Below are 50,678 nucleotides of genomic sequence, written 5' to 3' on the forward strand. Positions count from 1 at the left end.
CCGAATCAAATCTTTCCATATATTCCTTCTCCATCAAAAACACCTCATCCAGTCATTACCTGAAGCGCATAACTTCCGAATCAAATCTTTCCATATATTCCTTCTCCATCAAAAACACCTCACCCAGTAGTCATTACCTGAAGCGCATAACTTCCGAATCAAATCTTTCCATATATTCCTTCTCCATCAAAAACACCTCACCCAGTCATTACCTGAAGCGCATAACTTCCGAATCAAATCTTTCCATATATTCCTTCTCCATAGAAAACACCTCACCCAATCATTTCCTGAAGCGCATAACTTCCGAATCAAATCTTTCCATATATTCCTTCTCCATCAAAAACACCTCATCAAGTCATTACCTGAAGCGCATAACTTCCGAATCAAATCTTTCCATATATTCCTTCTCCATAGAAAACACCTCACCCAGTCATTACCTGAAGCGCATAACTTCCGCATCAAATATTTCCATATATTCCTTCTCCATAGAAAACACCTCACCCAGTCATTACCTGAAGCGCATAACTTCCGAATCAAATCTTTCCATATATTCCTTCTCCATCAAAAACACCTCATCAAGTCATTACCTGAAGCGCATAACTTCCGAATCAAATCTTTCCATATATTCCTTCTCCATAAAAAACACCTCATCAAGTCATTACCTGAAGCGCATAACTTCCGAATCAAATCTTTCCATATATTCCTCATCATTGGAAAATCTCCCACATTTTCATTCTGTGAAGCTCAAAAAAAATCCCGCCTCAAAGGTTTCATCCTCCCTTAAATTCTGATACCATAGTATTTAAATGGAGTTGCTTATATCTACGCATGACTTTTTATTCAACTAAAGATAGTATGATTTTGAGCGCGATAGAACTCCGTTCCACTCCGCGATCGCTAAGGTTGTAGAAAGGAAAATCAATGTAAAAGGTACTAAATGGGTTCTATATAGAAGTCCTATCAAATAAATTTTTACAGCTTTTTACTGATTCAATATAGGAGTTTAACCTCTAAACCGCTTTCAAGAGTTAGTTGTAATAATTTAATTAATAACTGCATTTTTCTGACTTTTTCCAAATTTTCATCTCTAGAGGTATGGTCTCCAAACTCCCCTCAAAGGTTCGTTTTAATCAGAAATATTTCATTTTATAAATTTACCGGACTTAAGTCGAAAGCAAACTTTACTACTATCAATATATTCAATTAAATCTGTAAACTGATTAGGAATATTACGAGGAGTTTTTCCTTCATAAGCCATATTATCATTGCCAACTATAATTAATAACTGTCTAGCACGGGATAAAGCAACATTTAATCTGCGATAGTCGGAAGTAAAACCCAATATTTTCTTAGAATTACTCCTAACTAAATCATAAATAATAATATCTCTTTCTCCACCTTGAAAAGCATCAACTGTATGAATCACAATATGTAAATTTTTCCACAACTGCTTATTGTTAGGAGCAATAGTCGATTCTAAAATACTAATTTGTGAACGATAAGCAGAAATAACACCGACCTCTTTTGATAAATTATTCGACTCACAATTTTCTTGAATTTTTGCCAAAACTCCCTTAATAACTTTAGCCTCATAAAGATTACTAAAACTTTTTCCTATTTGTTTTTCTTGAGATTTTTCTCGTGGAACATCGCTAGTAGATATCCAAGAAATATTGTGATTAAATTCTCTCAAACCGTGTTTTTTTTCCTTAACATTAACAAACTGACTAGAAACCAGACTTTCGTAAAATAATGTACTAACCAAATCACCAATATCTGGGTGCATTCTATATTGATTAGTCAGAGTTATCTTATTATTATCCGGCAACTTTTCATAAAGATACTCGAACAAACTTATCTCCAGAATTCTTTTTTCAATCTGTTGTTCATTCCACGCTTTTTCCTGAACTTCCCTATCAATAATTGGCGGTAACTGTTGATGGTCTCCCACTAAAATAATTTTCTTACCTTTCGACATTGGCACAAAACTTTCCGGTGCAGTAGAGCGAGCAGCTTCATCAATTATTACCCAATCAAAATTACGGTCTTTAAATCTTGCTACCCCTAAACAAGTTGCCCCTACAACATTTATTTCATCTATAAATATAGACATCAAATCTTGTTGTTTTCTCTGCAATTTTTCATTCCATTCTTTATTTAATTTCTGTAAATTGATGAAATTCTGATAATTTTGTTGATTATCGCCCAGAAGACTCTCTAAGAATTTTGATTCTCGATCTATCCAAATTGAAAGTTGTTTTTGTTCTGGATATTCGATGCCAAATTTAGCAGTATCTTTTTCTATAGATTCTAATATTTTTCGTTCTAACTCTAGCTTTTCATAAATTAGCTCCAAGACAATATCCGAAAATTCTATAGATGCTAAATTCTCTGGTTCAATAACCAATTCCGAATTAAGTCTGGCAATTGTTTTTGTTAATTTTGCTGCCAAACTTTTCAACTCTTGATTTTTATCTTTAATCTCTTCTAGCTCAGAAATCTTTTTCACCCCTGATAAAAGTTGCTGATTTTTCTCCTGATACTCCTGCCAATAAGCAACAGATTTTTCACTAATATATTTTTGCCAGTTAATAATAGCCTTCCCCACTTCAAACTGTTTAGCACTTTCTTCTATTTTTTCTTCTCTACCAATTCTAATACACTTAATTTCTTCACCTTCCACGCCAGATATTCTCGTCAAAACATTATCCACTGCCACATTAGACTGAGAATAAATCAAAATTTTATCATTAGGATATTGGTTGAGAATTTGCCGAATAATTTCAGTAATTACAGAAGTTTTTCCAGTTCCCGGAGGTCCTTGAATTAAAAATATTTCCTCAGTAGCTAAAGCTTTATCGAATAATTAATAATTAATAATTAATAATTAAATAATTCAGGTTAAAATCCTCTCCTTTCAAAGGGGAAAAAAGAAATAATATTTCCTTATATTTAATCTGATGATTTTAACCAGAAGTAATTATCCATTATCCATTATCCATTATCCATTAATGAAATACAGCTTTTTGTTGTGACTCATCCAATTGTTGGTTAAAAAATTGTCTATGTCTAATTAATATAGGTTCAATTGGTTTAACATTAGATGGATTAACTATAACCTGACATAATTCTGGATTTTCTGAATCACCATATCTAATTTCTCTTAAAGCTTTACGTCTTTTTTCAATTTCAGATTATTGGTCTTGTAAATTTGTTTCGATTTTTCCTGCATCTGATATAGACTGAATAATTTCATCAGGGCAAAAATCTCCAATACTAATATGTAGTTTTTCAATTAATTCTCCATTACTAGATTTTTCCCCGTCAACAATATCTCCAATAGGCAACTGTTTTGATTTTTTTCGAGTAGAAGATGATTGTTTTGTGGTGGAAATAGTTACAGGTAATGGAGGAGCTGTAATTTTTTCCAAATCTTCAACAGAGATGGTTTCTGTTAAACTTAAAATTACAATTTGTCTTTGCTGGTCATAGAATTTTTGTCGGTATTGAAAAGTTAGTTTTTGGTCTTTAATAATCTCTTTTTCAATATCAATTACAGATTGCCATTGTTCAAACGTTGCTGCTAATACTTGATTATTTTCTCTTTCATTTTTAACCTCTTCTTCTTTCTCCCAAATTTTGTATATCAAGTCAGTTAAATCACTCTTTCGCCTTAAATTAGAATCTATTTCAACAATAGGATATACTTTTATTTCCACTGCATTTTCAACAATTATTTCTTGTGTCTGAGGAGCGACAGATATTAGCTCTTTACGAAGAACAATATAATCAGGTTCGTCTAACTCAATAAAACCTTGATAAATTTTAGCTGAACTTTCTATAAAAATTTCTACATTTAGCCTATTTTATTTTTCTTCCGGCGTATTTTTTTGAATGTGTTTTTAATATATAAAGTTCCTGAATTAGATTTTAACTCTGATTCAATATGCCTTTTAACTCTTAAACCTTGTCCTTGATAATTATTGCTTTTATCTACTTTTTCTCTGAGTCCAGGAGTCACCCTAAATACTATATTTTTGTTTCAGATAATATTTCTAAAAAATCTGCAACAACCTTTCTCAAAACATCAAGCCTAGGGCGTTTTTCACGCTCCTTTTCTGTCGCACTTTTAAATTTTTCTATTAAATCTTGAGAATTTTCATAACCATTTAAAACCTCTTTAGCAGACTGATAAAGAATATTTTTATGTCTTTTATCTTGAAATCTAATTCGCTCCGACTGAGTTGATAATAAATATAAAAAAGTCATCCCCAAAGAATAAACATCCGAATCCCTAGAAACTCCCTCAAGATTAATTTGCTCCGGTGCAGAAAATAAAGGTGTATGATAACTCCTAATCGTATTTGTTAACAAAGTAGTAGTAATAATAGCTATCCCAAAATCTAAAACTTTTGCTTCCGGTTCCTCATCAATATCTACCACCTTAATATTATCTGGCTTAATATCCCGATGAATAATATCCTTTCCATGAGCATGACTAATTCCGTCAATAATCTGCAAAAATAAACTCAACTTTGTTTTTAAATCAATCCCACCATCAAAATAACTTTTAATATCTTGACCATCCAAATATTCCAACACTAAATAAACCAGTCTATGATCCTCTTCATAACCATAATCTATAAACTTTACAATATGAGGATGATTAAGACGTTTTAAAGTATCAATTTCTCTTTCCAACAATTTAATTGCATTTTTTTCATCCGTAGAAAGTGTTTTAATAGCATAACGTTCATTGCTATTTAACTTTTTAGCCAAATAAACAACACTACTTCCACCTGCTCCAATCTTCGCACGAAAATCATACTTCCCACCAATAATTTCACCGATAAAAGAATCAGACATAATTATTTTTAACTTATTTATAGTGTTTTTCTTAACATAAAATACAGCTATCAAGTCTGTAATTTATCAAACTTTAAACATACTTATATTTTTCTGTAGTCTACCTTTGTGAAAGGGTGCATCTCAATGCGTGAATAAAACAAAAAATTTATCGCTTTTAGGGAACAGGGAACACTTAACTGGGAACACTTAACTGGGAATATATAGGAAAAAAGTATTTTTGCAAATATGAGATGCACCCTTGTGAAAACCTCTATAAAATTAATATAATTAATAGAAAAAAATTATACTATTAAAATAATGAACAAAGAAAAAAAATTCCCTACCGCGTCAATACTCTTCTTTTCAAGGAGAGGTAATTGTTAATGATTAATTATTAATTGTTGAACCGTATTTCCATTAATAGCTAATTAAATAAACAAAATTTTAAATATAGCAGTCAAAGGAAAAATTAGGGCGTATTAAAAGCTTAAAACTCAGACAACGCAAGATTTTTTATTCTTCCTTCTTCCTTCTTCCTTCTGCTATATGTTTGAACTAGGCGATCGCCACTTTACCGAAAAATTCAGGTATAAAGCCTCTCCATTAATGGAGAAAAAAGCGGTCGTTTGCGGAGCATTCCGTAGGATGGGATGGCGTTTGCTAACGCACAACTACGTTAACGCGTAGCGTCCCGGAGGGAACGGTCCCCTCGCCATATCCATGAGACCAAGAGAAGAAGAAAAATCCTTTGATCCAATCCTCTTATTTATAAGATTTATAAGAAGAGGTAATTCTAAATTCTAAATTCTAAATTCTAAATTCTAAATTCTAAATTCTAAATTCTAAATTCTTGAACATCTACAATCTAAATGACCTTGAAATACCTGGTTAATGGTTATTATTTCAATCATCTTTAACTTAATATTGAATTAGGGCTTGCTGATTAAATATAAAAGCATTGAAATATAAATAATTTAGCCTTTTTGGGGTCGAATTGCAGTACCTATTATCACGTCTAAAACGCTCATGCATGGGGCGTATTTTAGGCTCATAGTTGGGCAGAAAAATCATTCTTACAATTCTTACTCCTGCTTCCTCCCTAATTCCCCATTCCTCCTGTCTTCCCCTCCTGGGAGGGGTTAGGGGTGGGTTGTCTTCCCCTCCTGGGAGGGTTAGGGGTGGGTTGTCTTCCCTCCTGGGAGGGTTAGGGGTGGGTTGTCTCCTACCCCACCAAAAAGACTTTCCATCAGCAAACCCTAATTACAACTTATAACTGATAACTAACAGGGTCATTTCATTCTAGATATTAGCAATGAATTTATTTATTTTCAGACAGCAAAAGATAAATTTACTCAAGCTTGAAATAACATGGTTTAGTCAATGCATAAAATGGCAAAGTTTAGAATAAAACAGCCCTGGATAACTGACAATTGATAACTGAAATTACCCTTGATTAACTTCTTCAATAATCCAATGAAAAGTTTCCATTACTTGCTCTAACGCTACATCATCTTGTAATGTTGATAAACGTAAACTAGGCGCTCTAAATTCCTCTGAATTTCCTGGTAAAGCTAGACCAATTGAACTAAGTTTAGCTCTCAATTCCAACCATTTAGTATTGTTATTAAATGGAGGTTGACAACTATATTTATTCGAGTAAATTTCTAGACGACCTGAAATATCAATACTAAATAACTCCAGACTCTTTTTTCCTGGTTGATTAACAATTATACTAAAACCACCATAAACATCCCCTGTCCCCCATTGAATTGAAACTATAGGTTCTTGGTTTTTAGCCCACTCATGAATTTTTCTGAGTATTGCTGCCTCATCAGCGCCCCACCTAGTTTGAAACTCTTGAAAGAAAGATATTTCGTCCCACCTTCTTCTTTCACGAGTTGTGCTTGATTTTTTCAGTTGTGCTTCAGTCGTTTGACCAATTACTCTTGGAACTAAAGTTCTTAAACCTTCTTGACTAACATACTGTTTAATTTCTAATGCCAAAACTTCTACTGGGTCTATCTGCTCGTTCAGAAATTCTACTACTCTTCGTAATTCTGCCGGAATATTATCTGCCACAAATACTAAGCGAATTTTATTTGCTTGTAAATTCGTTTTCACTTTTTGCCAAAACTTTTCTTCGTCAGCATCTAGACCCAGAAATTTTTCAAATACTTGTTCTGGATCGCGACCATGTTCCCGACAGTTGACTTCAAACTGAGCAATAATTGACTCTAGAGGCCAATAAACCCCTACATTAGCAGCATAATCAATCATTTGACCTACTACTGTTTGACGAATTTCTGCTTTGTCAGCACCTTTAACTATTACTAACGTCGGAATTGCTTCTTGGTCAAGAAATAAATGAGATAATGCCCATTGTTGTGTGATATCTTCCTCTGTCGATATTGCTATTTCCCGTGATATTAATAACCATCTTCTGGGAGTAGCTCTGTCTATATCATCTCCCGCAAGTAGGTTAGGATAAGTTTCTATAAACTCTTGTAGTTGATCTTCAGACTCATAAGCTTGTTCTGTCATTTCCACAAGTTGATCGTTGTCACGAATTAAGTAAATACCTCCGCCCATGAATATACCTCTATTTTTAAGTCAAAATTCCCAGTCAAAAGCAATATAACTTTTAATTTTTATCTATAGCAGTTTGCGCAGACAACAGCGAACAGGCAACAGACAATAGTGGGAATAAAAAGCCTATTTTATCAGACTTTTAGCTATTGGCTAATTCCTACAATTTGTCAATATACCAGCGCGCACTGCCATAAAAGTTATTCTAAGTATTGAAAATAGTACAGCTAATTTTTTTATAGCAGTCGAAGGAAAGGTCATTTTAGTTATCAGTTAGCCTCCTATGGTCGTAACTGCGTTAACAGTTATCAGTTATCAGTACCTCTGCAATAAGGAGGCTTGAAATCTGAAATATTCTCTTTTTTTATCCCCTTAAAAGGGGAGGCTTTAGACCAGAATTTTTCGGTAAGGACATATCAGAAGCTAAAAACTTAGACAAAGTCAGATTTTTCCTTCTTCCTTCTTCCTTCTTCCTTCTTCCTTCTTCCTTCTTCTTTCTTCCTTTTTCTATAAAACTAATTTTGAAATAGTCAAAAAATTAATTTTAAACAATTACCAATCTCTACATTTCTATCAATTCATTATTGATTCATTAATAACTCCTGTAAATACTTTTTCTGCTGGTCCAGTCATATAAACTGTTTGGTCTGTGGTTGACCATTCAATCTCCAAACAACCTCCAGGTAGTTCAACTGTAACTTTATTCTCGCTTCTTTGAGTTAAAACCCCTGCCACTACTGATGCACAAGCACCCGTACCACAAGCTAATGTTGCACCAGCACCTCTTTCCCATACTCTCATTTTCACATAATTTGGGCTAATAACTTGAATAAATTCTGTATTAGTGCGTTCTGGAAATACTGAGTGATGCTCAAATTGAGGACCTACTATTTCTAGAGCTATATCAGCAACATTCTCTACAAAAGTTATACAGTGTGGGTTCCCCATATTGACACAGGTAACAGACCAAGATTTTCCAGCCACTTCTAAAGTTTGATTAACAATTTTCTCATCAGCATTACCAAGAGTTGTGGGTATTTCCGATGCCAATAGTTTTGGTTGTCCCATATCAACTTTTACTTGGCCATCAGGTTGTAATTCGATTCCGAGCAGACCTGCACCAGTATAAATTTTATATTGAGTTTTATTATCATTATCTATTTCAGCAATAAATTTAGCTAAACATCTAATCCCATTACCGCACATTTCTGACTCTGAACCATCAGAGTTAAATATCCGCATGGTATAATCAGCTTGCTCTTGTCTAGGCAGAGCAAAAATCACACCATTTGCACCAATACCAAAATTGCGATCGCACAATTTTATCGCCTGTTCTGGTGTTACTATAGGTTGCGGGAGGTGGCGATTATCAATCAAAATAAAATCGTTGCCCAGGCCATGATACTTGGTGAATGATACTGTCATGATGATGCTCCAGTAATTAAGTTGAAATTTACTTTTAAATGAAAAGATTACGTGGGAAATATATTGAATAATTATTATGTCTGATTTTGATACCAGTTTACCCAGTGTTCGCCAGATTCAAACTTATATCACAGATAAGAAAGAAGTAGAGCTAAAACTAATTACCAATGACCTCCATGTAGGAAAAGTTTTCTGGCAAGACCCCAATTGTATTTGCCTCTTAGACCAATATGATTTACCAATTATAATTTGGCGACAAGCTATTGTTTATCTCAAACCAAAAACTAATCCTAATTTTTTCAAGGAAATTTTTCTACCTTCTTCTTATTTTAAGTTAATCATAAATAGAAAATTCCAGAAAAGAGGGAGTAGGCAGTAGGAAGTAGGGATCGGAGGAAAATAATTGATAATTTATCTACGATAATTGATTTTATTTTTTATTATTTGAGATGTCTAATAGACAATTTCAGAATAATGATGTAACTACAAAATTTGTGGCCCAGTCACATAAGGCAAATGTAGCGCTACGCGCAAAAAGGTTTTGTCAGCATACTCTACTTCAGATATCATTAGACCCGCCACAAAAGCACCAATCTCAATGGAAAAACCCAAGTGTTCTTTCATTAATTGATAATTGATAATGGATAATTGATAATTACCTCAGGTTTTAACTGTTACGGAATTGAATATAAGGAAATATTATTTCTTTTCTTGGTCGATGGTCGGACAGCGAGGAGACCTCGCCATCCCACCCTACGGGAAGCTGCGCTACGACTGCTGTCTTGGTCGATTGGATATGGGGAGGGGACCTCGCCATCCCTCGACCGCTTTTTTCCCCTTAAAAGGGGAGGGTTCAAGGCACGAATTATTTAATTATTAATTATTAATTATTAATTATTAATTATATAGACCTATTTGCAGAAGCGATCGCCCCACCGTAATACCAATAATTTCTGGTGGCTGATTTAAAGCATGTAAAACTGCTAACATTAATAACTTCTGTAGAGGCGATTCGCCAATCGTCCCTACAGACTTCTGACTTCGTTAAGGAGTTGGTTGCATCTGAATCCTCTAAAATTTAATATAATAGACATCTCCTCCAAAAGAGGGAATAAGGAACATAGAATAGGGAATAGGGAACCCACCCCTAACCCCTCCTGGGAGGGAATAATTGATAATTTATAGATAATAATTGATTTGATTTTTGATTTTTACCGAAAAATTGTGGGTATGCGCCTCCCCTTTTAAGGGGATAATAAGCGGTCGTTTGCGGAGCAGTCCGTTAGATGGGATGGCGAGGTCTCCTCGCCATATCCAATCGACCAAGAGAAGAAAAATTTTCATGAATTTGTCAATCCTCTTCTTTCAAGGAGAGGTAATTATTCATTATTCATTATTCATTATTAATTGTTGAACAGATGTCTAATACCTAAAAACTAAGACCTCAAACCTTCTTCAAGTAAATTATTCCTCAGATGAGGATATTGTTAATTGAAATCTACAAATATAATTTAGTCATTAATTAATCGGAAAAATATTAACTAAAAACTAATGTTTTGGTCTATCAAAATTAAACAGTTTATCCCTAACTTAATCTTAACTATAGTTACAACAATACTGGTAATAGCTAGCCCTGGACTTAGCCAAACTGTACAAATAACTCCTACTAACCCACAACTTGGAGACACTTTATCAGTTGTAATTCAGGAATCAATTAGCGGAGCAACTCCCAAAGTTAATATGGATGGAAAAACTTATCCATTCTTTTCAATTGGACAAAATAAATTGAGGGCATTATTACCAACTACCCCTTTAGACCGACCAGGTACACGACAGCTTCAAATTACCACTGAAGCAGGCGTGCAGAATGTAAATGTAAATCTGCAAGGTCGCTCCTTTCCCACTCAATCTATTTGGCTACCTCCTGGCAAAGATTCTCTCAAAGGAACAGACTTAGAATTTGACAGAGTGGGAGCATTTAAAAAAACTTGCCACTCCACAGAAATTTTGGAATGGTCCATTTCTTCGACCTAACCAAGGTCCTGTAAGTACAATTTATGGGGTACGACGGTATTACAATGGAGAGTTTGCTGAAAACTATTATCATCGTGGGGTAGATTATGCAGATTATAATGGCTCTCCTGTAGTAGCTCCTGCTGCTGGTCGTGTCGCTCTAGTGGGATTAGAATCTCAGGGTTTTGAAATTCATGGTAATACTGTGGGTATCGATCATGGTCAAGGGGTAACAAGCATTTTTATCCATTTGAGTCGTATTAATGTTCAAGAAGGCGATTTTGTGAAAGCTGGCCAGTTAATCGGTGCTGTAGGATCTACGGGGGCATCTACAGGTCCTCATCTACATTGGGGATTATATGTATCTGGTCAAGCAGTCGATCCTGTTCCTTGGCGATATCAAGGTATTGAATAAGACTTTTGTGACAGCTCCCGTCCCTAAACTCTTGCGAGCTATAGCGTGGGCTTGGAGTTGACTCCCGGCAACCCGTCGGACATTTCATGTTCGCGCAGCGACTCCGCAGGAGAGACTTTGGTTTTACTTAACCCTGCTGCCCCACCACAGAAGGAGTAGAGAATTTCTCGCTCTACCTATTTTCCTTGAAAGTTTTACATACAAGGGACAGCTGCAATTTCTGCACAATTCCTTGTAAAACCCCATACTTTCAGTTGTCTAGGTTAAGTTTGTAAGCGGATGGTCGCTCTTGTATTTAACTTTACCTACATTAATTATTTTACTGGCAATTCATCCCATCGTCAAATCGGAGATTATGACGTGCGGCTTCTCGCCCGAACAGCTAAATAAATGTATCAAGACTCAGAAAATTTGTTTTATTTGACTTCTCACCCGACTGAAGTACGGGTGATTCTAAGGAGTTGTTCCAAATCGGTTTAAAAACACGATTCGTCACACCTACTAGCTGTCACTGGACTTAATTTTCCCAGTGGTGGTAGCTCATATACCACCTACAGACTCAGATATGCTGACAAAAATGCCACACACATTGCCTTTACTTTTTTAGTTTTATTTTCAGAGTGGTTTTACACTTATGAGTGAGCCATAAATCCCTATCTCTGCTGCCTACTTGCCTGTGCCAAGCGTCTTGATAGAACAGTGCTATTAGTTTCTTACTGGCGGGAGTTTCACCTCTACAAGCATTGAGTCTATGGGACAAACCTTATTCCTACTCGTATTCATTGACTATTATCCCACATTTTGGGATACTTGGGAATAAATTCCCACAACTTGTTTTCATCCAAGGGCTAAAGCCACTTGGCTTTCAACTGCACGTTTTTTTGTAAAAATATTATGTGGGTATTAAGTTATGTTCTGAGAAATTAAGATGATAGTAGAGCTTGACTTTGATTAACTTATAATCTTAATCTAATAAAATAAATAGTAGAAATCTCACTTTGAAAATTCTTCTGAGTCAATTTAAATAAAACTTATGAGTATAGAAAAAATTGTTGAACAAGCTTTACAAGATGGTTATTTAACACCTTCTATGGAAGCAGAAGTAGGACTAATTTGTAACACTGCTTCTGAATTATCAATTGAGGAATATATGGCTCTTGACCGTTTAATGGGAGCTTTATTGACAGGAGAAGTTGTTGTTTTACCTCGTAAACAATTTATTAATGTGATGGAAGAATTAGTCCTGTCTGAAGCGATCGCACGAGTGGCAGAAATTGAGGCAAGTAGCGACAAAACTCTTGATGTGGGCGATATTGCCGCTTATGCTTTAAATAGACTTCCTCCTTTATATGCTACTACAGAGGAGGGCGCTCAGTTTCAAAGGTCTAAGGCTAAAGATGAACTTCAAAATCTAATTTCTCAGCAGGTAAATGAAGCTATTGTTCAAAATATAGACCGACAACCAATTAACCCTACACCTTTTGGTACTTCTCCTGATGTTGGTTCACAACTTAGTGAATTACTTAAATCTTATGCTCCACAGTATGAACAATAGTACTATCTATCTTTAAATTATTCTTACTAGATAGAAAAATAAAGGTTGTTTGTTCTTAGGATAAAAATTATTGTTATAGAAAAATTTTTTGATTTGTATTAGTATTTATGAAGTATTCTAAATTTTTATTGGCTCAATACATAGTATTTTTAAAATAAAAAATTGACAATCTTAGATCATTATCAACAAGTGGGCTACATTTTATAAATACTATCTATGAAATAATTAGGGCGTGGCCGATATAAGTCTAAATGCATTGACATATAAAGACAAGTGCCTTTTTGGATCCTTTAAAAAGTGCCTGGTATCACGTCTAAAATGCTCAAATTTGAGCGTATTTTAGGCTCATAGTTGTGCAGAAAAATAACTCTGACAATCCTTACGGAATAGAATAATTAAGGTAAAAATCCTCTCCTTGACTGCGTCGCTAGCTGTCGCTCTACAAGGAGAAACAAGAAAAATTTTTCATTATTATTCAATCAATTCCGTTTTCTTTTGAGAGGTAATAATTAATAATTAATAATTAATTATTAATTATTGAATCCTACCTCCTCGATCATTCCCCGCTCCTCCTATATTCCCCTCCTGGGAGGGTTAGGGGTGGGTATTCCCTCCTGGGAGGGGAGGGGCGAGGGTGGGTTATCTCCTGTCTCCTTCCCTACTAAAAACTTTTGAGCGCAAACCCTAATTAGAGTAGGAGATGTGTTAACACATCTCCTACTCAAAAAATTAAATTGAAATAACAGCAAGGATAATGTTTAACGAGCCAGTAAATAGTATTTGAAAAAATACAGTCAGTCAAAATACTAAATATTAAATAATTCAATCTTTAACTATTGATATTTAATTACTATTGTTTGAAGTCTTACTAGCAGAAGTAGGCATATTCCCTTTTTCCAAGCTACGTTTCTCTCGTTTTTTCTTAGCTGCCATCAGAGTATCTTCCATAGCACTACGAGCTTGGGTTATTCTCTCTAAATTGCTACGATACATATCTATATCTTTTAATAATTTTTCTTCTGGCAAGTTTAAAGCCTGAGAAATTTCCTTGATAGCTTCCGTACGCTGCTGTTGTTCCTTGACTAAATCTGGATCTGCTATTTCTAGTAAAGTGAATAAACCTATAGCAAATAAGCGATTATACTTAAATTTATAACCATCGGAAATAGCTCTTAAATTATCTTGCAAATGTTGAGCATCATCTCTATCTGTTGATAAGCAAATCCACGATAGCATATCCTTTCCAGACATTTGTTTAGCTAAATCTTCTAATCCTTTAGCATCCGCACGATATTTATCTGGTTCCTCTGCTTGTGCTTGAATTAAAGCATTAAAAATAGAAACTTTGTCCTGTTCAGGAGAATATCCCTCCATAAAACGGTCAAAAGCTGTAACTATACCCAAAGCATAAAATGGATTATAGCTATAATTAGCATTGACGGAAATCAGGTGCATTTCCACTAGCAGCTCTTCAACAACTCTATTGTATATGGAGTTAATTGGACGGGTGTGAGAATTATAAAAAGCTTTCTTAGTATCTGAAACAGTACGAATATTATTCACCTGGTGTTCTAATTCTTCTATAATCCCATCCCTGTCAGATTTTGATTTCCTACTAGGTCAGCTTGAAAGCATATAGTACTGGAAAAACAGGGTGGGTTTGACTTGGTGGAGTACCTACCTTGATAATTAAACTGTAATATCTGGCAGACTACCTTGTATTTCGTGACATACTCCCACACTGATTACAAAATCAGATGTGGGCTTCTCAGCGACTCTACTTTGTAGACATTGACTGAGCTACCAAGGGATGTCCCACCTCTACAATTAACAATTAATAATAAAATATTTGCCTTTGAATTATTAATTATAAATTACATTATATTGCTTTTCAGACAGCGAAAGATAAATTTCCTCAACCTTGAAATAACATGGTGTCGTAAATAGATAAAATGGCACAGTTTAGAATGAAACACCCTCGATCATTTTCAGTGTGGGGCTTCTGCTAAAAAAAACTAATAATTCCTTTGAGGAACTGTGCTGACAAAACTTAGTATAAACAAGGTAATTGTTTGTCTGACAAATCAGAGCGTCGTCCCTTATGGATAGATATAGACTACATTCTACAACTTTACTATAGCCAATGCTTTAAAAGTTGCCGTTCCCAATATTTATATTATGATAATTCAATTAATCATAGCACAAGTAGGGATTACAAATAGAATTATAATTTATTTTGTTTGATTTGAAAGTTAAAAATAGTCTTCAGCCTTCAAGATTACGTAAGACTCTGAAACAACTGCAAGTCAGGGTATATTTGACCAAAACTCTATAGGAATTAAGTAGATAGATTTTGCTTACTGTTGGCAATTCGGAAAAAAATTATGACCACTACATAACTGAAAGCTATTGATAGCGTTTTTCGCAAAGGTAGACTACAGAACAAATATAAGTATGTTTAAAGTTTGATAAGTTACAGACTTGATGACTGTATTCTACGTTGTTAATGACCACTATTAATAATTAGGTAATCTGTGTAATCATTTTAATCAAAATTGACAATAAATATGAATTTTTCTCCAGAGTTAATATCTTTAGCTAAATATCTTGCTGGTGAATTTGATAATTCTACCCAGGCGATCGCCGACCCCGCATGGTATGTTCAGCTCCGACTATGGCACAGACCTATCCCTATTACTCTTTTTCCAGAACCTAGCATTGCTCTATTTGCCGAACAAGCAAATATTCTCAAATTAGACCAACCATATCGACCAAGAGTTATGCAACTTCGACAATTATCAGATAGTCCCATATCTTTACAAATTCAGTACTATTTACCAAAAGATGTACCTTCTATTCTCGGATCGGGGAGAAACCCAGACATCCTTAAACAGCTTAAACCTAGCCAACTGGAGTTTTTACCTGGTTGTACTCTAGAGGTGATAAATCACAACCATAGTCAAAGTAATGAATATTTTCAAGCTACTCTAGCTCCTGGTAAAGTTTGTGGCTTTACCTATCAAGGTCAATATTACCAGGTTGAACTAGGTTTTGAAGTTAATGCCCAAGAGTTCCTCAGTTATCTCAACGTTGGTTGAAGACCCGCGCTCTCCCGAAGGGGAGCGTCGGGATGTTTGCGCAGCATTCCGCAGGAAAACCAATCAATTTTGCGGCGCATGTCAATAGTGTGTTAGACTTAGAAATATGGCTGCTGGGCTAGCAGTGTCAGTCTGTGGAGCGACTGTAAGACCGAAAAGAGGCTCGACCTTGGAGGCTGGTGCATTGAAGCAGAAAGGCCTAATCAGCGATGGTTAGGAATCCCGCGCTGTACCGTCAGGTCAGCGTCGGGAGGATGTCAAGACAAAGGTATAGATCCGCAAACTGGTCAAGGTATTTGGGGTGCTTTAATGGGACCGTACAAATTTATGAAATGTTGTAGCTTTAGTTCAGAACTGATTTTATAAGTATTGCAGTGACATACTCCCACGCCAACCTTAAGGTATGGCGTGGGCTTCTCGTTTCTCAGTCCCGGTACCCCGTCGGACTCCACGAAGCTTTAACAACGGAATGCCCTACCGCCCTATTTTTAATATTTATTGCTGCATTTCCTACGGAATGCTCCGCAAACAAATCGCGGTCAATAATAACACAGCAATTGGCACAAGAATGAGTTCTTTCTGGTAATTTTTTGGGGACTTTTTAACCACAATTTGAACAATTTTGGCTCTGTTTTTGAGGATTCACAACTATAGTCTTCACCTCCAGCATTTTCAGCTTTGACAATTAAAATAGTTAGAAATTGTCCCCATCCAGTTGATTTCCCAAGTTTTAGGCTTGATTTCTGCTAGAATAACAGAAATTTTTAGATAATGGTGAAAAACTCCAGAATGGTATTGTAAATCAATTGGACATCGAATCCAATTGATTTACCACCGATTCATCTCACGCCAATTTTTCAAATATGGCGTGAGTCTCAAGGGCGATGTAGCTAAAATAATTACAATTTACGATAACTAACTTACAATAATCTTGTCAGCTATATGCTTTTACTGTATTGTGACTGGTCTTGTTGACTACTCCCCGCAACTGTTGCCGAGGGGATTCTAAGTTGATACTACGCAACACCGATAAATCCTTGTTGCTTCGTTTCTCATGATTCTGACCAAAGATTATATGTTCTTTGGGGACGATGATCATTGTGCCCCTACACAGTCGGCTTAAGTCTAAACTTAGCTTTCTGCTTACTTTTGTTTAAACGTTTGTACATCCAGATACATAGCACCGGACAACTAAAGTTGTCTAGTCTAAACGACTCGCTTGTTTTCATCCCCCGGTTAAAACACGGAGGTTTTCAACGTCGCTTTTCGGTAATCCCATTTCAATCTAATTTGAATTTATTAAAGTAAGGATTCTGCTGGACAGTTTGTTCAGATATAAAATTGATTAGTCCTACTTTAGTACTATTAAGCTCTGTTACTTTCATGAACTTCATCATAATTAAGAGCTTCTTCTTCTGTTTCAAAAATCTCAAACACAGAATCCATCATAGTTACTTCAAATACCAGTTTAGCTTCTGGATGAACACTACAAATGCGGAAACTACCCTTAACTTTGTCAGCATCTCGCATCCCTGCTACCAGAGATGTAAGTCCAGAACTATCAATAAAGTTAACCTGACCTAAATTGACTACTACATGACGACTCAGTTTAGAGATACATTCCTGCAACTTGAGGCGAAACTGCCAAGCTGTTGTGATATCCAAACGTCCAGTTGGTGCTAGAACGATGACTGTTGTGCCGGCCGGAGTTTTGTGGGTTTTTTGCTCAATATGAATCACTGACCCTTCCCTCGGGATGATATTAGTTATGGTGGTTGCCCATCTGACTGTAGTTTAACTTAGACTAAGTGGGTATTTGGTGTCCAGTTAGCCCAATCATAAGGTTTTAAGAATACTTCATACAGTTGAGCTTCTGGTGTATTGGGTTCTGGACTGTAGCCATATTCCCAGCGAACCAAAGGTGGTAAAGACATCAAAATTGATTCTGTACGTCCATTAGTTTGCAATCCAAAAATTGTACCTCTGTCATATACTAGATTAAATTCAACATAACGGCCACGTCGGTAAAGCTGAAAGTTACGTTCCCGATCGCCATACTCTGTGGGTTGCCGTCGCTCTACTATTGGAGTATAAGCTGGCAAGAATGATTTACCACAATCTTGTACAAACTTGAACAAAGACTCCCAATTACGAGTTTCAGGAACTCCTAACTGCTGACTATAGATTGCTGCTGGTCCTTGGCTGTCTGGACCTTTGTATAATTCTCCTTGACCATCTTGATAATCAAAGAAGATACCTCCTACACCTCGCATTTCTTGACGATGCTTTAAGTAAAAATACTCATCACACCATCTTTTAAATACAGGATAATACTCTTTATTGCTTTTGTCACAGGCTGCTTTAATAGTTTGATGAAAGTGATTTGCGTCTTCAGCATAGGGATAGTAAGGTGTTAAATCTATACCTCCACCAAACCACCATACAGGTCCTGCTTCAAAATATCGATAATTAAGATGAACTGTTGGTACATAAGGACTTTTAGGATGCAGTACCATTGATGTCCCTGTCGCATAGAAACCATGACCTTCGGCTTCTGGTCTTTGTGCTAGTATACTTGGTGGTAGTTTGTCTCCCCACACTTCTGAAAAATTCACTCCTCCCTGTTCAAAAACCGCACCGTCTCTAATTACGCGAGACCTTCCTCCACCACCACCTGGACGTTCCCAACTGTCTTCTTTGAATTTGCCTATTCCATCTAATTGCTCCAGTCCTTGACAAATTTCGTCTTGTAGGTCCTGCATAAATTTACTGACTCGACCTTGGGTACTACTCATTGATAGAGATAGAGATGTTGTTTTTTTGGTTTCAGTGGAAGCTGTCATAGGTACAATATATGTCTCAAATTGGCTAAAAATTATAAATATCTTTCCAGGCTTTTTATCCTACCACGTTCTTGATCGTCTAGTAAAATTTTCCTGTTTGTTCCAGCTTTTCTTGAGTAAATCCACCTATCTTGTCATATAGCAATTCCCAAGAAGTGTGAGGTACAACCATTCGTTGGTTTTAGGGAACAGGGAACAGGGAACAGGGAATAGAATACAAATCTAAAAAATAGAAAGAAAAGAATAGGTGTACCTCATTAGACTGAGACACCCTATAGATATATCAAGTACTCAACTATGATTCTTAATTACTGAATTAGTCTTGCCTATTAATTTACATCTAAATTATATGATTATGATATGGTAGACCTTAATTTACTTATGAATTACCAAAATTTTATAGCTAGTTATTCTAGTTATTATTGATTCTTTAATACTAATTATTAAATTTAATTTTTAATCTCATCGATAATCATTTATGTAGACTACCTAAATTGTATTAATTTTTTGGGTTAAAGTTAACTATTTTTAACAAAAACATCAAATTAATAATGAATTAACTTAATTATTAGACATCTCCAATAGCCAAAAATAAAGTCAATTATCGCACTCCTGATTAATCTAATCAAATTTTTCCCCCTACTGGACTGTTTCATCTAAAATAGTGCGTTAATTTTTGGTTGTGGCAAGACAAGGAAGACAAGGAAGACAAGGAAGACAAGGGAGAAAAATCTATTGCAACATTTAAGATGAAACAGTCCACTAGACTGACACAGCTAAAAATGTGCATTAGAAAATGGGGGGTGGGGGAATTTAATGACGGGGTGATGGGGTGATTATCAAAAAGGCTAATGCACTATTTAAGGTGTGTCATTCCACTACTCCCTACTCGCTACTCCCTATTTTCTGGAGATGTCTATTAGTAATTAAGTCCAGAAAGTGTTTAACATTACTTTGTAAATAACAGATATAATCTAAGAAAATTTTAATTTTTGCAGAATACTATATGTCCACTATACCCGATACTCAATCTATTTTAGATGTTTTACGACCAGTACAAGACCCCGAACTACAAAAGAGTTTGGTAGAACTAAATATGATTCGCAATATTAAAGTTAATGATGGACAAGTTGAGTTCACTTTAGTATTGACAACTCCAGCTTGTCCATTACGAGAATTTATTGTCGAAGACTGTCAAAAAGCTGTCAAGCAACTACCCGGGGTTAAGGAAGTAATAGTAGATGTCACAGCAGAGACTCCTCAGCAGAAAACTATACCTGACCGCCAAGGTATTGATGGAGTGAAAAATATTATTGCTGTTTCTAGTGGTAAAGGTGGAGTGGGTAAAAGCACAGTAGCAGTGAATGTAGCTGTGGCATTAGCTCAAATGGGCGCTAAAGTGGGTTTGATTGATGCTGATATTTATGGTCCTAACGACCCAACGATGTTAGGTCTAGCAGATGCTAAAGTTATGGTACAAGCAGGACAATCTGGAGAAGTCCTGGAACCAGCTTTTAATCATGGAGTAAAGTTGGTTTCTATGGCTTTTTTAATTGATAAAGATCAACCTGTAATTTGGCGTGGTCCAATGTTGAATGGAATTATCCGACAATTTTTGTACCAAGTGCAATGGGGCGATTTAGATTATTTGTTGGTAGACTTGCCTCCTGGTACTGGTGATGCTCAATTAACATTAGCTCAAGCTGTTCCTATGTCTGGAGTGGTAATTGTGACTACACCTCAAACAGTGGCATTATTGGACTCTCGCAAAGGTCTAAAAATGTTTCAGCAGTTAGGGGTTTCTGTGTTAGGAATAGTTGAAAATATGAGTTATTTTGTCCCTCCAGATATGCCAGAGAAAAAGTATGACATTTTTGGTTCTGGTGGTGGTCAAAGAACAGCGGAGGAATTAGGTGTACCACTACTTGGAGGTGTTCCTTTGGAAATGCCTGTTAGAGAAGGTGGAGATAATGGAGTTCCTATTGTAGTTGGCGCTCCTAACTCTAGTTCTGCTCAAGAGTTGAAAGCGATCGCTCAAAAAATTGCTGGTAGAGTTTCTGTTGTGGCCTTGGCTTAACGAAGTCAGAAGTCAGAAGTCAGAAGTCAGAAGTTATTTTTGCAACTTAGGGGAGTGTCGGGAGGATGTCAAATATGCCAAAAATATTACAATAAAACAGCTTTCAATTTCCTAAAATTAAGAAAATTTTTGATAGGAGTAGAAAACTATGATTTTACCTGGTGTAGCAGTTCGAGTTAAAAATATTAGTGATACTTATTATGGATTTCAAGGACAAGTTCAACGAGTAAGTGATGGTAAAGCTGCTGTATTATTTGAAGGTGGAAATTGGGACAAATTAGTAACATTTAGACTCTCAGAATTAGAGTTAGTAGATGCAACGGCAGGTCGCAAGAAAAAATAATTCAGTTAGTAAATAGTAGATGGTTTTTTATAGCTGAATAATTCAGGTTTAAAGTCTTTGATGTCAACAATAAATAAAGACAAAAATTCTGGTTACCAACTCTATAATTTTCAGGAGAGGTAATTATTAATTGTTGAAATAAATCAAGAATTGTGTGAGGTTTTGGGTTAAATATTATAGCGGTTTTCACTCATGTTGACTACAAAGATTCTGCCCTCTGTCTTTAAGCCAAAATCTCTGTGTTCTATGAAACATGAAAACCGCTATAATTATCTACCACCTACAACTTACAATAGGCAACATACGACCTTCTTAAATACTTTGAGATAAGTTAGTAACATTTAGACTTTCAGAATTAGAGTTAGTATAGTAGTCGCCACTATAGTTAGGACATCGGTTCATTAATTGATAATGGATAATGGATAATGGATAATTGATAATTACCTCTGGTTAAAACCGCTCTTGATTGAATATAAGGAAATATTATTTCTTTTCTTGCTCGATTGGATATGGCGAGGTCTCCTCGCCATCCCTCGACCGCTTTTTCCCCTTAAAAGGAGGCTTCAAGGCGCGAATTATTTAATTATTAATTATTAATTATTCGGTAATTATGATGATTTATGACGGGAGTAATATGCATGATTTTATGACGCGAGCAAGATGCTCGTACTAATTGTCAAACACCAACCTGGGGGTTGCTATAGATGCTACGGCAGGTAACAAGAAAAATAATTTATCTAGTCAATAGTAGATGGTTTTTTATAGCCAAATAATTCAGGTTTAAAGTCTTTGATGTCAACAATAAATAAAGACAAAAAATTATGCTTACCAACTCTATAATTTTAAGGAGAGGTAATTATTAATTGTTGAAAAAATCAAGAATAGTATGAGGTTTTAAGTGAAATATTAATTATCTACCAACTAAAACCTACAACTTACCGAATAATTAAGGTTTAAAGCCTCTCCTTTCAAGGATAAGCAAGAAAAAATTTTCCTTTGAGTCAATCCTCTCCTTTTCAAGGATAGGTAATAATTATTAACTATTAACTGGAGAGTACAAAGTCCTGTCAAAAAAGGATTTGTTTTGAAAAGTGAAAGTCTTACGGGAAAAGGCTTGAAGTAATTACAGCTCTGAATAAAGAGTTTTTAACCTTTAGATCGCTGAAAGCGTTAGCTAGCAATAGTTATTCCAAGAACTTTGTACTGTCTAATTATTAATTATTAATTATCTACATTATGCGTCTTCCTTTACCCCAGTTTGCTAATACAAATCGCCAGAATAATTACATAGCTGAAGTAATAGAAACAGCAACAACAGAATTTTTGGCTCAATGTTTAGAACCAGAAGAGTTAGATTTTCCGATGATGCCTGCTTTTGGTACTTGGGTAAAATCTAAGGATGAACAATCAGGAAATGAGATTTATGGAGTGGTTTATTATGCAACTACTTTACCTATTGATTCAGTACATAGAGCAAGAGCTTTGGGAATGTCTTTAGCTCAGTTACGGGAACAACAACCACAAATTTTTGCTATGTTGAAGACAGAATTTAGGGCAGCAATAGTAGGTTTTAAATCTCAAGAAGAATTAAATGGTTCTACTGCAGAAAATGACAGAATTTACCAATATCTTCCACCACGTCCACCTCAAATTCATCAAGCAGTTTATTTATGTGAACCAGAAGAAATAATTAGGTTTAGTGAAAAGTTAGATTTTTTGCGGACTTTATTACAGTTATTTAATGCTCCTGTTGATGCTTTAGTAGCTGCTACTATTAGAGAGATTTATCAACTGAGAAAAGCAGACCGTAATTGGTTAGTTCAGGCAGGTAGAAATATGAGTGTTTTGTTGAGAGATGATTATGACCGTTTAAAAATAATATTAGGGCAAATACATCCTTAAGAAGGAAGAAGGAAGAAGAAAGAAGGAATAAGGAAGAGGGAAGAAGGAAGAGGGAAGAAGGCTGAAAGGAAGAAAAAAACTTAAATTTCTTTCTTATATATTCATGGTTGGGCTTACACCAACGCACCCCAAAAGACATGATATTAAAAGTCAAATAACTAAAGTAAATACAGAGTCATTTCGGATAAAATTTATAACTCAAAAATGATGATTAAACGAAAAGTATTTTACATATCCTTGCTTCTACTGTATCTAGTACTAGCAATTATAATAGTACCTATGATTGTTCCCTTAAAGGAGGAATTCCAACTCAATTTTGATGAAGGACTTCAATTAATGAAGGCTTCACTTTATATGGAAGGTGACTCACCGCATATCGAAATTTGGAGCGATTATCCTTTCATTTTTACAGCAATACTTTCATTCTGGTTCAGCATAGTTGGGAAATCTGTTTTTTCGCGCGCCTTTTGACCGTAACTTTCTCGGCATTACTAATATGGTTTTTCTTTGAAACTATTCGTATTTCTTTAGGAATATTGCCTGCTCTTATTGGAGCAATATCATTGGCTGCTTCATCAGGGTTTATTAGATTTAGTAGTACTGTTATGATCGGAATTCCTTCATTATCTTTAACCGTAATTTCTATCTATTTTTTATTTCTGTACAAAAGAAGTCAGCAAAAATATTTATTGATTATTTCCGGTGTTCTTTTTGCATTGTCTTTAAAAATTAAATTTTTTACAGTTTTTTTAAGCCCAATAATTTTACTTTTTATCCTTGATATCAAGAAAATTAATTTTGAATCAAATCAGAAGCTAAGAAGTAAATTGATTTACCCTTTATTACTTTGGATAATAAGTTTAGTTGTTATTTTCTTGATTGTTTCATTATTATTTAATGAGTTAAGCTACGATCAGCTTTTTGGTACTCATTTTGGAGGGGAGATTAAAACGGCATTCGTCAAAGATGGTTTTGAAAGGCTAAGTAAAGTGATCATCAATAAAGATTACGATCTATTTTATTTAGCTATTTTCGGTATATTAGTAGTTTTTGTCAGGCATCAATGGGAAGGTCTATTTCCAGTTGCATGGCTAGGAACAGGAACATTGCTTCTTTTAAATCATAGACCAGTATGGCCACATCATTATTGTCTCATTGCTATTCCTATGGCTTGGTTGGCAGCTTATGCATCTGTTCCATTATTTGACTTTTTCACCAACGAGAATTTAGATTAAGAAATTATTTTTGGGCAAGTATTTCATTAATTTTAATGATATTTGCATTATTGACATTAAAACCTAAAGTTTCAAAAGATATTCCTAGTCTTCAAAAAACTATGAATCACAATTTGCAGTTATAAATCGTTTAATAGAACATAAAAGTTCAACAAAATGGCTATTTACAGATGTTCCAATTTATGGTTTTTATGCAGATTTACTTGTTCCTCCGGAAATTGCGGTGTTCTCTACTAAGCGCATAAAGACAGGCCAACTGAGTCAAGATGAAATATATGAATTACTTGTAAAATACCGCCCTGAACAAATTTTAATCGGTAGATTTAAAGGTTTTATATATACATCCAGCGATGTTGACTCATACATAAATAAATTCTATTCAAAAAGCAATGATATTTCTGTTGTTGATCACTATGTTTTAAAGTCTTTAAAATAAGCTTTTTAATTTGCCAAGCAACCATTAAGTTTTTTCAGATTGGAATGTTAGTAGTATTGGTAGGAATATATATGACATCAAATTCGGTGGAATTGGAAATAAAAAAAAATCTCCAATCGTTATTTCAGTTATCAGTTATTAGTTACCGAATAGTTACCGAAAAATTCTGGTCTAAAGCCTCTCCTTTAAAGGAGAAACAAGAAAAAAATTTTCATGATTAGTTAATCCTATCCGTTTTCAAGGAGAGGTAATTGTTAATTATTAATTATTAATTGTTGAACAGTACCTCTGCAATAAGGAACCTTGACATAAGGAATATTCTCTTTTCTCTTGGTCGATTAAATATGGCGAGGTTTCCTAGCCATCTCTCGACCGCTTTTTATCCCCTTGAAAGGGGAGACTTGAGACCAAAGTTTTTCGGTCATAACTACACTTATCAAAGTGATTATCTGTACTCCTGATTCCTGATTCCTGACTCCTAAAGACTTAACCATTCCATAACTGTTTAACTGGATTTGATATGATACACTAGAAAAGTTGTCTAAAATCGCACATCTGGGTAGTCGGGTGTTCTGTAGATTAAAAATCTATGAGAATGCACCTGGATGGAGGATTAAACCCGAATAGGAGATTATAATTATGCCAGTTGTTAGTTTGGCTCAATTGTTAGAGTCAGGAGTCCACTTTGGGCATCAGACCCGTCGCTGGAATCCAAGAATGTCCCAGTATATTTTTACAGAGCGTAACGGCGTTCATATTATCGACCTTGTTCAGACAGCTCAATTAATGGAAGAAGCTTATGACTATATCAGAACTTCCTCTGAACAAGGAAAAAAATTCTTATTTGTTGGTACGAAGCGTCAAGCTGCTGGTATTATCGCTCAAGAGGCTAGTAGATGTGGAGCTTATTATATTAACCAACGTTGGTTGGGTGGGATGCTCACTAACTGGACTACTATTAAAACTCGGGTAGAAAGACTCAAGGACTTAGAGCGTCGTGAAGCAAATGGGGCACTAGATTTACTCCCGAAAAAAGAAGCTTCGGTTCTCCGTCGTGAAATGGCTAAGTTACAAAAATATCTGGGGGGTATTAAAAATATGCGTCGCTTGCCAGATGGGGTTGTAATGGTAGACCAGCGACGAGAGTATAATGCTGTTCAAGAATGTCAGAAGTTGGATATTCCTATAGTTTCTTTGTTGGATACGAATTGTGACCCGACTCAAGTTGATATTCCAATTCCAGCTAATGATGATGCTATTCGCTCAATCAAACTTATAGTAGGTAAGTTGGCTGATGCTATCTATGAAGGTCGTCATGGTCAACTAGAAACTCTGGATCAAGAAGATTATGATAGCTATGAAGAATATGAAGAAGATTATGATTATGATGGAGCGGAAGAAGAATTTAATGTAAGTGATGATGAGGAAGAGTCATCAGTAGAAAATAATGAAGAAGAATAAAAAATTCTAGGTAAGCATTCAGCCGTCAGTTATTAGCTATCAGCTATTAATTCTGAGTATAGGTAAAAGCAACTTTTAAAATTTAAAAAGAATAAAAAGTTACTGTTATGGGTCCTGGGACCAAACCTTAGAAGTAATTATTCATTACTAATTGCTGAAGAGCGTAGTTCCTCCGGAGGAGGCTAGCTGACTGCTGATATCTGTTTGCGCAGCATTCCGCAGGAAATGCTTAGAATTCTAGTAATATTGTTGAGTAGTATGAGGTGGCGGTAAATACAGAAGGGAAAAACTTATCTAAAGTTCATCAAACTTACTCATAACTATAGCTATCAAACTAAAATGAGTAAGTCTATCCATTGAGTCGTTATCAGTTACAATTAAGATATGAAGCTAGTTGAACGTCATGTTATTACCAAATCACATAATTTGTGGTTAGAAATTGACCAAAAGGCTTTTTTGTCAAAAAATCTGTTCAATTTAGCTAATTATTATTATCGCCAATATTTCTTTGAAAACAAAAAGAAATTAAATTTTAATGATAAGTTTAGTTGAGCGGTTTTTAGGGGTAAAATACAGGTTCAATAATTAAGAATTTAGAATTACCTCTTCTTATAATTAAAAGGATTGGTTAAATTTTTTTTTCTCTTCTTTCTCCATGAATGGAGAGGCTTTATATCTGAATTTTGCGGTAAATTTTTTCTAAAAAGCTTATCTTAAATTAAGAAGCTAAAGTAGGATTAATTCCTAAATAATAAAGTTGTATTGACTTCTCACCCGACTAAAGTACGGGTGATTCTAAGCAGTTCCATCCGAATCGGTTTAAAAACACGATTCTGAAAAGCTACTAGCTGTCACTGGACTTGATTAAATTTTTTCCAGTGGTGGTAGCTCATATACCACCTACAGACCCAAAGTGTGCTGACTCCGAATGTCGCATACATCGCCCTTACTTTTGTCTGACTTTCAGAGTGGTTTTACACTTATGAGTGAGCTATAAATCCCTATCCTTGCTGCCTGCTTGTCTGTGCCAAGCGTCTTGGTAGAACTATGCTACTAGTTTCTTCCCGACAGGAGTTTCACCCCTACTAGCAAAGAGTCTATGGGACAAACCTTGTTCCTACTTACATCTATTAGTATTATCCCACATTTTTGGGATACTTGGGAATAAATTCCCACAACTTGTTTTGATCCAAGAGCTAAAGCCACTTGGCTTTCAACTGCACGTTTTTTTTGTAAAGTTAAATTGGAGAATAAAAAATATGCCGGAAATATCTGCAAAGTTAGTTCAAGAATTGCGTAAAGCAACAGGCGCAGGCATGATGGACTGCAAAAAAGCTCTCGAGCAAAATAATGGTGATATTACTAAGGCTACAGAATGGCTAAGACAAAAAGGTATTGCTTCGGCAGGAAAACTTGAGGGTAAAGTAGCAGCAGAAGGACTGGTTGAAAGTTATATTCATACAGGTAGCAGAATTGGCGTTTTAGTAGAAGTAAATTGTCAGACAGATTTTGTTGCCCGGAATGAGGCATTCAAAGAGTTAGTGAAAAATATTGCTATGCAAATAGCAGCTTGTCCACAGGTAGAATATATTTCAGTTGATGATATTCCTAGGGAATTTGTGGAGAGTGAAAAATCTATAGAAATGGGTAGAGAAGACCTTAGTAATAAGCCGGAAAATATAAGGGAAAGGATAGTTCAGGGAAGAATAGAAAAGCGAGTTAAAGAATTATCGTTAATGGATCAACCTTATATTAAAGACCAAAATATCACAGTGGCAGAGTTGGTTAAAGAAACTAGCGCTCAGTTAGGTGAAAAAGTACAAGTACGTCGTTTTACACGATTTGTTTTGGGAGAGGGAATTGAGAAAAAAGAGGAGAATTTTGCTGAAGAAGTAGCAGCACAAATGGCAAAGGAATAATTGATAAATCTTGAAGAAGGAAGAAGTAAGAAAGAAGAAGGAAGAAGGAAAAAGAAAAAAGTTGATGGGGACTCAAACCCGAACAAATTCTAAACACCGTGTAGACGGTGGGGTATTAAACCTATAAGGGAAAAGATAATCAGAATTAAAAATTAAAAGTAGCAGAGATAATCTGTTTATTTTTAATTTTTAATTGTGGATAGATAGAAAATAATTTACTATGGTGGGAGCAGCAAGACAAGTAGAGGAAAAATTGAAAGAAATAGAAGTAGCGATCGCTGAAATTGCCAAGGAATTTTATGGTACTTATGAAGGTTATTTCAAAGTATTAGGTGAAGGGATAGGTCAACAATTAATTTTTGCTAGTTATCATATATGTACTCAGGGATATCCAGAAGCTTTTCTTAATTTATCGTTTTCTCAGCGACAAAAAATGCAGTCTGAGTTGCGAGATATAGCAAAATTACCAGTTAGAGAATTAGAAGAATTATTAGAACAAATTCCAGAAGAACAGGAAAATTCAGATGAGACTTCAGCACCAGAATTAATTATGAGTCTTTTGAATGAAGGAGATGGGGAGGAGCAAGAAGTAACATCTCTACTAAAAGACGAAAAGACAAATATAGAATTTGATTCTGCTGTATTATTTTCAACTAAAACATCTGATAATGAGGAGAAAAAACTGGTAGATAGGATAGAAGAAAGTCTGAATAAAATTGAAAGAGAAGAAATAGAAAATTCCCCAGAAAATATTATTGATAAATTAGAGAATTTAGAGATATTAATATCTTGGCAAGAGAATATAGAAAAGCAAATACCTGAAATCCTCAAAAAAGTTTCCGACCGGGCAAACTCCATCCTTCAAAATGCAGAAATACTACCAAATAAAATACCGAAAAAAGTTTTAGAAGCTGCGACAAAAATGGAATCAGGCGATACTCCTTTGGGTGGAAAACCTAATTTATTAAATTTATTAATTGAAGCAGAAGATCCAGAAGAGGAAAAAAAACCTAGAGTTACTAAAGTTATTGCAGTAAATCTCAGGTTATCTGAAATAGAATTTACTGATATTAATGTTAGTGCCTGGCGTAATAAAATTCGTAACCTTTTAGGAAGACTTAATCAACTGCAACGAGAATATCGTAAAAAGCAACGCGAACGAGCTGTAATAGAAGCAGAGTCAGCATGGCGTTCTAGTTGGTATGAAGAATAATGAATAATGAATAATGAATAATTAATAATTAAGAGTTGATAGTTAATAATTATTCATTCAACAATTTACGCCTTGAAGCTGACCCTTTTAAGGGGATAAAGCGGTCGAGGGATGGATGGGTTTCCTCGCCATATCCAATCGACCAAGAGAATCAAAAAAAAATCCTTTTAGTCAATCCTATCCGTTTTAAGAAGAGGTAATTATTAATTATTAATTATTAATTGTTAATTGCTGAATTAGGAGTCAGGAGTCAGGAGTCGGGAGGGAAGAAAGAAGAAGTAAAGAGGAGTAGAAGGACGAAGGTTTTTTGGTCGCTTCAGTGGAACGGAGTTCTATAAAGAATTTTTTTTCCTTGATTGAATTAAGTTTTAAACCTTATTACTTAGGAGTCAGGAGTCAGGAGTCAGGAGTCAGGAGGGAAGAAAAAAGAAGTAAAGAGGAGTAGAAGGACTAAGGTTTTTTGGCCGCTTCAGTGGAACGGAGTTCTATAAAGAATTTTTTTTTCCTTGATTGAATTAAGCTTTAAACCTTATTACTTAGGAGTCAGGAGTCAGGAGTCAGGAGTCAGGAGGGAAGAAAAAAGAAGTAAAGAGGAGTAGAAGGACGAAAGTTTTTTGGTCGCTTCAGCGAAATGGAGTTCTATAAAGAATTTTTTTTCTTTTTTCTCCTTGATTGAATTAAGCTTTAAATCTTAGTTATTCGATAAAATTTGTGGTAAATATAGCAGTCGCTATTACTGTATTTGACATATATATATAGTGCTACGCAGATAGGTTAGGATATTCCCCTGTTCCCTGTTCCCTTACAACCTAAATTTATTGTCCTAACTAAAAGACGTAGTGCTATAAAAAGCTTCAAACTCAGACAATGCAATATTTTTCTTTCCTAGATAACTAATCACCTAGATAACTAATTTCTACTATACATTAAGATTATATAGGCTAAAAATTTTCACACTAAAGTAATTTGAGGACAGAAGTAATACTAATTATCATGGATTAATTCTACAAAAAGGTAATTGGAAAATCATACCTAAAAGGAGTTTTTTCCTGAATTTTTCTTACTTCTTCATTAATTCCTTAGATAATACTAATTTTATGTGAGTTGACACAGAATTAGGTGTTAGGTGATTAGATATTGAGCGTTATACCAATTTTATGTGAGATAGTACAGAATTATAAAATTTATTAACTTGTCTATCTCGATCTACAGTCAACTCTAATTAAAAGATTATTCTATATATTAATTAGATAGATCAATGGGTTTCCTCAAAGAAAGTAAAATAAAAGAAGTCAAAAAATTTAATGCTGATATTGATTGAAGTGTGAATTTCTATAAATGAGCGACTAAGAAAATATTACATAAAATAATATCCTATGAATAACGAAAAAGAAAAGATAGACTGGGAAAGACTACAAAAAGCTTTGTCAGTATAAGTACAATATGGATTTCAAAATATCCAGGGAAAACAATATATATTTAATGAATTTATTAATTATATAGATAAATTGGTTTCCTCAAAGAAAGCAAAATAAAAGAAATAAAAAAAACTGGGCGTTGCTGAATCAAGGGATGAATCTTTTGGAACAGGTAAATCTCATCTTTAATACTTCATACTTATTTTTTATCCAAGGCTACAATTAATCCCACAAATATGCAACGCCAAAAACTGAATGCTGATATTTATTGAAGTGTGAATTTCTCTAAATGAGCGACTAAGAAAATATCACATAAAATCAGATGCTATGAATAACGAAAAAGAAAAGATAGACTGGGAAAGACTACAAAAAGCTTTGTCAGTAGAAGTACAATATAGATTTCAAAATATCCAGGGAAAACAATATATATTTAATGAATTTATTAATTATATAAATAAATGGGTTTCCTCAAAGAAAGCAAAATAAAAGAAGTCAAAAAACTGAATGCTGATATTTATTGAAGTGTGAATTTCTCTAAATGAGCGACTAATAAAATATTACAGAAATAATCTGCCATGAATAACGAAAAAGAAAAAGTAGACTAGGAAAGACTACAAAAAACTTTGTCAGTAGAAGTAGAATACGGTTTTCAAAATATCCAATGAGCGACTAAGAAAATATTACATAAAATCAGATGCTATGAATAACGAAAAAGAAAAAGTAGACTGGGAAAGACTACAAAAAACTTTGTCAGTAGAAGTAGAATACGGTTTTCAAAATATCCAGGGAAAACAATATATATTTAATGAATTTATTAATTATATAGATAAATTGGTTTCCTCAAAGAAAGCAAAATAAAAGAAGTCAAAAAACTGAATGCTGATATTTATTGAAGTGTGAATTTCTCTAAATGAGCGACTAAAAAATATTATTATATAAATAATCTGCCATGAATAACGAAAAAGAAAAGATAGACTGGGAAAGACTACAAAAAGCTTTGTCAGTAGAAGTACAATATAGATTTCAAAATATCCAGGGAAAACAATATATATTTAATGAATTTATTAATTATATAGATAAATTGGTTTCCTCAAAGAAAGCAAAATAAAAGAAGTCAAAAAACTGAATGCTGATATTTATTGAAGTATGACTTTCTCTAAATGAGCGACTAAGAAAATATTACATAAAATAATATGCTATGAATAACGAAAAAGAAAAAGTAGACTGGGAAAGACTACAAAAAACTTTGTCAGTAGAAGTAGAATACGGTTTTCAAAATATCCAATGAGCGACTAAGAAAATATTACATAAAATAATATGCTATGAATAACGAAAAAGAAAAAGTAGACTGGGAAAGACTACAAAAAACTTTGTCAGTAGAAGTAGAATACGGTTTTCAAAATATCCAGGAAAACAATTTATCTATTTAATGAATTTATTAATTAAATATATAAATGGGTTTCCTCAAAGGAAGCAAAATAAAAGAAGTCAAAAAACTGAATGCTGATATTTATTTAACTATGCTTTCTCTAAATGAGCGACTAAAAAATATTATTATATAAATAATCTGCCATGAATAACGAAAAAGAAAAGATAGACTGGGGAAGACTACAAAAAGCTTTGTCAGTAGAAGTACAATATAGATTTCAAAATATCCAGGGAAAACAATATATATTTAATGAATTTATTAATTATATAGATAAATGGGTTTCCTCAAAGAAAGCAAAATAAAAGAAGTCAAAAAACTGAATGCTGATATTTATTGAAGTATGACTTTCTATAAATGAGCGACTAATAAAATATTACAGAAATAATCTGCCATGAATAACGAAAAAGAAAAAATAGACTGGGAAAGACTACAAAAAGCCTTGTCAGTAGAAGTACAATATGGATTTCAAAATATCCAGGAAAACAATATATATTTAATGAATTTATTAATTATATAGATAAATGGGTTTCCTCAAAGAAAGCAAAATAAAAGAAGTCAAAAAACTGAATGCTGATATTTATTGAAGTATGACTTTCTATAAATGAGCGACTAATAAAATATTACAGAAATAATCTGCCATGAATAACGAAAAAGAAAAAATAGACTGGGAAAGACTACAAAAAGCCTTGTCAGTAGAAGTACAATATGGATTTCAAAATATCCAGGGAAAACAATATATATTTAATGACTTTTTAAGTATCAGTTTGAGCAAAGCACCAATAATATTACAAGGTTATCAAAATCAATTTCAGGATATATCTAATAAATTTGTCAGCTATCCAGAAATGACCAGAGAAGAGCGGCAAGAATTACTAGAAACAACTAAATATTTTTAGAAAAAATGCAGTATATATCTGAAGGAGTAAAGCCGGAAGAAACAATAAAAAAAGAGAGATTTACACCAGAAGAAAAAACTCAAGAAAGACTAAAACAGAGTTCTGTTACTCCCCAAAAATATAGCGATAAACTTGATGTAGAACAACCATTAACAGAAGTCAAAGATATTAGCAAAAGAAACAGCGATCGCCTAGCGACATTAGGATTATATACAGTACGAGAACTACTTTATTATTATCCAAGAGACCACATAGATTATGCTCGTCAAGTAAATATTCGTGACTTGGAACCTGGAGAAACTGTCACAATAATTGGCAAAGTTAAACGATTTAATTGTTTTTCTAGCCCTAAAAATAAGAAATTAACTATTCTCGAACTTACTCTCACAGATGCTACAGGTCAAATCAAAATAAGTCGCTTTTTTGCCGGACCTAGATTTAGTAATAAAGGTTGGCAAATGCAGCAGAAAAAAATCTATCCAGTCGGTGCAACAGTAGCTGTTTCAGGTTTGGTTAAAGAAAATAAATATGGGAAAAATTTAGATAACCCAGAAATAGAAGTTCTTGATAGTGAAGGCGGTCAAATTGAATCCATGAAAGTTGGTCGTTTAGTACCAGTTTATCCCTTAACAGATGGAGTAGGTGCAGATGTTGTTAGACGAGCAATATTTACGGTTTTACCAACAGCAGAACAATTGTCAGATACATTGCCTGAAGGATTACTAAATCAATATCAATTAATAGATTTAAAAATGCTATTAAAAATATTCACTTTCCTATAGATAGAGATTGTTTAGCAGCAGCTCGTCGTCGCTTAGTTTTTGATGAATTTTTCTACCTACAATTAGGATTATTAAAACGTCGGCAACTGCAAAAAAAAGTAGAAACAGGAATAGCTTTACCAACTGCAGGAAAATTAATTGAGCAATTCTATAAACTCCTGCCATTTGCGTTAACTAATGCTCAAAAAAGGGTAGTTAATGAAATACTTAATGACCTACAAAAACCTGAATCAATGAAAAGATTAGTACAAGGAGATGTAGGAGCAGGAAAAACAGTAGTAGCAGTTGTGGCGATGTTAGCAGCAATTCAAGCAGGTTATCAAGCAGCTTTAATGGCACCAACAGAAGTATTAGCAGAACAACATTATAAAAAATTAGTTGCTTGGTTTAATCTCTTACATTTACCAGTTGAACTATTAACTGGTTCGACAAAAGTAGCAAAACGCCGAGAAATTCACTCTCAACTTGAGACCGGAGAATTACCTGTATTAGTCGGTACTCATGCCCTAATTCAAGAAGCAGTAAATTTTCACAAATTAGGTTTAGTAGTAATAGATGAACAACATAGATTTGGCGTTCAACAAAGAGCAAAATTACAACAAAAAGGTGAATCTCCCCACTTTTTGGCAATGACAGCTACTCCCATTCCTAGAACTTTAGCTCTGACATTACATGGAGATTTAGATGTTAGTCAAATAGATGAATTACCACCAGGAAGACAACCAATTCAAACAACTACTTTGACTGGAAGGCAACGTAAAAAAGCTTACGATTTAATCCGCCGAGAAATAGTTCAAGGTAGACAAGTTTATATAGTTTTACCCTTAGTTGAAGAGTCAGAAAAATTGGATGTAAAATCCGCAGTTGAAGAACATCAAAAGTTAGCAGAAAAAGTTTTCCCAGAATTTCAAATAGGTTTACTTCATGGCAGAATGACAAGTTTAGAAAAAGACGAAGCAATTAGTACATTTCGGGATAATAAAACTCAGATTTTAGTATCTACAACTGTGGTGGAAGTGGGGGTTGATGTACCGAATGCCACAGTAATGTTGATTGAAAATGCAGAAAGGTTTGGTTTGTCTCAGTTACATCAGTTGCGGGGGCGAGTGGGACGTGGTGTCCATAAGTCTTATTGTTTGTTGATGAGGGGTGCGGGTTCGACAGATGCTGTGGAACGTTTGAAAGTTTTGGAGCAATCTCAGGATGGATTTTTTATTGCGGAGATGGATATGCGTTTGCGGGGTCCTGGTCAGGTTTTGGGAACGAAGCAGTCTGGGTTGCCGGATTTTGCTTTGGCCAGTTTGGTTGAGGACCAGGAGGTTTTGGAGTTGGCGCGGGGTGCTGCTTTTCGCGTGATGGAGAAGGATGAAAGTTTGAATAGTTGGCCTCTGTTGAGGAGGGAGTTGGAATGGCGGTATCAGAAGATGATGGGGGGTCGATTTTGAATTAGGAGTGTGGGGAGTAGGGGAGTAGGGGAGTAGGGGAGTAGGGGAGTGGGGGAGTGGGGAGTGGGGGAGTGGGGAGATAGACAAATAAACAGGAAATAATTAATTAATTCAAAATCAAAAATTTATTCATCACTATTTTTCTATCACGCAATAGTAGAATCTCGAAAGTCTAGAAAGACTCAACTCAAAGCAACCTACTTTCCCTTCTCTAGATATGGAGCGATGGCTCTAGACAAACAAACAGGAAGTGACATACTCCCACGCCAACCTTAAGGTATGGCGTGGGCTTCTCGTTTCCCAGTCCCGGTACCCCGTCGGACTCCACGAGCTTTAAGGACGGAATGCCCTACCGCCCTATTTTTTATATTTATCGCCGCATTTAAGTCGCGGTCTATGACAACACCGCAATGCGGACAAGAATGAGTTCGTATGTTTAATTCTTTATCGACTTTTTCACCACAGTTTGAGCAATCTTGGCTAGTATTTTTGGGGTTAACTCCTATGGTTTTCTGTCCAGCATTTCCAGCTTTGACAGTCAAAATAGATAGGAAATTTCCCCATCCAGCATCGTTAATTGATTTACTCAAATGAGTCTTTGCTAGTCCTTTTATGTTTAAGTTTGCCTCCGGCACGCCGCTCCGCGTCTACATGGGCGATAACTTCTGCTTTTGATAATAATTCATTGGCTGTTTTGAAATGAAAATCTTTGCGTTTATCGGCAACCTTTTTATGTTGTTTCGCTACAGCTTTAACAGCCTTGAGCCTCCTTTTACTTCCTTTTTTCTTTCGAGATAAACGTTTCTGTAGAGTCTTTAATCGCTGTTGAGATTTTCGATAGTATTGAGGTATAGGGACAGATTCTCCTTCACTTGTTACTAAGAATTCTTTCAGCCCCATATCAATTCCCAGAGTATTTTTTAATGTAGGTTCAACTTCAGTTGTTAAAGCTGGTACTGATTTGTCTTCTAGGGATAAAGTTACATAATAACCATCTGCTTTACGACTAATTGTTACTGTTTTAATTTGAAAACTATCAGGTAAAGGCCGATGTTTAATTAACTTTACCTTGCCTATTTTGGGTAAATTAATTTGATTTCCTTCTATGCAATTTAGTTTTATTTGAGGATAAGTAAAACTACGATAACGTCCTCTTCCTTTAAATCTTGGTTTTCCTAATTTATATCCATTTTTATCTGCTTTCCACCATCTATCAAAGGCAAGTTTTACTCGTTTTATGCAATCCTGTAACACCTGAGAATGAATTAGCTTGTACTCAGGAAATTTGTCTTTGGTATTGACCAAATCTCGTTTTTGAGAGTAATAATTTGGACGATCTCTTAGTTGAGGAATTGGCATCACTAAGGGACAGGCATTAACTGGACAACGGTTTTCTGACCACCATGAGAACCGCTCGCCTAACCTATAGTTGTACTGCCGACGCAACAATTCCAACCACATTTCTATGGTGGCTATTTGTTCTTTGTTGGGTCTTAATTTATATTGGTAGGCAGTCCGCATGGTGGAAAATTTCTGGGGTTATTGGAATATTATCATACAAGTTTTTCTACTAGGGCGAAAGCTTGTGCTGGGATGTTGGAAAATTGAATGGGCATCGAACCTATTCAATTTGCCGCCGATTCATCTCACGCCAATTTTTCAAATATGGCGTGAGACTCAAGGGCGATGTAGCTAAACTAAGAGTGAGTTACTCTCCCATCAAACTATTCTGAGCAGAAGAGTAACTATACAAATTTACTTCAACAATCACCTAAAATCCCAATTTGTTAAACTTTTCCGCAAAAAGCATCTCACTTTTGATTGTTTATTTTAACCTTCGTAAAATTGCTCATATTTCATTTTTGAGTACGAGCTAATTTGAGCATATCAATAAGAGTATGGTGAGCATCTTCAGCATCCTTTAAAGTATGGTCAAACTCAATTCTTATAGGTAAACTTTCCCCACTAACTTCAGCAGTTAAATTCATACCTTGAGCATCAATAGAAAGCATTTTTGCTGCTGTAGAATTAGAATAACTGCCAAATTTTTGAGCATAAAGAAGTACAGCATCTGCATGGTCTTCATTCATGTGAGAACAAATGCGAGTGCTAATTTCTGAAGTAAATGAATCAGACATATTTTCAAATCCTTATTATTAAATTTATCAATTTATCAATTCTAAATTTTAAATTATATCAATTTATCAATTCTAAATTCTCTAATAAAGTCCTCTGCTGGGCTATAATGGTCTGCTAAATCCCAAGTAGTGAAACCTGCATCCATGTAGTCAAACATACTTTGGATAGCAGTTTTGGGGTCTATATGTCCGTGAATACCTGATACCTGCCACATTCCGTTTAAAATGCGACAGATGTTTAAATTATCGGTAAATTTTAATCTACTTGACTCAGGTAGTTTCATCGCCTATTTTGACTAGATTTTAGATAATTGTTCTACTTTGGCAAATATTTTAATATTTCTAGATGCCACAGACTAGGTTATAGCTTAACTATTGAAGAGCTAAAAAGTATGTGTTATAAAGTTAATATGTAAGCATTTAGCTATCAGCAACGCCATTTTTGGGAAGGCAAAAGCAACCTTTGAAATTGAGTTTGAATAAAAAGTTATTGCCATGAGTCCCCTTGCCAAACCTTAGAAGTAATTATTCATTGCTAATTGCTGAATGGGAGTGCATTCCTTCAGAAGTGCTGACTGGTAATAGCTGTTTGCGCAGCATTCTGCAGGAAATGCTTACCTTAATATATCCCAATAGGATATATAGTTAATTATTCAAAAAAACTTAAAATCAAGCTTCTTTATAGCTTAACCTCTTTATGGTTATGCTAGTTATACTATTACTATTGTTCCCTAAAATTAATGTCAATGATGTATAGTGTTGTTCAAAATTTACAGCAAAGTGTCGCTCAGTTGACAGAAGAGTTAAAAAAAGAGAAAGCAGAACATCAATTGACTAAGAATGCTCTCCAAAAAAGTGAAGTACGTTTACGAATACTCACTAATCAAGCATCTTTAATTATTTGGGAAGTAGATAGCAAAGGTATATTTACTTTTGTCGAAGGAGAAAAAGCAATTAAATCAGAATATTTAATTGGTAAATCAATTTTTGAGTTATACAAAAACCATCAAGAAGTATTAGATAAAACTCACTTGGCACTGACAGGTAATGAAGTTAAATGGTTTGGGGAAGCGGAAGATATAGAATATGAAACTAGAGTAATTCCCCAAATATCTGAAAGTGGTGAAACAGTAGGATTAATAGGAGTTAATATCAATGTTAATGTCAGTAAAAATACTCAACTAGAAGACCCTGAATATCAACTAAGACTAGAAGAAAAATTTGAGGAAAAAATATCTGCCTTAAGAGAATCAAATGAACTACTTATAGATGAGATTATTAAACATAAGCAAGCCAGAGAAGAATTATTATATAGGCTAAATTTTGAAGAATTAATTACTACTTTGTCAACTCACTTTATTAATTTAGCCCCAGACGAGATAGATAGTGGAATTCAAGTAGCTTTGGAATGGATAGGAACTTTTAGTGGTGTAGATCGTAGCTATATATTTTTACTGGATGAAACTTGTAGTTACATCAACAATGATTATGAGTGGTGTGCCAGTGGAATTACACCACAAATTGAGCAAAGAAAACAAATACCAATTACAGCATTAGAAGAGTGGAATGAGCAAATAAAAAACCTAGAAACAATTTATATTCCAAGTACAACTAAACTACCAAAAGAAAAGTCGATAAGTAAAAGATTGTTGCGTCTGCAATGTATAAAATCTTTGGTTGTTGTACCAATGGCATATCGTGGTATTTTTATTGGATTTTTAGGATTCGATTCAGTTAAAGAGGAAAAAAATTGGTCAGAAGATATTATTGCTCTGCTCAGAATTATGGGAGAAATGTTTATTAATGCTCTAGAAAGAAAACGGGTAGAAATAGCTTTAGCAGAAAGTGAGAAAAAATATAGGCATCTAGTAGAAACTTCTCAAGATTTAATTTGGTCACTAGATACTGAAGGACGTTTTACTTTTGTTAATCAAGCAGCTAAACGCATTTATGGCTATGAAACAACAGAAATTATTGGTTGTTATCTAACAGATTTTATAGCTCGAGAAGAAGTAGAAAAATATACGGCAACAAATATAAAAAATATTACGCAAATACCGATATTTACTCAAGATAATTCCTCCAGTTATCAATGGGAAACTATACATAAACGCCAAGATGGAATACCTGTAAATCTTAACTTTAATGCCATCGCTTTACGAGATAAATTTGGAAATTTTCAAGGTGCTATAGGTACTGCTACTGATATCACTCAACGCAAAAAATCAGAAGAAGCTTTACAAAGAGCTAAAGACCAACTACAAGCAGTTTTAGATGCTGTGCCTTGGTTCGTTTCTTGGATTAGTTCGGAGTTAATATATATAGGAGTAAATAGGCAATTAGCAGCCAGTTTTAATTTACCTCCAGAAACATTTATTGGTCAAGAAATAGGTTTTCTAGGCAGTAGTTTGTGCTTCGTTGATTTTATTAGTGACTTTTTCTCTAGTTCGGCACAACAAATATCTCAGGAAGTTGAAACAACACTTAATGGTAGTGTTAAAAATTATTTGGTTGTAGTTCAGAAATATGCTCAAGGAAAAGCATTAGTTTCGGTTGGAATAGATATTACTGCTCGTAAACAAGCAGAGGCGATGAAAAGTAAATTAATTGCTTCACTTCAGGAATCTGAAAAAAAATTTCGTAGCCTTTATGAAGCAACAAGTGATGCTGTTATTCTCCTAGATAAAAATGGAATTATTGATTGTAATCTTGCAACTTTAAAAATGTTTGGTTTAAATAATAAAGAAGAGTTTTACAGTCATAACTTAGCAGATTTTTATCCTGAATCTCAGCACAATGGCAAAAAATCTGCTCAGTTAATCAAAAGATATATGGTTCAAGCAATTGTCAAAGGTAATAATTGTTTCGAGTGGATAAATCAAAGAGCAGATAAATCAGAATTTCCCACAGAAGTTTTATTAACTGCGATGAAAACAAGTGAATATCCTCAAAAAAAATCAAGCAAAAAATCAACTAAAAATATAGTATTTCAAGTAGTAATTCGTGATATTACTGAGAGAAAACGTGATGAAGAACAAATCAAAGAATCTTTAGCAGAAAAAGAGGTTTTACTAAAAGAAATTCATCATCGAGTCAAAAACAATCTGCAAGTAATTTCTAGTTTATTAAGACTACAATCAAGATATATTAAAGATGAAATAATTTTAGAAATGTTAAAAGAGAGCCAAAACCGAGTTAGATCCATGGCTCTTGTCCATGAACATTTATATCAATCAAAAGACTTGTCTAAAGTTAATTTTACTGAATATATTTCCAGTCTAGCTGTTCACTTATTCCAAGCTTATGCAGTTAAAGCAAGAGGTGTAAAATTAAATATAAACGTAATTCCTATTTGCTTAAATATTGATACAGTAATTCCCTGTGGTCTGATTGTTAATGAATTGGTTTCTAATTCTCTCAAGTATGCTTTTCCAGAAGAATTTCCAGGAGAAATTTTCATAGAATTTGATTATGACGAGGGCGACCAAAACCAATTTATTCTCAAAGTAGCTGATAATGGAATTAGTTTTCCTCAAGATTTAGACTATCAAAACTCTGGTTCTTTAGGTCTACGTTTAGTCTGTTCATTAGTAAGACAACTTAAGGGAAATATTGAGCTAGTTAATGAAGTAGGAACAGTTTTTCAAATAACTTTTTCTAGCTTGAATTCAAGTAAATTATAAAGGGCGCATCTCTTATGTGCAAAAATACTTTTTTCCTATATATTATATTGCCTATTGCCAGATGAGCTGTTGCCTATTGCCAGATGAGCTGTTGCCTAAAAGCGGTAAATTTTTTGCTTTATTCAAAATTGAGATGCACCCATTATAGAGGAGTAAAAATGTCAAAATCAAAAATTCTAATTGTCGAAGACGAAAGTATCATTGCTGAAGATTTAGCAGATAGTCTGAGAGTGATGGGTTATACGGTTATGGATATTGTCTCTTCCGCAGAAGAAGCAATTTTAATAGCAGTAGAAAAACAACCTAATTTAATATTAATGGATGTAATGTTACAAGGAAAAATGGATGGGATAACAGCAGCAGAACAAATTCATTTAACCTCCCAAATACCAATAATCTTCTTAACAGCTTACACCGATGACAAAACATTGCAGAGAGTAAAAGCAACAAATCCTTTTGGTTATATTGTTAAACCATTTGAAGAAAGAAACTTATATTTAACTATCGAAATAGCTCTCCAAAGACACCAGTACGACCCCATAACTCAATTACCAAATCGTTCTTTATTTACAGCTCGACTTAATGAAACTATCTCCTATCAAAATCAGAGTAGTTTAGAAAAATTATGTCATCTAAATAAATCTCAAAACGATATATCTTTTCCAATAATACCTATCCTTTATATTAGCCTAGATAGAATTAATAGAATTAAAATAACCTTGGGGGGTAAAAATGGAGAATTGGTACTTTGTACTGTGGCAAAAAAACTAAATAAATCTATTGATTCAATAGATATGTTAGCTCATTTAGAAGCTGCTGAATTTGGGATAATTCTCAAACCAGTAGAAAAAAAGCAAGAAGTGGCAGATATAGCTCAATCTATATTAGATACAATTTCTCAACCAATTTTTTTAGAAGGTTATGAAATTTATATCACTGCTAGTATAGGCATTACCTTTTATCCATTAGATGATGTAGAAGCAAATGAACTACTAAAAAATGCCAATGCAGCAATGTATCATGCTCAACAAAAAGGAGGTAATAATTATCAATTTCATCAATCAGAAACAGCTTTTATTTCTTTAGAACAACTAGGTTTAGAAACTGACTTGCATAATGCTTTAAAACGCTCAGAATTTCAAGTTTATTATCAACCAAAAGTTAATATTAAGACTGGTAAAATTACTGGAGCAGAAGCTTTAGTACGTTGGTGTCACCCAAAAAGAGGTTTAGTATCACCAGCAGAATTTATTCCTTTAGCAGAAGAAACAGGTTTAATTATCCCTATAGGAGAATGGGTTTTGCGTACTGCTTGTAATCAAACAAGAATCTGGCAAGAAGTAGGTTTTGGGCTTTTAGAAATAGCAGTTAATTTATCAAGATGCCAATTTACACAAAGAAATATTCAAGAAAGAATTATTAAAATTATTCAAGAAACTGGTTTAAAGCCTAACTACTTAGAATTAGAAATAACAGAAAGTTTAGTCATGCAAAATGAAAAAGCTGCAACTCAAATTATGGAAGCATGGCAAACCTTTGGGATTAATATATCAATGGATGATTTTGGTACAGGGTATTCATCCTTAAGTTATCTCAGAGAATTTCCATTTGATGTAATTAAAATAGACCGCTGTTTTATTCGTAATATTACTGAAGATAGTAAGACAGAAGCAATTACAATTGCCATTATTCAAATGGCTCATAATTTAAACTTAAAAGTAGTTGCCGAAGGAGTAGAAACTCAATCCGAATTAGACTTTCTTCGTAAATATGACTGTGACGAAATTCAAGGCTATTTATTCAGTGCTCCATTACCCACATCCAAGTTTGAAAATTTATTAAAAACTAATCAATTATCAAAATTTCCAAGCATTTAAAGGTAAGGAAGAAGGAAGAAGGAAGAAGGAAGAAGGAAGAAGGAAGAAGGAAGAAGGAAGAAGGAAGAAGGAAGAAGGCAGAAAAAATCATAGAAATAGGTAGTTTTTAGGATGAGAGAGCAGCTCATTATTAAAAAGTAATACCATGCATGAAAAAAGAGTTACGAATAATAAGCACCATCGCGCATACTTTCATATAACCCGCATTTCGCACCACAAAATGTAGCATAAAAACATAAGTCAAAAGTCAGAAATCAAAAGTAAGAAATAAGAAGAAAATTATAGTGGTCAATAGTAGTCAAGGATTCAGTAAGTAGGGTTTGCTGAATATTTAACTGAGAATTTGACTCCCGATCGAGGTAAATGAAGATAATTTATATAGTATAAATATCTAAGCAAACTACGGATTTTATACTAATTTTTATGTTACAAATTGAAGTGCGGAATGTGGGATATAAAGTCTATTTGACGAAGCGGTGCGACCCCAAGACGACACCAGCTCCCTTGCGGAACGCGCACCAAGACAAAAAGATAATTTACAACATCAAAAATGGTATTAAATCTATTAATTCATAATTCAGACTTCAGCAATTCTGTTTGCGGAGCATTCCGTAGAAAATTCTTACCAAAAATCAACGGGACCTTGTTGGGAATCAAATCAGAATTCCTCTGGGAACAACCATAAAACGATGGTTTAAATTAGACAGCTTTTTAATACCAATGCCATCTAATCTACAGTTTGTAGTTCTCAAAGAATTGCGGATACTACCACGTAATCAATGTTTCTATGTTGAGTTTGTCTACAACAAAGAGGTTGCACCTCAACATGAATTAAATCCTAAAAATGTTTTGGGAATCGACCCTGGTATTAATAATTGGTTAAGTTGCGTTTCTAACGTTGGTACTAGCTTGATTATTGATGGATGCAAGGTGAAAAGCCTGAATCAGTGGTATAACAAACGAGTTTCTACTTTGAAAGAAGGTAAGCCACAAAGTAGCGTTCTTAACATCCATTCCACAGCTATATCGCTCTGTTTAGCGATTATTGATATTCTATTCATCTATTGTCCAATAGTTATTGCTCTGCTGAGAAAGCGTACGCTCTGTTTCGCGATTATTGATATTCTATTCATCTATTGTCCAATAGTTATTGCTGTGCTGATTAAGCCTCAAAGGTTTTACAGGTAAAAGTTTCAGCCTTTTTCACCTCAAACATTGATGTTCTATTGATCTATTGTCCAATAGTTACAGCAGTTTCCGCGCATTATGAAGTACATATGCGGAGCAAGTGTGGCAGCACTTTCATGCAACAAAGCCACAAACATTTATCAATTTTGTATAACATCACCTGAAAGTAGAAGGGAAAGAGCAAAACTGAAGAAGTCATAAATCAAACTATACTTGTGGAAAGCCACCACCCAAAACCTAAACCTAATCCAGAAATAATAGCTAAAATCAAAAAAGTAGAAAATCCATTAAACAACTCTATTAATTTTTCTCCCGCAACCATTTGAGAAACCACTCCTGCCACAATACCAATAGCTACCCATAACCCAACAATAATATTAGGGCCAGCACTAGCCAAAGCGATCGCCACATTTTTAGACCGAGCAGAATTCCAAGCAGCAGACCAAGCTCCAACCCAAGCTCCCAAAATAAACCCAAGCATACTACCAACACCAGTACCATTCTTCAAACCAATCACAGCATCCACTATTGTCCCAAAAATAAATCCAGCAGCAGACCAAATAATAGAACCAACAATCACCAATAAAACATTTTCAGCCCCATTACCAGCCAAAAATCCCCCCAAAGCAATTACTCCATCAATAGTTACCACAGCAGCAACTGTTCTGGCCTGGGGTTCAGTGCCAGCAATTAACCCTAAACTACATCCAACTATCGCCCATGCTAAAGCAGTGATTATACCTCCCACAGAATTTCCAGCTATCCAACCTGCTCCCCCTCCAGCACCTAATAAGGCGATCGCCCAACATTTTTGAGAACCGGTTCCTTCAATTGCCAAAACAGTCATTCCCATCCATGCCACACCCTCAACTACGGCCCAACTCCAGACAGGAGCTTTGGAAATAACTAATACCCAGGCAGTCAAAGCATAAAACAGGAAAGTAGCAATTAAACTACCCCAAGGAATGCCAGAAGTTGTTGAATGTGTTTGATGAGTGTGAACAGAGAACTGTTGAAAATGATTATTAGCGTTAGAATTTTCTGGCCTTTGAGGAGAAGGGGTAGGCTGAGGAGAGGGTGGACGACGAGGTGATGATTGTTGTGTTTGAGTGGGAGTTTTTCGTTTCGGAACAGTTTGTGGTTGAGAATCATTCAAAAAATACCGTAATTTTCGGTAAGCTTCATTAATCTCTTTGAGACGAATTTGAGCTTTTGCTTGGAGACGAGTATTTTGGGCAAAGCGGTCTGGATGCCATACAAAGGCTAAATCTCGGTAAGCTTGTTTCACTTGATCTAGAGAAGCACCAGGTTCAAGTTCTAGAATTTTATAGTATTGATTTATCTCATCCACATTAGAAAAATAATTCAGTAATTAGGGCAGTTAGGAATTTAGTGGTTTGACGTTATAGCAGTGGAAGGAAAGCTTAGGAAAGATCGAGAGCTTAAAATTCAGGCAACGTAAGATTTTTCCTTCTTCCTTCTTTCTTCTTCCTTCTGCTATATCGAAAGTCTTATTTTTTAGGTTGGTATTATATGGCAGGGAGAAGGTGGGCTAGAAGAGTGGGAAAAATATTTCCTCTTTGATTCATCATTACTCTATGTCCTAAGCAACTCAATATTTGATATATAAAACAAAACCAACAGATAGTTAGTTCCATTTTGACCTCAAAGTAAGAAAAATGCCATATCACTCTTGTGAGTTTACAGCCTCAAAAAACTGTAGCGCTAGATATTTGCCTCTGTTTTTCTCAGATATAAAGGTAATTCTAAAAATATTTCTTCCCCCTACCTAGACTACTGAGAGTAAAAATCTCCATTGCCAAATTCAAATCTTTATCTGACAAAAAACTATAACGTTACAGATTTGCCTCTACTTCCCTAAGATGGAAAAGTAAGTCTTTGAAAGATTTTCTCTACTTACACTCAAAATCTCAATTCAAAAATCAATATCAATATCTGGGAACAAAACTATAACGTTACAGATTTGCCTCTACTTCCCTGAGATGGAAAAGTAAGTCTGAGAAGATTTTCTCTAATTACACTCAAAATCTCAATTCAAAAATCAATATCTGGGAAAAAAACTATAACGTTACAAATTTGCCTCTACTTCCCTGAGATGGAAAAGTAAGTCTGAGAAGATTTTCTCTAATTACACTCAAAATCTCAATTCAAAAATCAATATCTGGGAAAAAAACTATAACGTTATAGATTCACCTCTACTTCCTGAAGATGGAAAAGTAAATCTGAGAAGATTTTCTCTAATTGCACTCAAAATCTCAATTCAAAAATCAATATCAATATCTGGGAACAAAACTATAACGTTACAGATTTTTCTCTACTTCCCTGAGATGGAAAAGTAAGTCTGAGAAGATTTTCTCTAATTACACTCAAAATCTCAATTCAAAAATCAATATCAATTATCTGGGAAAAACTATAACGTTATAGATTTGCCTCTACTTCCCGAAGATGGAAAAGTAAATCTGAGAAGATTTTCTCTAATTGCACTCAAAATCTCAATTCAAAAATCAATATCAATTATCTGGGAAAAAACTATAACGTTATAGATTTGCCTCTACTTCCCGAAGATGGAAAAGTAAATCTGAGAAGATTTTCTCTACTTAACACTCAAAATCTCAATTCAAAAATCAATATCAATATCTGGGAAAAAAACTGTAACGTTATAGATTTCTCTCTACTTCCCTGAGATGGAAAAGTAAGTCTGAGAAGATTTTCTCTAATTACACTCAAAATCTCAATTCAAAAATCAATATCAATATCTGGGAAAAAAACTGTAACGTTACAGATTTTTCTCTACTTCCCTGAGATGGAAAAGTAAGTCTGAGAAGATTTTCTCTAATTACACTCAAAATCTCAATTCAAAAATCAATATCAATATCTGGGAACAAAACTATAACGTTATAGATTTGCCTCTACTTCCCTGAGATGGAAAAGTAAGTCTGAGAAGATTTCTTCTACTTACACTCAAAATCTCAATTCAAAAATCAATATCAATTATCTGGGAAAAAAACTATAACGTTATAAATTTGCGTCTACTTCCCTGAGATGGAAAAGTAAGTCTGAGAAGATTTTCTCTAATTACACTCAAAATCTCAATTCAAAAATCAATATCAATTATCTGGGAAAAAAACTATAACGTTATAAATTCACCTCTACTTCCCTGAGATGGAAAAGTAAGTCTGAGAAGATTTTCTCTAATTACACTCAAAATCTCAATTCAAAAATCAATATCAATTATCTGGGAAAAAAACTATAACGTTATAAATTTGCGTCTACTTCCCGAAGATGGAAAGATAAGTCTCGGAAGATTTCTTCTACTTACACTCAAAATCTCAATTCAAAAATCAATATCAATTATCTGGGAAAAAAACTATAACGTTATAGATTTCTCTCTACTTCCCTGAGATGGAAAAGTAAGTCTCGGAAGATTTCTTCTACTTACACTCAAAATCTCAATTCAAAAATCAATATCAATTATCTGGGAAAAAAACTATAACGTTATAGATTTCTCTCTACTTCCCTGAGATGGAAAAGTAAGTCTCGGAAGATTTCTTCTACTTACACTCAAAATCTCAATTCAAAAATCAATATCAATTATCTGGGAAAAAAACTATAACCTTACAGATTTCTCTCTACTTCCCTGAGATGGAAAAGTAAGTCTGAGAAGATTTCTTCTACTTACACTCAAAATCTCAATTCAAAAATCAATATCAATTATCTGGGGAAAAACTATAACCTTACAGATTTCTCTCTACTTCCCTGAGATGGAAAAGTAAGTCTCGGAAGATTTCTTCTACTTACACTCAAAATCTCAATTCAAAAATCAATATCAATTATCTGGGAAAAAACTATAACCTTACAGATTTCTCTCTACTTCCCTGAGATGGAAAAGTAAGTCTGAGAAGATTTCTTCTACTTACACTCAAAATCTCAATTCAAAAATCAATATCAATTATCTGGGGAAAAACTATAACCTTACAGATTTCTCTCTACTTCCCTGAGATGGAAAAGTAAGTCTCGGAAGATTTTCTCTAATTACACTCAAAATCTCAATTCAAAAATCAATATCAATTATCTGGGAAAAAAACTATAACGTTATAAATTTGCTTTTACGAAAATTAACAGACCCCAATATTCATTCCTACTAGATTATCGGTGCGGGGGGCGGGTTCACGCCCGTTGTGGGTAAAACCATTAACTTAACGCGGAACCCGCCCCTACCCATCATTTTAGGTGTGCCACGCCACTACCTACTCGCTAAAATAAACCAACATCTCAAAATATCAATATCAAATGTCTGCTAACCCTCCTACTGCTGTCCTCGTTGATGGCCATTCCCTTGCCTTTCGTTCCTACTATGCTTTTGGCAAAAGTCGTAGTGGAGGCTTAAAAACTTCTACGGGCATCCCCACCAGTGTTTGTTTTGGTTTTCTGAAGTCTTTGTTAGAAGTTATGGAGACTCAAAAGCCAGAATATTTAGCGATCGCTTTTGATTTAGGACAACCTACATTTCGCCATGAAGCTGACAAAAACTATAAAGCAAATAGACAAGAAGCACCTGACGATTTAATTGTTGATGTGGGAAATTTGAAGGACATTCTTAAAGCTTTTAATATATCTATAATTACTGTTGCTGGTTATGAAGCGGATGATGTATTAGGAGCTTTAGCGCAAAAAGCTAGTGCTGCTGGTTTTCGGGTCAAAATTCTTTCGGGCGACCAAGATTTATTTCAATTAATAGATGTGGAAAAAGGTATTAGTGTTTTACATTTAGCAGCAGGTAAAGGTAGCACTCCTAAAGAGTTTGGTCCTGAAGAAGTTAAGGAAAAATTGGGTATTTTACCGAATCAAGTTGTTGATTATAAAGCTCTTTGTGGAGATGCTTCTGATAATATTTCTGGTGTTAGGGGTATTGGGAAAAAGACAGCAGTTAAGTTGTTGAATGAATATGGTTCTTTAGCAGAAATTTATAGTTCTCTGATTGACATCCTCCCGACGCTGCACTTGCGTGACAGCAGGGGATTCCCTAGCATCACTGTTAGAGACTTTCTGTTTCAATGCACCCGCCTTTCCTACGGAATGCTCCGCAAACGGTGATTTACTCTCCTCGGGTCTAAAAGCGCGCTCCACAGACTGACACTGCTCCTCCCGCAGCCTTCTTGGTGGGCGTTCCCTTGCGTCTAGCCTCCTCCGGAGGAGCTAAAGCTAACGCCGACGCGGGTTCCCATCCGCAAAATATTTATACTTGCATTGATGTCCCGGTCATGGTGACTACCACATTCAGGACAATCCCACTCTCTAATATTTAGAGGTAATTTTTCCACTACATAACCACAATTAGAACAACGTTTTGTTAGCGTTTGCGAAGCATTCCGATAGGAAAGCTCCTCTGAAAGAGGCACTAGGAAAATATCTATCAATCTTGATTAATTCCCGTCCATACCATTCTGCTTTGTATTCTAATTGTCTAAGTAATTCTCCCCAGTTGGCATCTGATATAGCTCTTGCTAATTTGTGGTCTCTTGGTGCGCGTTCCGCAAGCGAGCTGGCGTCGTCGCGGGGTCGCACCGCTTTTTGACCATGTTCTTAACTGCCAAATCCTCAACTACTATCGTTTGGTTTTCTCTAATTAGTTGGGTTGTCAGTTTGTGAGTATAGTCAAATCTTGAATCTTTAATCTTGGCGTGTGTCCTAGCTACCTTTAGCCTAGCCTTTTGATAGTTATTAGATCCCTTGGTTTTTCTCGATAGAGACTTTTGAGTTAATCTCAGCTTTTTGTGTAATTTGTTTATATTCTTTGGGTTAGCAATTTTTTCTCCATTACTGGTAGTAACTAAACTGGTAATTCCGCGCGTCAATACCTATTTGTTTCTGGACTGGCTTAAGTTTTAAATCTCTGGTATCATTGACTCTCAAAGATATAGACCATCTACTACTGGGGTCAAGTTTCACTGTTATTGTTGTTGGCACACAGTCTTGCGGTAGTTGTCTACTCCATCTAATAGGTAACGGTTCAGAGCCCGATCGCTAAATAGACTTGACCATCTTTCCACTTAAATGCCGACTTCGTAAATTCAGCACTACCACCCCATACGTTTTTTCTTAAAGTTGGGATATTTAGTCCGTCCACTAAAAAAGTTAGTGAAGGCTTTGACATCTCCAGGGGTTGAAACACCCTGGATTCTGTGGTTAGTCCACCCCCATTTGGGATAAATCCACATTTGCTTAAAGCCTGTCAACAGACTCCTGAACTCCTCGGCATAGACAGAAATCTAGCTGTGAGTTTACTTTTTTTTATTAGCTTTCACGAGTGGTTTTACTCGCACTGGTTGGAGCAATCTTCTCGCTGCTCTAGCTGCCTACTTGCTTTTCGGTGCCGAATGCGGAGCTAACAGCCGTCGTAGGAAGTTAATTCCCCGTCTCCTGTCCACCGGA

Annotated in this window: 36 protein-coding genes and 5 pseudogenes; 23 read left to right on the forward strand and 18 right to left on the reverse strand. The window is 34.8% G+C overall.

Annotated elements, in window-relative coordinates; genetic code table 11:
• Window positions 1–791, forward strand: a 791-nt coding sequence (locus SAGCYANO_RS44110) for a hypothetical protein (protein WP_237395806.1), incomplete at its 5' end; no start/stop codon positions are given.
• 350 nt (window positions 792–1,141) lie between these two features.
• Here the strand turns inward: SAGCYANO_RS44110 and SAGCYANO_RS47325 are convergent.
• The 6 genes and pseudogenes from SAGCYANO_RS47325 to dapF form a co-directional block, all read right to left on the reverse strand.
• Complete coding sequence (locus SAGCYANO_RS47325) at window positions 1,142–1,951, reverse strand: DEAD/DEAH box helicase family protein (RefSeq protein WP_255502466.1); 810 nt, start codon at window positions 1,949–1,951, stop codon at window positions 1,142–1,144.
• Window positions 1,931–2,848 (reverse strand): annotated as a pseudogene (locus tag SAGCYANO_RS47330) (AAA domain-containing protein); the annotation flags it as partial. The pseudogene SAGCYANO_RS47330 and the gene SAGCYANO_RS47325, both read right to left, overlap by 21 nt.
• Before the next feature lie 346 nt (window positions 2,849–3,194).
• Window positions 3,195–3,719: a hypothetical protein gene (locus SAGCYANO_RS04755; protein ID WP_202219023.1), complete on the reverse strand. Its 525-nt coding sequence runs from the start codon at window positions 3,717–3,719 to the stop codon at window positions 3,195–3,197.
• Window positions 3,720–4,029: 310 nt separating this feature from the next.
• Window positions 4,030–4,920, reverse strand: a complete 891-nt coding sequence (locus tag SAGCYANO_RS04760) for a serine/threonine-protein kinase (RefSeq protein ID WP_237395807.1) — start codon at window positions 4,918–4,920, stop codon at window positions 4,030–4,032.
• Between the two features lie 1,371 nt (window positions 4,921–6,291).
• Complete coding sequence (locus tag SAGCYANO_RS04765) at window positions 6,292–7,437, reverse strand: hypothetical protein (RefSeq protein WP_202219025.1); 1,146 nt, start codon at window positions 7,435–7,437, stop codon at window positions 6,292–6,294.
• 570 nt (window positions 7,438–8,007) lie between these two features.
• Window positions 8,008–8,859 carry a diaminopimelate epimerase gene (gene dapF, locus SAGCYANO_RS04770; protein WP_202219026.1) on the reverse strand — a complete coding sequence of 284 codons (852 nt, stop codon included), beginning with the start codon at window positions 8,857–8,859 and terminating at the stop codon, window positions 8,008–8,010.
• A gap of 76 nt (window positions 8,860–8,935) precedes the next feature.
• Between dapF and SAGCYANO_RS04775 the strand changes: the two genes are divergently transcribed.
• Window positions 8,936–9,238 (forward strand): RNA-binding protein hfq, encoded by a 303-nt coding sequence (locus tag SAGCYANO_RS04775; protein WP_375339866.1) that lies wholly within the window; start codon window positions 8,936–8,938, stop codon window positions 9,236–9,238.
• A gap of 104 nt (window positions 9,239–9,342) precedes the next feature.
• Here the strand turns inward: SAGCYANO_RS04775 and SAGCYANO_RS04780 are convergent, their stop codons facing one another.
• Window positions 9,343–9,483 carry a hypothetical protein gene (locus SAGCYANO_RS04780; protein ID WP_202219027.1) on the reverse strand — a complete coding sequence of 47 codons (141 nt, stop codon included), beginning with the start codon at window positions 9,481–9,483 and terminating at the stop codon, window positions 9,343–9,345.
• A gap of 927 nt (window positions 9,484–10,410) precedes the next feature.
• On the opposite strand from SAGCYANO_RS04780, the pseudogene SAGCYANO_RS04785 reads away from it, so the two are divergent.
• Both SAGCYANO_RS04785 and SAGCYANO_RS04790 read left to right on the forward strand, forming a co-directional pair.
• Window positions 10,411–11,287: pseudogene (locus SAGCYANO_RS04785) on the forward strand (M23 family metallopeptidase).
• Window positions 11,288–12,320: 1,033 nt separating this feature from the next.
• The gene (locus tag SAGCYANO_RS04790; RefSeq protein ID WP_202219028.1) at window positions 12,321–12,842 is read left to right on the forward strand and encodes a late competence development ComFB family protein; all 522 of its coding nucleotides are present in this window, start codon (window positions 12,321–12,323) and stop codon (window positions 12,840–12,842) included.
• 843 nt (window positions 12,843–13,685) lie between these two features.
• Here the strand turns inward: SAGCYANO_RS04790 and psb29 are convergent.
• Window positions 13,686–14,405 (reverse strand): photosystem II biogenesis protein Psp29, encoded by a 720-nt coding sequence (gene psb29, locus SAGCYANO_RS04795; RefSeq protein ID WP_202219029.1) that lies wholly within the window; start codon window positions 14,403–14,405, stop codon window positions 13,686–13,688.
• 1,004 nt (window positions 14,406–15,409) lie between these two features.
• Between psb29 and SAGCYANO_RS04800 the strand changes: the two genes are divergently transcribed.
• Together SAGCYANO_RS04800 and SAGCYANO_RS44115 are read left to right on the forward strand one after the other, a co-directional pair.
• Window positions 15,410–15,940: a chromophore lyase CpcT/CpeT gene (locus SAGCYANO_RS04800; RefSeq protein ID WP_202219030.1), complete on the forward strand. Its 531-nt coding sequence runs from the start codon at window positions 15,410–15,412 to the stop codon at window positions 15,938–15,940.
• A gap of 219 nt (window positions 15,941–16,159) precedes the next feature.
• Window positions 16,160–16,306: a CpcT/CpeT family chromophore lyase gene (locus tag SAGCYANO_RS44115; protein ID WP_255502467.1), complete on the forward strand. Its 147-nt coding sequence runs from the start codon at window positions 16,160–16,162 to the stop codon at window positions 16,304–16,306.
• 999 nt (window positions 16,307–17,305) lie between these two features.
• Here SAGCYANO_RS44115 and SAGCYANO_RS04810 read toward each other — a convergent pair.
• Together SAGCYANO_RS04810 and hemF are read right to left on the reverse strand one after the other, a co-directional pair.
• A complete protein-coding gene (locus tag SAGCYANO_RS04810) occupies window positions 17,306–17,680 on the reverse strand; it encodes an STAS domain-containing protein (protein ID WP_202219031.1) in 375 nt (124 codons plus the stop codon).
• A gap of 59 nt (window positions 17,681–17,739) precedes the next feature.
• Entirely contained in the window at window positions 17,740–18,783 is a 1,044-nt protein-coding gene (gene hemF, locus SAGCYANO_RS04815) for an oxygen-dependent coproporphyrinogen oxidase (protein WP_202219032.1), read from the reverse strand.
• A gap of 1,006 nt (window positions 18,784–19,789) precedes the next feature.
• Between hemF and SAGCYANO_RS04820 the strand changes: the two genes are divergently transcribed.
• The 13 genes and pseudogenes from SAGCYANO_RS04820 to recG all read left to right on the forward strand — a co-directional run bounded on the left by SAGCYANO_RS04820 (window position 19,790) and on the right by recG (window position 35,339).
• Window positions 19,790–20,860 carry an Mrp/NBP35 family ATP-binding protein gene (locus tag SAGCYANO_RS04820; RefSeq protein ID WP_202219033.1) on the forward strand — a complete coding sequence of 357 codons (1,071 nt, stop codon included), beginning with the start codon at window positions 19,790–19,792 and terminating at the stop codon, window positions 20,858–20,860.
• 148 nt (window positions 20,861–21,008) lie between these two features.
• The gene (locus SAGCYANO_RS04825; protein ID WP_202219034.1) at window positions 21,009–21,203 is read left to right on the forward strand and encodes an NAD(P)H dehydrogenase subunit NdhS; all 195 of its coding nucleotides are present in this window, start codon (window positions 21,009–21,011) and stop codon (window positions 21,201–21,203) included.
• Between the two features lie 1,236 nt (window positions 21,204–22,439).
• The gene (locus SAGCYANO_RS04830) at window positions 22,440–23,105 is read left to right on the forward strand and encodes an HAS-barrel domain-containing protein (RefSeq protein WP_202219035.1); all 666 of its coding nucleotides are present in this window, start codon (window positions 22,440–22,442) and stop codon (window positions 23,103–23,105) included.
• Between the two features lie 383 nt (window positions 23,106–23,488).
• The gene (locus tag SAGCYANO_RS04835) at window positions 23,489–24,340 is read left to right on the forward strand and encodes a glycosyltransferase family 39 protein (protein ID WP_202219036.1); all 852 of its coding nucleotides are present in this window, start codon (window positions 23,489–23,491) and stop codon (window positions 24,338–24,340) included.
• 1,075 nt (window positions 24,341–25,415) lie between these two features.
• A complete protein-coding gene (gene rpsB, locus SAGCYANO_RS04840; RefSeq protein WP_202219037.1) occupies window positions 25,416–26,237 on the forward strand; it encodes a 30S ribosomal protein S2 in 822 nt (273 codons plus the stop codon).
• A gap of 384 nt (window positions 26,238–26,621) precedes the next feature.
• On the forward strand, window positions 26,622–26,789 hold the full coding sequence (locus SAGCYANO_RS04845; protein ID WP_202219038.1) for a hypothetical protein: 168 nt from the start codon (window positions 26,622–26,624) through the stop codon (window positions 26,787–26,789).
• 707 nt (window positions 26,790–27,496) lie between these two features.
• Window positions 27,497–28,156, forward strand: a complete 660-nt coding sequence (tsf, locus tag SAGCYANO_RS04850) for a translation elongation factor Ts (RefSeq protein WP_202219039.1) — start codon at window positions 27,497–27,499, stop codon at window positions 28,154–28,156.
• 220 nt (window positions 28,157–28,376) lie between these two features.
• On the forward strand, window positions 28,377–29,369 hold the full coding sequence (locus SAGCYANO_RS04855; protein ID WP_202219040.1) for a hypothetical protein: 993 nt from the start codon (window positions 28,377–28,379) through the stop codon (window positions 29,367–29,369).
• A 1,745-nt stretch (window positions 29,370–31,114) separates the two neighbouring features.
• On the forward strand, window positions 31,115–31,273 hold the full coding sequence (locus tag SAGCYANO_RS04860) for a hypothetical protein (protein WP_202219041.1): 159 nt from the start codon (window positions 31,115–31,117) through the stop codon (window positions 31,271–31,273).
• 213 nt (window positions 31,274–31,486) lie between these two features.
• On the forward strand, window positions 31,487–31,645 hold the full coding sequence (locus SAGCYANO_RS04865; protein WP_202219042.1) for a hypothetical protein: 159 nt from the start codon (window positions 31,487–31,489) through the stop codon (window positions 31,643–31,645).
• A gap of 91 nt (window positions 31,646–31,736) precedes the next feature.
• Window positions 31,737–31,895, forward strand: a complete 159-nt coding sequence (locus SAGCYANO_RS04870; RefSeq protein ID WP_202219043.1) for a hypothetical protein — start codon at window positions 31,737–31,739, stop codon at window positions 31,893–31,895.
• Window positions 31,896–32,359: 464 nt separating this feature from the next.
• Window positions 32,360–32,518, forward strand: a complete 159-nt coding sequence (locus SAGCYANO_RS04875) for a hypothetical protein (RefSeq protein ID WP_202219044.1) — start codon at window positions 32,360–32,362, stop codon at window positions 32,516–32,518.
• A 336-nt stretch (window positions 32,519–32,854) separates the two neighbouring features.
• Window positions 32,855–35,339 (forward strand): annotated as a pseudogene (recG, locus tag SAGCYANO_RS04880) (ATP-dependent DNA helicase RecG).
• A 272-nt stretch (window positions 35,340–35,611) separates the two neighbouring features.
• On the opposite strand, the gene SAGCYANO_RS49940 reads toward recG, so the two are convergent.
• From SAGCYANO_RS49940 to SAGCYANO_RS04895, 4 genes and pseudogenes are all read right to left on the reverse strand, one after another.
• Window positions 35,612–35,929 carry an RNA-guided endonuclease InsQ/TnpB family protein gene (locus SAGCYANO_RS49940; RefSeq protein ID WP_375339867.1) on the reverse strand — a complete coding sequence of 106 codons (318 nt, stop codon included), beginning with the start codon at window positions 35,927–35,929 and terminating at the stop codon, window positions 35,612–35,614.
• Window positions 35,922–36,860 (reverse strand): RNA-guided endonuclease InsQ/TnpB family protein, encoded by a 939-nt coding sequence (locus SAGCYANO_RS04885; RefSeq protein ID WP_375339868.1) that lies wholly within the window; start codon window positions 36,858–36,860, stop codon window positions 35,922–35,924. Before SAGCYANO_RS04885 ends, SAGCYANO_RS49940 begins: the two co-directional genes overlap by 8 nt.
• A 335-nt stretch (window positions 36,861–37,195) precedes the next feature.
• Complete coding sequence (locus SAGCYANO_RS04890) at window positions 37,196–37,477, reverse strand: DUF2470 domain-containing protein (protein WP_202219045.1); 282 nt, start codon at window positions 37,475–37,477, stop codon at window positions 37,196–37,198.
• A 71-nt stretch (window positions 37,478–37,548) separates the two neighbouring features.
• Window positions 37,549–37,761, reverse strand: a pseudogene (locus SAGCYANO_RS04895) (aldo/keto reductase); the annotation flags it as partial.
• Window positions 37,762–38,223: 462 nt separating this feature from the next.
• Here SAGCYANO_RS04895 and SAGCYANO_RS04900 point away from each other — a divergent pair.
• The 3 genes from SAGCYANO_RS04900 (at window position 38,224) to SAGCYANO_RS04915 (ending at window position 44,225) form a co-directional block, all read left to right on the forward strand.
• A complete protein-coding gene (locus SAGCYANO_RS04900; RefSeq protein WP_237395809.1) occupies window positions 38,224–41,160 on the forward strand; it encodes a PAS domain S-box protein in 2,937 nt (978 codons plus the stop codon).
• 158 nt (window positions 41,161–41,318) lie between these two features.
• On the forward strand, window positions 41,319–43,037 hold the full coding sequence (locus SAGCYANO_RS04905) for a bifunctional diguanylate cyclase/phosphodiesterase (RefSeq protein ID WP_202219046.1): 1,719 nt from the start codon (window positions 41,319–41,321) through the stop codon (window positions 43,035–43,037).
• Between the two features lie 720 nt (window positions 43,038–43,757).
• Entirely contained in the window at window positions 43,758–44,225 is a 468-nt protein-coding gene (locus tag SAGCYANO_RS04915) for a transposase (protein WP_202219048.1), read from the forward strand.
• A gap of 202 nt (window positions 44,226–44,427) precedes the next feature.
• On the opposite strand, the gene SAGCYANO_RS04920 is transcribed toward SAGCYANO_RS04915, so the two are convergent.
• Window positions 44,428–45,576 (reverse strand): J domain-containing protein, encoded by a 1,149-nt coding sequence (locus tag SAGCYANO_RS04920; protein ID WP_202219049.1) that lies wholly within the window; start codon window positions 45,574–45,576, stop codon window positions 44,428–44,430.
• 2,960 nt (window positions 45,577–48,536) lie between these two features.
• Here SAGCYANO_RS04920 and SAGCYANO_RS04925 point away from each other — a divergent pair.
• Window positions 48,537–49,232: pseudogene (locus tag SAGCYANO_RS04925) on the forward strand (5'-3' exonuclease H3TH domain-containing protein); the annotation flags it as partial.
• A 191-nt stretch (window positions 49,233–49,423) separates the two neighbouring features.
• On the opposite strand, the gene SAGCYANO_RS49945 reads toward SAGCYANO_RS04925, so the two are convergent.
• The 3 genes from SAGCYANO_RS49945 to SAGCYANO_RS49955 all read right to left on the reverse strand — a co-directional run bounded on the left by SAGCYANO_RS49945 (window position 49,424) and on the right by SAGCYANO_RS49955 (window position 50,213).
• Window positions 49,424–49,645: a zinc ribbon domain-containing protein gene (locus SAGCYANO_RS49945; protein WP_202219050.1), complete on the reverse strand. Its 222-nt coding sequence runs from the start codon at window positions 49,643–49,645 to the stop codon at window positions 49,424–49,426.
• Window positions 49,646–49,750: 105 nt separating this feature from the next.
• Window positions 49,751–50,101, reverse strand: a complete 351-nt coding sequence (locus tag SAGCYANO_RS49950) for an RNA-guided endonuclease InsQ/TnpB family protein (protein ID WP_375339869.1) — start codon at window positions 50,099–50,101, stop codon at window positions 49,751–49,753.
• Window positions 50,064–50,213, reverse strand: a complete 150-nt coding sequence (locus SAGCYANO_RS49955; protein WP_375339870.1) for a hypothetical protein — start codon at window positions 50,211–50,213, stop codon at window positions 50,064–50,066. Before SAGCYANO_RS49955 ends, SAGCYANO_RS49950 begins: the two co-directional genes overlap by 38 nt.
• Window positions 50,214–50,678: the final 465 nt, after the last annotated feature.

This window comes from Okeania sp. KiyG1 (assembly GCF_014132355.1).
Taxonomy (GTDB): domain Bacteria; phylum Cyanobacteriota; class Cyanobacteriia; order Cyanobacteriales; family Microcoleaceae; genus Okeania.

What these genes read in the sequence shown, in the direction of transcription:
- SAGCYANO_RS04765 (WP_202219025.1), bottom strand. Translation starts at nt 7,437, where the DNA reads ATGGGCGGAGGTATTTACTTAATTCGTGACAACGATCAACTTGTGGAA.
- dapF (WP_202219026.1), bottom strand. Translation starts at nt 8,859, where the DNA reads ATGACAGTATCATTCACCAAGTATCATGGCCTGGGCAACGATTTTATT.
- SAGCYANO_RS04775 (WP_375339866.1), top strand. Translation starts at nt 8,936, where the DNA reads ATGTCTGATTTTGATACCAGTTTACCCAGTGTTCGCCAGATTCAAACT.
- SAGCYANO_RS04780 (WP_202219027.1), bottom strand. Translation starts at nt 9,483, where the DNA reads ATGAAAGAACACTTGGGTTTTTCCATTGAGATTGGTGCTTTTGTGGCG.
- SAGCYANO_RS04790 (WP_202219028.1), top strand. Translation starts at nt 12,321, where the DNA reads ATGAGTATAGAAAAAATTGTTGAACAAGCTTTACAAGATGGTTATTTA.
- SAGCYANO_RS04800 (WP_202219030.1), top strand. Translation starts at nt 15,410, where the DNA reads ATGAATTTTTCTCCAGAGTTAATATCTTTAGCTAAATATCTTGCTGGT.
- hemF (WP_202219032.1), bottom strand. Translation starts at nt 18,783, where the DNA reads ATGACAGCTTCCACTGAAACCAAAAAAACAACATCTCTATCTCTATCA.
- SAGCYANO_RS04820 (WP_202219033.1), top strand. Translation starts at nt 19,790, where the DNA reads ATGTCCACTATACCCGATACTCAATCTATTTTAGATGTTTTACGACCA.
- SAGCYANO_RS04825 (WP_202219034.1), top strand. Translation starts at nt 21,009, where the DNA reads ATGATTTTACCTGGTGTAGCAGTTCGAGTTAAAAATATTAGTGATACT.
- SAGCYANO_RS04830 (WP_202219035.1), top strand. Translation starts at nt 22,440, where the DNA reads ATGCGTCTTCCTTTACCCCAGTTTGCTAATACAAATCGCCAGAATAAT.
- rpsB (WP_202219037.1), top strand. Translation starts at nt 25,416, where the DNA reads ATGCCAGTTGTTAGTTTGGCTCAATTGTTAGAGTCAGGAGTCCACTTT.
- SAGCYANO_RS04845 (WP_202219038.1), top strand. Translation starts at nt 26,622, where the DNA reads ATGAAGCTAGTTGAACGTCATGTTATTACCAAATCACATAATTTGTGG.
- tsf (WP_202219039.1), top strand. Translation starts at nt 27,497, where the DNA reads ATGCCGGAAATATCTGCAAAGTTAGTTCAAGAATTGCGTAAAGCAACA.
- SAGCYANO_RS04855 (WP_202219040.1), top strand. Translation starts at nt 28,377, where the DNA reads ATGGTGGGAGCAGCAAGACAAGTAGAGGAAAAATTGAAAGAAATAGAA.
- SAGCYANO_RS04860 (WP_202219041.1), top strand. Translation starts at nt 31,115, where the DNA reads ATGAATAACGAAAAAGAAAAGATAGACTGGGAAAGACTACAAAAAGCT.
- SAGCYANO_RS04865 (WP_202219042.1), top strand. Translation starts at nt 31,487, where the DNA reads ATGAATAACGAAAAAGAAAAAGTAGACTGGGAAAGACTACAAAAAACT.
- SAGCYANO_RS04870 (WP_202219043.1), top strand. Translation starts at nt 31,737, where the DNA reads ATGAATAACGAAAAAGAAAAGATAGACTGGGAAAGACTACAAAAAGCT.
- SAGCYANO_RS04875 (WP_202219044.1), top strand. Translation starts at nt 32,360, where the DNA reads ATGAATAACGAAAAAGAAAAGATAGACTGGGGAAGACTACAAAAAGCT.
- SAGCYANO_RS04885 (WP_375339868.1), bottom strand. Translation starts at nt 36,860, where the DNA reads ATGCGGACTGCCTACCAATATAAATTAAGACCCAACAAAGAACAAATA.
- SAGCYANO_RS04890 (WP_202219045.1), bottom strand. Translation starts at nt 37,477, where the DNA reads ATGTCTGATTCATTTACTTCAGAAATTAGCACTCGCATTTGTTCTCAC.
- SAGCYANO_RS04900 (WP_237395809.1), top strand. Translation starts at nt 38,224, where the DNA reads ATGATGTATAGTGTTGTTCAAAATTTACAGCAAAGTGTCGCTCAGTTG.
- SAGCYANO_RS04905 (WP_202219046.1), top strand. Translation starts at nt 41,319, where the DNA reads ATGTCAAAATCAAAAATTCTAATTGTCGAAGACGAAAGTATCATTGCT.
- SAGCYANO_RS04915 (WP_202219048.1), top strand. Translation starts at nt 43,758, where the DNA reads ATGCCATCTAATCTACAGTTTGTAGTTCTCAAAGAATTGCGGATACTA.